Annotated in this window: 51 protein-coding genes and 1 pseudogene (1 of these 52 running past the window's edge); 16 read left to right on the top strand and 36 right to left on the bottom strand. The window is 37.9% G+C overall.

Annotation, left to right across the window (positions count from 1 at the left end; all coding sequences use genetic code 11):
• A protein-coding gene (locus tag ACMHJ2_RS08260; RefSeq protein WP_290297187.1) for a dihydrofolate reductase family protein crosses the window boundary here: on the top strand, positions 1-138 show its end. Its footprint begins 396 nt before the window's first position; 138 of the gene's 534 nt are visible here — the last part of the coding sequence; the start codon falls outside the window, past its left edge; the stop codon is at positions 136-138.
• A gap of 88 nt (positions 139-226) precedes the next feature.
• Here ACMHJ2_RS08260 and ACMHJ2_RS08255 read toward each other — a convergent pair whose 3' ends face one another.
• From ACMHJ2_RS08255 to ACMHJ2_RS08135, 25 genes are all read right to left on the bottom strand, one after another.
• A complete protein-coding gene (locus tag ACMHJ2_RS08255; RefSeq protein WP_290297185.1) occupies positions 227-514 on the bottom strand; it encodes a molybdenum ABC transporter permease in 288 nt (95 codons plus the stop codon).
• Positions 515-632: 118 nt separating this feature from the next.
• Positions 633-1,082: a DUF3872 domain-containing protein gene (locus ACMHJ2_RS08250; RefSeq protein ID WP_290297184.1), complete on the bottom strand. Its 450-nt coding sequence runs from the start codon at positions 1,080-1,082 to the stop codon at positions 633-635.
• Positions 1,083-1,093: 11 nt separating this feature from the next.
• Positions 1,094-1,654 (bottom strand): conjugal transfer protein TraO, encoded by a 561-nt coding sequence (locus ACMHJ2_RS08245; protein WP_378170103.1) that lies wholly within the window; start codon positions 1,652-1,654, stop codon positions 1,094-1,096.
• A gap of 20 nt (positions 1,655-1,674) precedes the next feature.
• Positions 1,675-2,574 carry a conjugative transposon protein TraN gene (traN, locus tag ACMHJ2_RS08240; protein ID WP_290297180.1) on the bottom strand — a complete coding sequence of 300 codons (900 nt, stop codon included), beginning with the start codon at positions 2,572-2,574 and terminating at the stop codon, positions 1,675-1,677.
• Positions 2,575-2,597: 23 nt separating this feature from the next.
• Complete coding sequence (gene traM, locus ACMHJ2_RS08235; RefSeq protein ID WP_378170102.1) at positions 2,598-3,923, bottom strand: conjugative transposon protein TraM; 1,326 nt, start codon at positions 3,921-3,923, stop codon at positions 2,598-2,600.
• The gene (locus ACMHJ2_RS08230; protein ID WP_353959946.1) at positions 3,910-4,197 is read right to left on the bottom strand and encodes a nitrogen regulatory IIA protein; all 288 of its coding nucleotides are present in this window, start codon (positions 4,195-4,197) and stop codon (positions 3,910-3,912) included. Before ACMHJ2_RS08230 ends, traM begins: the two co-directional genes overlap by 14 nt.
• A gap of 10 nt (positions 4,198-4,207) precedes the next feature.
• Positions 4,208-4,636, bottom strand: coding sequence for a hypothetical protein (locus ACMHJ2_RS08225; RefSeq protein ID WP_290297178.1), 429 nt, complete (start codon positions 4,634-4,636; stop codon positions 4,208-4,210).
• A gap of 11 nt (positions 4,637-4,647) precedes the next feature.
• Entirely contained in the window at positions 4,648-5,271 is a 624-nt protein-coding gene (traK, locus tag ACMHJ2_RS08220; RefSeq protein WP_290297176.1) for a conjugative transposon protein TraK, read from the bottom strand.
• Positions 5,272-5,293: 22 nt separating this feature from the next.
• Positions 5,294-6,289: a conjugative transposon protein TraJ gene (gene traJ / locus ACMHJ2_RS08215; protein WP_378170101.1), complete on the bottom strand. Its 996-nt coding sequence runs from the start codon at positions 6,287-6,289 to the stop codon at positions 5,294-5,296.
• A 2-nt stretch (positions 6,290-6,291) separates the two neighbouring features.
• Positions 6,292-6,924, bottom strand: coding sequence for a DUF4141 domain-containing protein (locus tag ACMHJ2_RS08210; RefSeq protein WP_290297175.1), 633 nt, complete (start codon positions 6,922-6,924; stop codon positions 6,292-6,294).
• A 27-nt stretch (positions 6,925-6,951) separates the two neighbouring features.
• Positions 6,952-9,456, bottom strand: coding sequence for a TraG family conjugative transposon ATPase (locus ACMHJ2_RS08205; RefSeq protein WP_378170100.1), 2,505 nt, complete (start codon positions 9,454-9,456; stop codon positions 6,952-6,954).
• Positions 9,453-9,785, bottom strand: coding sequence for a DUF4133 domain-containing protein (locus ACMHJ2_RS08200; protein ID WP_413512439.1), 333 nt, complete (start codon positions 9,783-9,785; stop codon positions 9,453-9,455). The genes ACMHJ2_RS08205 and ACMHJ2_RS08200 overlap by 4 nt, the downstream gene beginning before the upstream one ends.
• Positions 9,786-9,796: 11 nt before the next feature.
• Positions 9,797-10,102 carry a DUF4134 domain-containing protein gene (locus ACMHJ2_RS08195; RefSeq protein WP_026706465.1) on the bottom strand — a complete coding sequence of 102 codons (306 nt, stop codon included), beginning with the start codon at positions 10,100-10,102 and terminating at the stop codon, positions 9,797-9,799.
• A 270-nt stretch (positions 10,103-10,372) separates the two neighbouring features.
• Complete coding sequence (locus ACMHJ2_RS08190; protein WP_290297169.1) at positions 10,373-14,446, bottom strand: leucine-rich repeat domain-containing protein; 4,074 nt, start codon at positions 14,444-14,446, stop codon at positions 10,373-10,375.
• Between the two features lie 18 nt (positions 14,447-14,464).
• Positions 14,465-15,922 carry a type I restriction-modification system subunit M gene (locus tag ACMHJ2_RS08185; protein WP_290297167.1) on the bottom strand — a complete coding sequence of 486 codons (1,458 nt, stop codon included), beginning with the start codon at positions 15,920-15,922 and terminating at the stop codon, positions 14,465-14,467.
• A 4-nt stretch (positions 15,923-15,926) separates the two neighbouring features.
• On the bottom strand, positions 15,927-16,739 hold the full coding sequence (locus tag ACMHJ2_RS08180; RefSeq protein ID WP_290297166.1) for a hypothetical protein: 813 nt from the start codon (positions 16,737-16,739) through the stop codon (positions 15,927-15,929).
• A complete protein-coding gene (locus tag ACMHJ2_RS08175) occupies positions 16,736-18,250 on the bottom strand; it encodes an AAA family ATPase (protein WP_290297164.1) in 1,515 nt (504 codons plus the stop codon). Before ACMHJ2_RS08175 ends, ACMHJ2_RS08180 begins: the two co-directional genes overlap by 4 nt.
• Complete coding sequence (locus ACMHJ2_RS08170) at positions 18,237-19,934, bottom strand: restriction endonuclease subunit S (protein ID WP_290297163.1); 1,698 nt, start codon at positions 19,932-19,934, stop codon at positions 18,237-18,239. The genes ACMHJ2_RS08175 and ACMHJ2_RS08170 overlap by 14 nt, the downstream gene beginning before the upstream one ends.
• A 74-nt stretch (positions 19,935-20,008) precedes the next feature.
• Positions 20,009-20,212, bottom strand: coding sequence for a helix-turn-helix transcriptional regulator (locus tag ACMHJ2_RS08165; RefSeq protein ID WP_290297161.1), 204 nt, complete (start codon positions 20,210-20,212; stop codon positions 20,009-20,011).
• A gap of 192 nt (positions 20,213-20,404) precedes the next feature.
• Complete coding sequence (locus tag ACMHJ2_RS08160; RefSeq protein WP_378170096.1) at positions 20,405-22,057, bottom strand: hypothetical protein; 1,653 nt, start codon at positions 22,055-22,057, stop codon at positions 20,405-20,407.
• A 12-nt stretch (positions 22,058-22,069) separates the two neighbouring features.
• On the bottom strand, positions 22,070-22,882 hold the full coding sequence (locus ACMHJ2_RS08155; protein WP_378170095.1) for a hypothetical protein: 813 nt from the start codon (positions 22,880-22,882) through the stop codon (positions 22,070-22,072).
• Between the two features lie 43 nt (positions 22,883-22,925).
• Positions 22,926-23,561, bottom strand: coding sequence for a conjugal transfer protein TraD (locus ACMHJ2_RS08150; protein WP_290297157.1), 636 nt, complete (start codon positions 23,559-23,561; stop codon positions 22,926-22,928).
• 12 nt (positions 23,562-23,573) lie between these two features.
• Entirely contained in the window at positions 23,574-23,885 is a 312-nt protein-coding gene (locus ACMHJ2_RS08145; RefSeq protein ID WP_290297156.1) for a DUF3408 domain-containing protein, read from the bottom strand.
• The gene (locus tag ACMHJ2_RS08140; protein ID WP_290297154.1) at positions 23,882-24,283 is read right to left on the bottom strand and encodes a DUF3408 domain-containing protein; all 402 of its coding nucleotides are present in this window, start codon (positions 24,281-24,283) and stop codon (positions 23,882-23,884) included. The genes ACMHJ2_RS08145 and ACMHJ2_RS08140 overlap by 4 nt, the downstream gene beginning before the upstream one ends.
• 12 nt (positions 24,284-24,295) lie before the next feature.
• The gene (locus ACMHJ2_RS08135; RefSeq protein WP_290297152.1) at positions 24,296-25,063 is read right to left on the bottom strand and encodes a ParA family protein; all 768 of its coding nucleotides are present in this window, start codon (positions 25,061-25,063) and stop codon (positions 24,296-24,298) included.
• A gap of 700 nt (positions 25,064-25,763) precedes the next feature.
• Here ACMHJ2_RS08135 and mobA point away from each other — a divergent pair.
• Entirely contained in the window at positions 25,764-26,195 is a 432-nt protein-coding gene (gene mobA / locus ACMHJ2_RS08130) for a conjugal transfer protein MobA (RefSeq protein WP_290297150.1), read from the top strand.
• Positions 26,196-26,203: 8 nt separating this feature from the next.
• Positions 26,204-27,487 carry a conjugal transfer protein MobB gene (mobB, locus tag ACMHJ2_RS08125; RefSeq protein WP_290297148.1) on the top strand — a complete coding sequence of 428 codons (1,284 nt, stop codon included), beginning with the start codon at positions 26,204-26,206 and terminating at the stop codon, positions 27,485-27,487.
• Positions 27,488-27,555: 68 nt separating this feature from the next.
• Here the strand turns inward: mobB and ACMHJ2_RS08120 are convergent, their stop codons facing one another.
• Both ACMHJ2_RS08120 and ACMHJ2_RS08115 read right to left on the bottom strand, forming a co-directional pair.
• Positions 27,556-28,566, bottom strand: a complete 1,011-nt coding sequence (locus tag ACMHJ2_RS08120; protein WP_378170094.1) for an NAD-dependent epimerase/dehydratase family protein — start codon at positions 28,564-28,566, stop codon at positions 27,556-27,558.
• A gap of 64 nt (positions 28,567-28,630) precedes the next feature.
• On the bottom strand, positions 28,631-29,275 hold the full coding sequence (locus ACMHJ2_RS08115) for a Crp/Fnr family transcriptional regulator (RefSeq protein WP_353959945.1): 645 nt from the start codon (positions 29,273-29,275) through the stop codon (positions 28,631-28,633).
• Positions 29,276-29,365: 90 nt separating this feature from the next.
• On the opposite strand from ACMHJ2_RS08115, the gene mobC reads away from it, so the two are divergent.
• Positions 29,366-31,366, top strand: coding sequence for a conjugal transfer protein MobC (gene mobC, locus ACMHJ2_RS08110; protein ID WP_290297142.1), 2,001 nt, complete (start codon positions 29,366-29,368; stop codon positions 31,364-31,366).
• Positions 31,367-31,383: 17 nt separating this feature from the next.
• Here mobC and ACMHJ2_RS08105 read toward each other — a convergent pair whose 3' ends face one another.
• Positions 31,384-32,256: a helix-turn-helix domain-containing protein gene (locus ACMHJ2_RS08105; protein ID WP_413512438.1), complete on the bottom strand. Its 873-nt coding sequence runs from the start codon at positions 32,254-32,256 to the stop codon at positions 31,384-31,386.
• A 157-nt stretch (positions 32,257-32,413) separates the two neighbouring features.
• On the opposite strand from ACMHJ2_RS08105, the gene ACMHJ2_RS08100 reads away from it, so the two are divergent.
• The 8 genes from ACMHJ2_RS08100 to ACMHJ2_RS08065 all read left to right on the top strand — a co-directional run bounded on the left by ACMHJ2_RS08100 (position 32,414) and on the right by ACMHJ2_RS08065 (position 40,922).
• Positions 32,414-33,439, top strand: coding sequence for an efflux RND transporter periplasmic adaptor subunit (locus tag ACMHJ2_RS08100; protein WP_290297139.1), 1,026 nt, complete (start codon positions 32,414-32,416; stop codon positions 33,437-33,439).
• 18 nt (positions 33,440-33,457) lie between these two features.
• A complete protein-coding gene (locus ACMHJ2_RS08095; protein ID WP_413512437.1) occupies positions 33,458-36,538 on the top strand; it encodes an efflux RND transporter permease subunit in 3,081 nt (1,026 codons plus the stop codon).
• Complete coding sequence (locus tag ACMHJ2_RS08090) at positions 36,538-37,848, top strand: TolC family protein (protein WP_290297136.1); 1,311 nt, start codon at positions 36,538-36,540, stop codon at positions 37,846-37,848. The genes ACMHJ2_RS08095 and ACMHJ2_RS08090 overlap by 1 nt, the downstream gene beginning before the upstream one ends.
• A gap of 11 nt (positions 37,849-37,859) precedes the next feature.
• Positions 37,860-38,105 carry a transporter suffix domain-containing protein gene (locus ACMHJ2_RS08085; RefSeq protein ID WP_290297135.1) on the top strand — a complete coding sequence of 82 codons (246 nt, stop codon included), beginning with the start codon at positions 37,860-37,862 and terminating at the stop codon, positions 38,103-38,105.
• Positions 38,106-38,331: 226 nt separating this feature from the next.
• Entirely contained in the window at positions 38,332-38,826 is a 495-nt protein-coding gene (locus ACMHJ2_RS08080) for a hypothetical protein (RefSeq protein ID WP_413512436.1), read from the top strand.
• A 45-nt stretch (positions 38,827-38,871) separates the two neighbouring features.
• Positions 38,872-39,123 carry a hypothetical protein gene (locus tag ACMHJ2_RS08075; protein ID WP_290297133.1) on the top strand — a complete coding sequence of 84 codons (252 nt, stop codon included), beginning with the start codon at positions 38,872-38,874 and terminating at the stop codon, positions 39,121-39,123.
• 92 nt (positions 39,124-39,215) lie between these two features.
• On the top strand, positions 39,216-40,010 hold the full coding sequence (locus tag ACMHJ2_RS08070) for a patatin-like phospholipase family protein (RefSeq protein WP_290297131.1): 795 nt from the start codon (positions 39,216-39,218) through the stop codon (positions 40,008-40,010).
• A gap of 72 nt (positions 40,011-40,082) precedes the next feature.
• A complete protein-coding gene (locus tag ACMHJ2_RS08065; protein WP_290297129.1) occupies positions 40,083-40,922 on the top strand; it encodes an RteC domain-containing protein in 840 nt (279 codons plus the stop codon).
• Positions 40,923-40,929: 7 nt separating this feature from the next.
• Here the strand turns inward: ACMHJ2_RS08065 and ACMHJ2_RS08060 are convergent, their stop codons facing one another.
• The gene (locus ACMHJ2_RS08060) at positions 40,930-46,332 is read right to left on the bottom strand and encodes an N-6 DNA methylase (RefSeq protein WP_378170090.1); all 5,403 of its coding nucleotides are present in this window, start codon (positions 46,330-46,332) and stop codon (positions 40,930-40,932) included.
• Entirely contained in the window at positions 46,319-46,756 is a 438-nt protein-coding gene (locus tag ACMHJ2_RS08055; protein ID WP_290297127.1) for a DUF1896 domain-containing protein, read from the bottom strand. The genes ACMHJ2_RS08060 and ACMHJ2_RS08055 overlap by 14 nt, the downstream gene beginning before the upstream one ends.
• A gap of 241 nt (positions 46,757-46,997) precedes the next feature.
• Between ACMHJ2_RS08055 and ACMHJ2_RS08050 the strand changes: the two genes are divergently transcribed.
• The 3 genes from ACMHJ2_RS08050 (at position 46,998) to ACMHJ2_RS08040 (ending at position 49,601) form a co-directional block, all read left to right on the top strand.
• The gene (locus ACMHJ2_RS08050; RefSeq protein WP_290297125.1) at positions 46,998-48,521 is read left to right on the top strand and encodes an AAA family ATPase; all 1,524 of its coding nucleotides are present in this window, start codon (positions 46,998-47,000) and stop codon (positions 48,519-48,521) included.
• Between the two features lie 82 nt (positions 48,522-48,603).
• Complete coding sequence (locus tag ACMHJ2_RS08045) at positions 48,604-49,362, top strand: hypothetical protein (protein WP_378170089.1); 759 nt, start codon at positions 48,604-48,606, stop codon at positions 49,360-49,362.
• A 62-nt stretch (positions 49,363-49,424) separates the two neighbouring features.
• Positions 49,425-49,601: a histone H1 gene (locus tag ACMHJ2_RS08040; protein ID WP_290297121.1), complete on the top strand. Its 177-nt coding sequence runs from the start codon at positions 49,425-49,427 to the stop codon at positions 49,599-49,601.
• Positions 49,602-49,631: 30 nt separating this feature from the next.
• On the opposite strand, the gene ACMHJ2_RS08035 is transcribed toward ACMHJ2_RS08040, so the two are convergent.
• From ACMHJ2_RS08035 to ACMHJ2_RS08010, 6 genes are all read right to left on the bottom strand, one after another.
• Positions 49,632-50,510 carry an ORF6N domain-containing protein gene (locus ACMHJ2_RS08035; RefSeq protein ID WP_290297119.1) on the bottom strand — a complete coding sequence of 293 codons (879 nt, stop codon included), beginning with the start codon at positions 50,508-50,510 and terminating at the stop codon, positions 49,632-49,634.
• Positions 50,510-52,594, bottom strand: coding sequence for a type IA DNA topoisomerase (locus ACMHJ2_RS08030; RefSeq protein WP_290297117.1), 2,085 nt, complete (start codon positions 52,592-52,594; stop codon positions 50,510-50,512). Before ACMHJ2_RS08030 ends, ACMHJ2_RS08035 begins: the two co-directional genes overlap by 1 nt.
• A 6-nt stretch (positions 52,595-52,600) precedes the next feature.
• The gene (locus tag ACMHJ2_RS08025) at positions 52,601-54,076 is read right to left on the bottom strand and encodes a DUF3945 domain-containing protein (protein WP_290297115.1); all 1,476 of its coding nucleotides are present in this window, start codon (positions 54,074-54,076) and stop codon (positions 52,601-52,603) included.
• Between the two features lie 99 nt (positions 54,077-54,175).
• The gene (locus tag ACMHJ2_RS08020; RefSeq protein WP_290297113.1) at positions 54,176-54,466 is read right to left on the bottom strand and encodes a helix-turn-helix domain-containing protein; all 291 of its coding nucleotides are present in this window, start codon (positions 54,464-54,466) and stop codon (positions 54,176-54,178) included.
• Positions 54,467-54,479: 13 nt separating this feature from the next.
• Positions 54,480-54,836, bottom strand: coding sequence for a helix-turn-helix domain-containing protein (locus ACMHJ2_RS08015; RefSeq protein ID WP_290297111.1), 357 nt, complete (start codon positions 54,834-54,836; stop codon positions 54,480-54,482).
• 250 nt (positions 54,837-55,086) lie between these two features.
• Positions 55,087-55,932, bottom strand: a complete 846-nt coding sequence (locus ACMHJ2_RS08010) for an RteC domain-containing protein (RefSeq protein ID WP_290297108.1) — start codon at positions 55,930-55,932, stop codon at positions 55,087-55,089.
• Between the two features lie 998 nt (positions 55,933-56,930).
• Here ACMHJ2_RS08010 and ACMHJ2_RS08005 point away from each other — a divergent pair.
• Positions 56,931-57,671, top strand: a pseudogene (locus ACMHJ2_RS08005) (hypothetical protein); the annotation flags it as partial.

Here is a 57,671-nt window from a genome sequence, read left to right as displayed (position 1 = left end):
ATTTCGATTATTCCAATTTTATTAGGTAATGGAACAAAACTTTTTAAAGACGGAAGACCGGAACAAGCTATTGAATTAGTAACAACAAAAACATTCGAAACTGGATTGACGCAACTACACTATAAGCGGAAAAAGTAGATTTCAGTTTACTTTTTTAGTTAACCAAAAATCGGATAACCTCGCGGGCTATCCGATTTTCATTCAAATATTATTGCTGGATGGAATATTATTTTCGTGATGATTGTTTTATCTGTTGCATTTTTTTAATCTTCTCTTTGTTCTTGTCTCCTTTAGAAGAAGCCCATATACCTAACAGTCCGAAAATAATCAGGGCGTATGCAATCCATTTGCCAATACGTTCTATAAAACGTAAAAATACCGATGCTTCAAAGCTCGAAAAACCTTCTGTTCCCATAGGGCTTCGTCTGTAAAATTTCCTACGACTTATCCAGTAGATAAGCCCAATGCCCAATATAAGGGCGACAATGCCTATTACCAAAGTAGGAGTATCCATAAGCTACACTTTTAAATTAACGGTCATTCTCACTTCTATAAAATTAAACATTTTATTTGTATGAATAAAAAAACGGCTTACCTTTCGATAAGCCGTTACTTTACAAACACATAGTGACCTAATCGCTACTATTGAACTGAAAGCTTAACTGCTTTTCATTTCCGAAGCTGTCCGAAATCCAAACCTCAAAGGACTGTGATACGGCAGAAGTTGAAGTATAATACAACCTGAATTGTTCCGATGGCAACGAATATAAATCGTTAGGCAGGTATGGTGGTTCATCATAATATCTTAAAGTACCTTGCCCGTCAAACTGGAAATATCGCAGGAAATATTCTGTATCCATGTAATTACCCTTTCGCTGTATGGTAATGCGTATCTCAACGGTCTGCCCATTGGCAACATCTTTGGGTATAGGCATTACATTTACCTCGAAAGGAAAATTGTTCTGTATTTCGAGGTCATCATCTTTGCTACAAGATACCAGCGAAACCGAAGCTGTGAGGATTGCCAATAGTATATATGTAGGCAGTAGTCCCACTCTGAATTTATTAAAAATTGCTCTCATTGTTTTTCGTTTTAAAAGTTAAACCTTAATCCTACACCTGCGGACGGTCGGAACTGTTCCAGATCCGTACCCCATAAAACCTTTGTACGCCCTTGCAGGACTAACACAAATCGGTCTGAGAGGTAAGTTTCAAAGGTTAGCCGTCCGCCAGCTCCGTAAATGAAGTTGTCCTCGCTTACTATTTTCGCACCGTCATACAACATCGCTTCGCCACGATTGATGCTTTCGTAACCGACTACGCCCATTATTCCTGCATTCAATGTGATATTCTTCCGGCTATCGCCAAGCAAGAACAAACTATAACCACCCTCGGCGGTGTAGATTTCCTGCGGTATGCGGAGGGTTTTATAGTCGTGGTATTGGTGCGTATATTCCAACGCCCAAATTTGGTAATTCCCGTTCTTACCGTTGACGGTCATCCCGATATTGAGGTAATAATCGTTACCGATTTTATCATCGGACAATACGCCTGCACTTGCTTCCAATCCTTTCTGTTTGGGCAGCATTCTTTGTGCCTGTGTAACCGTGATGGTCATCAGGAGGAGCATCACGGTATAGATATACTTTTTCATATAATTGCTTTAAAGGATTGTTAAAATTTCAGGTGCATATCATTAATCAAACGAGCTTTGATTAAATCGGAATTTTCTATCTGTAGCGTTTGATGCCTACCACCGTTCTTCTCAAAAATTTCAATCAAAAGCACCTTATCATCGGCAATGGTAAACTGATCTAACAGGAATACATTTTGCTCCATTGATTTTCCACTAATTTCGTCCAATGGCTTATAAGCACGTAGCGGTATCATTGGTCTTTCCTGTACTACAGTGCGTTTAGCTACTTTTTTATCCACAACTTTGAAATTGATAAAATCAATCTGAAACGGTACATTGGTACGATTTCTCAATTCGGTATGGAAGTAGTATTTGCCATTATGGATGTAAATACCTTTCAGTATAAACTGGATACCAAAACTCTTAGCTCCGATATGTTTTACAATACGTTTATCGTTTTTGTAAATGGTTTCTAAAAGCAAGCCAGCCAATGACGGAGAATTGTCGCCCAATTCTTCAAAAAGCACATCGTTACTGTTGGCTTTATCTACTGCTTTTTGCATCGTCAAAAGGTCATAGCTCAGTGCTTCCGGGCAAGAACTGTAATAGACATTAAAGCTGTAAAAACGTCCGTCATTGGTAATCACCGAAAAGTTCGTTTCCTGCTCAAATTCCCTTACCGATGCTTTTACACGCAATACGTTTTCCGCGTCATCCGCTTTTCCGGCAATCAGGTATTCACTGCCCAGATCCACATAACGGATGGCAGTCGGGAAAATCAGATGTGAAGTTTTATCATAGGTAACTTCCATTTTGTACGGGGCTATCTTGCCCAAAGCAAGTGGAGTTTTTGATTTTGCACTGTCCTGTGCAAAAGAGGTTACGGCTAAGCCGATGGTCAGGGCAAATGCTCCAAAGATTTTAAAAAGATGTTTCATTATTTTATTTTTTGAGTTCAACATTATTTTTTTGATACGAGAAACACCTGATGTCCTGCCTTTAGCGTAACTTTTGGTGTGCGAACCTTTTTGGCGAAATAGCCCGAAATACCCTGTACCACGCCACGGCTTAGATCAGCTGCAACCTGTTGTCCGGCATTTTGAGTAAGCATTAGGCTTGTTCCAGATTGTTGGCTCATATTGCCGGCCATTTCGGTAAGGGCATTCATTTCGGGAGAGTACGGAACATACAGACCCTGCTGACCGTCCAGATCGTAAATGGTAATCTCAACCGGAATGATATTGCCATCCAATTCGACAGAGGTTACTTTTAGCTGTAAACGTCCTGCCTGAAATTTGGCATTTGCCGTTACAATAGTCCCTTTTGGAATAGTACGGCTGGGCGTTTGGGCAGTTTCGAGCAAACGTAATCTAACTCCTGTCTCGCCAATTACCGTTTGTGCATCGTGTACGCAGGCTTTGATACTGTTTTTAGGTTGTGTGACCTGCTGGGTAGAACCTGCCGTGTAGAAGCCTCGGTTTTTGGCCTGACTCCAGTCGGCTAAAAAGGCACTATCTGTAGGCTCACGATACAAGGCAGATACGGTATTTTTTCTTGCTGAAGTGAATGATACAAAATGTTCTTTTTGTGTAGATACTTTTGGAGCCGGAGCTGCATCCTTGGCAGGCAAGGCTTCTGCTGAATTTGTACCTGTCGGAAGATACTTCGCTGCCATCTGATAGGACTTTTCCATCAATGCCAATTGGTCATCTACGGTAGCTGTTTTAGGTACATCCTTTTCTGCCAGTTGCTCTTTTAAATCGTCCAGCTGTCTGCGGAGTTCTATCGTTTCACGATCGTCATCCTGGTAAAAAGAACCTAATGTAGATTGTGCGTTACGGTAGCTGTTGACTGTCGGATTACCATATCCACTGGTCTTTTTTCCAGCGTAGCTTTCTTGCTTATCAATCGTTTCATCTGTTAGTTCTTCTCTTTCATCGGTATTCCAATAATCAGAGAGCGTGGTCAACGAATTTCGCTTTTCAACATCCTTCTGTTCCAGCATATCTTGCTCATAAGCCTTTTGCTTGTCTGCCTGCATTCCTGCTCCTGTAGCTTGCGGAACCGCATCGTTCAGTCCAATGTTTTCAAGTTCTTTCTTGTCTTCCGATGGTTTAAAGATGAGGTACATGCATCCAAGAAAAACAATTCCCATCAAGCCAAATATCAATGGCTTTTTCAACTTATCCATCTTATTCTGCGTACTGTCTTGCAGTACGTCAGTGGTTGCTGTCGGATTTCCTTCCGTTACCCGAACAACCGTCTTTTTGTTTTCACTTTCTTTCATAAATCCTATTTTTAAAAATTGTTGATAATGTGTCCTGCAAGACTGTAGGACGTTCTTTATTTTTGAGGACAGGGTTTTCAATATGCTTAATGACCATATTGTTATCTGACTTTCCTGCATCATACCACACTTTAAATATTACCCCTGTGGTAAGAATTAGGTAAGCGACGAAAAAGTACAATGTGTATTTATGCTGTTTGCCAACGGGCAGTGCTCGCCAGCTTTCATCTAGCTTGTCAAAGTGCCTGTCCATGTTTGCTCTTAGTTTTTTCATAATTGTTGTTTTAAAGCTTGAAACGCTTAGTGCTTTTATCAGCCTTTTGCGTCTGCTGCTCGTTTACCAAAGCGACTGCCTCCACCGCTTTTGGAGCAGATATTACAGACAGGTTTGTCAGTTCTGATTTTTTCAGCAGTTGCCCGAATTGGTCTTTCCTTTCAATCTCCATTCTGTTGAGAGAAAATTTTCCGTTCAGGTATTTTACCCACATACAGCATTCTACACTTGGCTTATCTTCGCCCGACCATTGCAGGTAGCCTGTCAGTAGCAAGTCCTGTTTAGGCAAGCTGTCTATACCTTTTTGGCAGTTTTCAAGGTATTCACTAATGCTGTCTTTCAATTTTCCGGCATACGCACCCTGCGTATGAAAAAAGCCGTTATACCCTTTGTCGGTAAGGATTTTTACGAACGTATTTAAATCTGATAATGCTTCCATAAGATTGTTTTTTAGCGTTCAATAACTTCAATGTCCTTATTCTCCAGAACTGCAAACTTTTCAATATTGAAACCCTGGGGATTATTGTCTGAACGAACGGAGTTTACGAGATAGCAGGAAGTAATCAGGTTACGCCTGGTTACGTTGCTGGAACGGATAATGAATTGTTTCGCATAGGTGCGTACCGCATACGGATAGGTGTCGAAATTGCAGACAACGCTATCCACCTCAATACGCTGCTGTACATTGCCTGATATGATACGGTTGTAGTATCCTTTTTCCGAAAGGTCTTTGTAATAATCAAAGGCACTTTTATCTGCAAGATTGAAGGCCCTTTTCATATTGCTTTCAATGGCGTTCTTATCGGGAGCAAGTGTAAAGAAGAGTTCGTGAAAACGCCTGATGTGTTCTCGTGCCTCTACCGGGCGGTTGATACTTGCATCCTGCGAGAGTGCCAGCATCAATGATTTTCCATTATCCAGTACATAAACCTTTTGGCGTTGCTGCTCCGCAAAGTGGTAGGACTGCCATACGGCATATCCTACAACACTTATACAGAGTACGGCAAATACAAGGGCGTACAGCCTGATTTGGCGAAAACTGTTTTCGATATTTCTTAATGTTTTAAATTCCATTTTCTTAAATGTTTAATTGTTTTTATTTCCCCATTAATTTCCCGCCGATGTTTCCTGCTGCCGAACCAGCTCCAGCTCCGGCAATATTTCCGGATTTCATTGCCGTCTGGTTTACGTTACGTGTAAAGTTTCCTGCACCGCCTGCCTGGATGATCCAGCCTGTTACGGTTGGGATTGTGAAGTATCCTACGATACCGATAATCATAAATATGATGTACATGGTATTGCTTGTATCAGGTATATAGGTCGGATCGGCAAGCATGGCGATATCCCGTTCGAGTATCAGCGACTGTATTCTTGCCAGCATGGAACTGAAAAGATCGGAAACAGGCAGCCAGAGGTAAACGCTTACGTATCTCGTGATCCATTGCGTGAGCGTGGACTGAAAACCATCCCATACGGATATGGCAAAAGCTATTGGACCTAGTATGGAAAGCACTATCAGAAAAAAGGTCCGTATCGTATCAATGACGAGTGCCGCTGCCTGAAAAAGTATTTCCAGCAGATTGCGGAACCATTCCTTTATGGCTTTTTCTATCTGATAGCCTGTCCTGTCCATATACATTCCTGCCATTGTCCCTATATCGGAAGGTGACCAACCTAATTCATCCAGTTTTTTATCAAACTCTTCATCCGATACCATGTAGGCGGTTTCAGGATTTCTGACCATTGCTTCATATTCCAACTGGTCTTTCTGCTGTTGCAATTTATTGAGGTCAAGTACCTGATCTTCGAGTATGGCATGGGTTCCCGTTACCACGGGGCTCAGTACTGCATTGATGGTTCCCAGCACAATAGTTGGGAAGAACATAATGCAAAGCCCCAAAGCAAACGGACGCAAGAGCGGAAACACATCAATTGGTTCGGCACGGCTGAGCGCCTGCCAAACCTTTAATGCCACAAAGAACAGTGCGCCTAATCCTGCAAGACCTTTAGCCACGGCCGCCATATCGCCTGCAAGCGGCATCATATCATCGTATAGTGAACGCAGGACTTCGTGAAGGTTATTCCATTCCATTTTTACCAGTATTTTTGGTTAGAAGTTCCGTATAGGTCGAGCACTCTCTTGGCATCGTTTTTCTTTTTCGCTCTCAGGTAGCTTACCGATATGTTCTTGTTGGTGTAATAGCGTACAAGGCTGTGGTATTCCTTAACTTCCTTATATACACGGTCAATAACATCCATACGCTCTTTGTCATTAAGCGAAAGGCTTGATGAGCTGATGATCTGTTTGAGTTCTTTCAGCAGTTCCGTACTTTCATTAAGCAGTGCAGAATAGCCATTGCCGATAGCAGTCAGTTCCTGTGGTGAGAAATTGGGATCGTTCATCATCTTGCCGAAATTCTGCACATACATTTCGGAAACATTACCTACCAAGAGTACAGTTTGCTGCACCTTACGGGCATCTTTTACCAGATTGTTTATGGCCTGAAGCTTATCGTAATATTCCTTTCCCTGCTTATAGACCTTTTCCACTTCCTTGAAATTCTTCACTACATTACTTACTGTGGAAGAAGTCTGTATGATTTCATTAGCACTGTTGAGAATACCCGATGCCAGATTTGCAGGGTCGGTTACTACAAATTGAGCTTTTGCTGAAGGTGCTACGGCAAGCATTAATGCCGTACACACCAGATACATTACTTTTTTCATTGTTCTGAAATTTTAAATTGTTAATGACTATTGATTTGATTTATCACGTCGCTGCATAGCGATGTGCTTAATGGCGAGCTCTACATTGCCGTCCAATTCTCCGGCGAGTTGCATGACTTCCATTTTTTCCGTTTCTTCGGTGGTATAGGCGAGATATTCCTCTAAACTCACTTCTGTGGCATATACGGCAGACTCGGTTCCCCCCAAACCGATCCATACTTCTTTGTAAAGCCTTGATGGGTCGTTGTTCATATTGATAGAAAGCACCTGTCCTTTTTCCTTGTCGGTCAGCCCCAACATCGCCTGTATATCATCGAATTTGTTCATGTACTTGCGCTGGTCTAATAGGATTTTACAGTCGGAATTGTTGATGATACTTTCCTTGACGATTGGCGATTGGATGATGTCGTCCACCTCCTGCGTTACGACAATGGCTTCTCCGAAGAATTTCCTGACGGTTTTAAACAAATATTTTATGTATTCTGCCATCCCTTCCTTCGCAATTGCCTTCCATGCTTCCTCAATCAAAATGAGTTTTCGGATACCTTTAAGCCTTCGCATCTTGTTGATAAACACCTCCATAATAATGATGGTCACTATGGGAAAGAGAATTTTGTGATCCTTGATCGCATCAATTTCAAATACAATGAAGCGTTTGGATAAAAGGTCTAACTGCTTATCAGAATTAAGTAGGTAATCATATTCGCCACCCTTATAATAGGGCTCCAGTACGTTGAGGAAATTGGCGATGTCAAAGTCTTTTTCCCTGACCTGTTTTTCCTCTAGTACCTTGCGGTAATCTCCTTGCACATACTCATAGAAGCCATTGAAAGAAGGAAAAATACCCTCGTTTTTGATACGCTCTATGTAGCCGGAAACAGCATTGGATAAAGCGACTTCTTCAGAACGGGTTGGCGGTTCGTCATCACGTTTCCAAAGTGTCAGTATCAAGGTCTTTACACTTTCACGCTTTTCAATATCGAACACGCCATCATCGGTGTAGAATGGATTAAAGGCAATAGGATTGTCTTCGGTATAAGTGAAGTAAACACCGTCTTCACCTTTGGTCTTTCCTTTGATGAGTTCGCATAAGCCCTGATAGGAATTACCTGTATCTACGAGCAGGACGTGAGCACCCTGTTCGTAATACTGCCTTACCATATGGTTGGTGAAGAACGATTTTCCCGAACCTGAAGGACCAAGTATAAACTTGTTTCGGTTCGTGATAATCCCACGTTTCATCGGCAGATCCGAAATATCCAGATGGATTGGTTTTCCGGTCAGTCGGTCAGCCATCTTTATACCGAATGGCGATGGCGAATTGTGGTAGTTGGTTTCTTCCGTAAAAAAGCACAATGCAGGCTCAATAAACGTATAGAAACTTTCCTCACTCGGAAAATCGCCTGCATTGCCCGGCATTCCTGCCCAATACAATGTGGCTACGTCCGTAGTGTTGTGTCTTGGCTTGCATTCCATTAGTGCCAAGGCACTTCCACAGTCATTTTTCAACTGTTTCAGTTCTGCCGGGTCTTCCGACCACGCCATTATATTGAAGTGCGCACGAATGGAGGACAGCCCGAAGCTGTGGGCTTCGTTCAAGTACTTTTCTATCCACTCTTTGTTGATTTGATTAGCTCTGGAGTACCGAGCCAAAGAGTGCATATTCCTTGCAGACTTCTCAAACTTTTGCAGGTTGTCTTCGCTGTTGTCTAAAAACAGGTATTGGTTGTAGATATGGTTACAGCTCAATAGCAAGCCTACGGGAGCGGCGAATGATAAACGGCAGTCACTCCGGTCGGTGGATAGTTTTTCAAATCGGGTATCTGCTGATACTGTTCCAGGCAGGTCTTCCGTATCGGACAAAGTATGCAGTGATAATCTTTTGTTGCCAATACGAACTTCTTCAGTTCCGAGTGCGATATCCTGCATTGGTGTTCCTGTTTCTCTTGACAACGTAAGGTATTGCTCCAGTAATCCCTGTTTATCATCCGTTCCGATAATTTCGTCTTCGGTAAGGCGTTGCAGGGTTATGAAACCGCTATCGTTCACGATACGTTCAAACTGTGCTACCGCTTCCATAAATCGGTGTATCGTTTCCTTGTTCCTGATTTCCTTTGGTATCAGTGAACCTTTGCAAAGCGAACTGAAGTTGCTTTGCATCCGCATTCTTTCCTTTGTGGTCTTGGTAAGGAATAGGTAGCAGTAGTGGTTAAGAAAAGGACGTTCGTTGAAATGGCGCTGATAGGATTTTGCCAAAAAACTCTGGTCTTCCTTAGCCAGATCGGGAGCGTAGTTTTCTTTGATGTACCAATCCTGTTTGTGGATAACCGTAAAATCGGGCAAGGTTTTGATCGCTTTGTGCCAGGCGGAATGCATGGCTTCGTATTCCGCGGAAGCTACCGTGAAGAGTTCCGGCAAACGCACAGCAAAGCAGGCTGTAATGTCCGCATCTTTGGATAGGATGCAGTTGTTCTCTACTGCCAGCAAAGGAAATTTGTTTTCCAGCGTTGTTGTTTTAGATGCATTTCTCATACGGTTTTGGCTTTAGGCGTGAACTTTAAATAGCGGTGTACAGGCTTGCGACAGATGATGTAGCGGGGATGTCTTTTGTTTGCTCCGATTTTCATCAGTCCGTGTTCGCCATACTTTCTGTTCAGTAAAAAGGTCTGCCACACGATTAAGGAAGCACCACCTACTCCGAGGAGAAGGCATATGTAGGAGTTTACGCCTACCATATACAGTATCATCACAAGGATAAGTGTACCGAGAAGTCCACCGGCGAAGATGAACAGGTATTGTGCTTTCAGCCCTTTAAACTCAACCGTCCTTCCGATACCTTTGTTTATGTTGTAACTGTTCATAAGACAAAGGACTAAAGGAAGAATGAACGCAGAATAGTAGCTGCCACGATAAGGAATATACACGCACCAAACCAGCTCGCCGCAGTTTTCGATGTATCAGGGTCACCACTGCTGAACTTATTATACACCTTAACGCCTCCGATGAGCCCAACCACCGCACCGATGGCGTAGATTAATTGCGTTGCGGGATCGAAATAACTTGTTACCATTTGGGTAGCCTCGTTGATACCGGCTGTGCCGTTTCCCTGTGCGAATGCACCAATTCCTGACAGCATTGCCACTGCTGCCAGCAAAACTTTTTTTCTCTGTTTTTCCATAATTGAAACACATTAATTAGTTATCCTTAACCCACACCTTGTGGGCTTTCGTGACAAAGGTGTTTCAGAAAATGAGGCAGTCTAACAAAGTGGTAGTCAAAGGAATTGTTTGGCGGTGAGTGGCGGTATTTAAAACAAGAAAGGGCTGTCTCCCTATTAGAAACAGCCCTTTTTATGCTTATTTTTCCTTCCTTTTTTTAAATATTAAATAGTTCTTAAAAAAATTATGACCTAAATAATGTGATAAAATAGGTAAGAAGATGCGAAGAATTATAATGAATTATTATCTAATTTTCCTTTAACTTGTCTTTCGTAAATTTCTTCAAGATCACGACTTATTATTTCAATTTTCCCAGGATCTAAATCTTTTTCAATCATCATTCTTACCGATGCTGTAATAGTATTCCAAGCCATTTTGGGATTACTAAAATCACTAAGTGGTTTAGCTTGATAAGGTAGAGCAGAGAAACGCTGAAGATTGTATGGTTCCTTTCTACCCCAATCATAAAATTCCAAAATCACGGGTACAATTTTTATATTTTCCTTATTATCATACCGATCTATTGCAGTTTTTATTTCGTGATCAATAATATATTTGGTGCTATAAAAATATTCACTTACCATGAAAAATATAATGTCTGCTTCTTGAAATTTATATTTGATTTTTCCATCCCAATCATCACCAGGATTTAAACTGGTACAGTACCATGGCTCTTCAATTAGTTCAGCATCTACCAAAGGTCTCAAATACCTTTTCAAAATATGAATTTGTGCAAGATCTTTCTTTGAATACGATATTACTACTTTTTTCTTTTTAACGGGGTTGTCTATAAAATCCATGTAATCTTTTAGTTTAAAAAGCTTTTGTTGTTCTGATTTCACAGGTTCAGATAATTTCTTTTCTGAAAAGACATGTTTACCTATTTTGGCATTATCTTCAAGTAATTCTTTTGATATGTAATCAATACCATCCAAGGTAACCATTTCTTCGAGTTCATAACCTTGATTAACATCTCTAATGAATTTGAGCACATCATCTCTGAATATTGGTTTCTCTTTTTGAGATAAATCATAAATATCAATACAGGCATTCCCATTTTCATTACCAAGATGAAACCTTATCATTATAATTTCTTCTGTATTAGGGTTCTTTATAATCAAACCATCTTTCCAATAATAGAATATATCTTTATTTTTATCCGAAGAAAAAAGAGTTCCAAATTTCTGAAATATGCTTAAAATAACATTTTTTTGAATGAATCCTTTGAACTCAAATCTTCTATATGTAATCTGATTTTCATTAAGAAATAACTTTATTTTTCCATCTGGAATTTTAGGCAAATAAAGTGGAGCGATGTAAACATCTGAATAAGGATTTTTGAAAATAATTTTGAATTCCTCCATCATTAATAATAAGTCATCAACCTTATCATCATCTGTTCCAAGAATTCTTACTACATAATCTCGTTTAAATTCTCCTTTTTTTTCCATCAGTTTTTCAAGAACTTTATGCATGTTCTCAATTACCCATTTCTTATCTATATATATCTTTTCATCAGTGTCTTTACTTTTACATAATACAAGTCCTACCTGTTCTAAATATTTAACTAATCTTTTAGCTTGGGAATTGTCAATAGGGTCTTGGATTATTCCATTACAATAACTCATAAATTCTAAAAAGGTTAGTACTGGCTTCCCTTTATAAGAATTTATATTATTTTTTATTGCCTCATAGAATTTAGGGAGAACGGCACCAATAATATTCATTTTATTGAGCATTTCTAAAAACAAACTATCAAAATGATCTAAATTTCTTTTAGGTTTAATAGAGATATTAATCATGTCATAAATAAAAGAATAATCACTTTTGAGAGCCTTACTGTTCTGAAATATAATATTGGAAGCGTCATCAACCTTATTCTGTATCAAAAGAAGTGGACTATCATAAGTAACTTCTCTTTTTATTACAAATTCAAAATTATCTGCTTCAACATCTTTTGTGTAAAACTTTACGGAATCTAGCCAATATCTTATTGGATAATCTTGAGTTTCAATTGCAATTTCTAAATTTTCTCTTGTTCTCTGAGTGATTTTTCTTGAATTCAAATTATTAGTTTCTTTATCCCATAGAAGAAGATAAATTGTATTTGTGCTGTAGAATAAATGATGAGTATCATGGTAATAATCGTGGCCTCCAAAATCAAAAATATGTAATAAGCACTCTTCTCCGATGGTATTAACTGAATACTTACTATTTATAATTTTCTCTTCCATCCAAAGAGTAGGAAGATGGTCATCTTCAAGGCCATTTTCTTTATCCAGATATTTTACCAACGTTGATTTACCAACCTCACTGTTTCCTACTAGGATGACCTTAATGTCTTTATTAATATAACGTCCTCTTTTTTCTATATCGTCGAGTACTCCCAAAACCTCATCTTTACCAAGATTTACAATTTCCATTGGTGGTAATTCTAACGGATTTTTTGCTATGTTTAATGTATTTAACTCCCACTTATCATTGCTTATCCCAATACGGTCAATTATTCTTGTGATTGGTCTAATATCCCTAATAAAATTGTTATGCAAGTCTATTGTTTCAATACTTTCTAACTTGCTGATAAAGTCAACCGTTTTGATCTTATTATTGCTAAGATATAGCTCTTTAAGATTATTCAACTCATTTAAAAGCTCTACCTTCGAAATTTTATTATTATTTAGGTGAGCAACTTTTAGAGAGGTTAATTTCTTTAAACCTATTATATTAGATAACTCATTATTACTTAGATTTAAGTATTCTAGTTTACTTAGTTTAGAAATAGAAGTAAGAGAAGTAATACCCCATCTGTTCCATTTCTGATTATTGTACTCATTCCAATCGCCTCCACAAACCAAGACTTTTAGTTCGGACAATTCATTCATTAATTCTGGCAAAGATTTAATGCTGTTTTTATTTCCTTTGTTTTTACTAGTAAGTTTTCTCCATTTACCATTTTTATATTCAGCCCATTCATTACTTAAGATTAACACCTCTATATGAGTGCATTCAAAAAGTTCTGGTATAACCTCCAAATCACCTAGTCCACAATTTCCTAAATCCAATATTTTTGAATTTGTTCTTAAACATTCCTCAATTCGGAAACTTGCCAATGATAAATCTGTATATCCTAAATTGTCTTCAAGGGTGTGATCTTTTGTTACGGTTTCATTCCAAATTGGCTTGATAAAAGGGAGGTAAAGAATTCGACTACACAGGGCTCCAAAATTTTGAGGATTTTGAGATTTTATTCCTAGTCTCCTAAAAAAACTTAATACTGTTTCTTCAAATTCACCATTGTAATTTCTATCTGGGAAAATATTGTCAAAAGCTTTCTTTCTATGATTTTCAGAAAGCATGGTGAGATTAAAACTTGGAGATTTCAAGTATGCAAATGCATTTCTAATACTTGGACTCAAAGAATTATGTTTATCGGTCAATTTGAATTTAATCAAATTTAAAAACCAATCATTCTGACGGACTGCGGATTTAGCTAATACACGTTTATCTGGATTTCTATTCCAGATATTTTTATGATATGCATTAAAATCAATGTAAGCGATTAGTTCTCCACAAAGTATTGTAAATTCATGTTGCTCATTAGATAAATCAGAATTGATGAATTCTTTAAAGGTAATTCCTGAAGATTTAAATTGATTCGCTAATTTCTCATAAAAATCTTTGGGTAATTTATGTTCAATATATTCATTAAATTTTCTTTCAGCTAATTCATAATAAAATTCTGTATCATATTGGATTCTTTCAATAAATTCGTTTATCCGAATATTTGGAATTTCGGCTTCAATAACGAGTTGTCCACTACTAGTATCTATATCTAGAGTATGATTTTTTACAGAATAATGTATTTCTTCATCTGGAGTACAAAACGTTAGCCTGATGCCCTCCACATTTTTGTTTTCATAGAACGCAGAACGCATAATATTTAGACTTAAATCCGGCTGAAGCTTGCCTGCTCCTGTACCTAGTATTGGAGAGGCTATTTCTCTAATATATTTTAACTCTACTACTTTTTCTGCAAGTCTTTTCCCTATTAATCTGATTGCATAGTAAGCACTATCATGTCCATCGACAGTACAAACAAAAGCTATGAATTTTCTCTTCGATTTTTTAGGTAATATTTTGACATCACCAAGTTCATATTTCTTATTTTCCCAAAGATCTTCTGCAATATCTAATTCCTCTAAACCACTTCTAAAAGAATTAGAAATGGTGCCAGCTGTTGAAATTGGGATTAATAATAAATCACAATCGACATTAAAAATATTATCATTTAAAAAATCATTCATGCAAAAGGTTTTGTATGTCTAGTTCAACGAATCCTTAATCGTTCTAAAATTGGCTAAGGCACTTTCAATATTTTCAATAATATCATCAATCAATACTTCTGGATCAGGGAGATTATCCAAGTCAATAAGATTATCATCTTTTAGCCAAAATATATCCAAATTCGTTTTATCTTTTTCTATTATTTCATCATAAGAATATTTACGCCAACGACCATTTTCATTCTCTTGACCCCATGTCTCTTTTCTTTTTGAAATGTTAATTGCATTAAAACACCTTATGAAATCTTCTAAATGTTCGTGCTTTAATGGATTCTTTTTGGGAGTATGTCTGATGTTTGTTCGATAATCATAAATCCAAACGTCTTTAGTTGCTGGTAAATCCGATCTAGATTCTTTTTGAAAGAAAAGCACATTTGATTTTACTCCTTGAGCATAAAAAATTCCTGTAGGTAGTCTTAGTATTGTATGTAAATTTGTGTTTTCAAGAAGTTTTTTCCGAATTGTTTCACCAGCACCTCCTTCAAAGAGTACATTGTCTGGAAGAACAACGGCTGCACGACCATTCTCATTTAACATAGTTACAATATGCTGTAAAAATGCTAATTGTTTATTACTTGTAGTTACCCAAAAGTCCTTCCTCAGAAAATAGCCGTCTTTTTCTGCTTGCTTGTTATCTGTTGTTGGTATATCACTACTACTTATCCCAAAAGGAGGATTAGCAAGTACTATGTCAATTTTTTCAGATTCTAACACCTCTCCGTCCGCTCTTTTCAGGCTGTCCTTAACCTCTATTTCAGGAGTTTCTTTCAAATCCCCAACTCCGTGCAAGAAGAGGTTCATTAAACATAGTCGAGCCGTAGCTTTTTCAATTTCCCATCCTTTGAATGTATGGAATTTCAAAAACTCTTGTTCCGACTTACTAAGTTTAATATTTCTTAAATGATTAAGTACACCCAAAAAGAAACCACCTGTACCACAAGAAGGATCTGCAACTTTTTCCTTTGGTTTGGGTTGCATACATTCAACCATTGCAGTAATTACCGCCCTAGGCGTAAAATATTGACCCGCTCCGCTATTTTCAGCATTTTTTTGTAATAAGGATTCATAAATCTCACCCTTAACATCTATTTCCTGTGAAGTCCAATCTTCTTCATCAATTAGGTTAATTAATTTTTTAAGCTTAACAGAATCGTGTATTTTGTTTAATGCTCCCGCAAATATTTTGCTAAGCATGCCGCCCGAATTAGAGAGCTTTTTTAATATTAATTCGTAAGTTTCTATTATTTGACTAGAAGATTTCAACTCTTGCCAATCACATCCATCAGGAATTTGATACTGATTTTTATTTTCATCTGCCATTTTGAGAAAAAGCAAATAAGTAAGTTGTTCCAAGTAATCGCCATAACCTAATCCGTCATCGCGAAGAGTATCACAGAATGACCAGATTTTTGCTACTAATATGTTTGTTGATGCCATTTTTTTATTCTTCAAGTAATTTATATGCCCAATCTTCTCCAGATGCTCTTAAACAAGAGCGAACTGTAGAGGTTAATTCCTGTTCAAGAGAAAGCATCGTTCTTAGTTTGTTAATTTCAAACTCTTTTTTGGATTTATTTTGATTAGTCGGCTCATTATTATATACGGAGTTTAATCGATTTACTTCCTTTATAATAATTGTTGTGTCTTGCCACTTTAGTTTTCTAGCTTCTTGCAAATCTGGGTAATTTAAATCTAAGTACTCAATCGTATACTTAGCCCTGTCATGATTCCATTTTTCTAAATTTTCAGGAGCCGAAGGTTTTATGCTTCCGTTGTTATCAAAATTTAAAAGCTTGACATCCTCTTTCACTGTAGGATCAAGGAAGTAATATACCTCATCAGAAATTGGCCCAGGTTGAACAACTCTATTATACTTTACTGCAAAATGGTCTCCCTTTTTTACATTTCCGACACTTCCACATAGTCGATAATTAGTAATTTCAAAAGTCAGCCACCAATACCCATCTTTGAGAGGGGTAAGTTTATCAAATATATCTTCTGTTCTTTTTTTTGGTCTAAAATGATCTATATGCAAATGGGAATACGGATTTTTGGTTTCCGAATACCAACACTTTCCGCATGACAATACCTTTAAGCTATCTTTTAAGAGCTTCCATATACGGTGATTTTGATCGATTATTTTATTTCTATCATCGTTATTTTCCGCTTCTTTAAGCTTTTCTAGTAATATGCCCACTTTATTCAACCATTTCTGATTAGGTTTTTCAAGCTTAGTATTGTCAATGTAAATCATGAGTCTTTCGCATTTTGATTATCCATTTTTTTTGCAATAAATTCAGAAAAATCAGGATCTTTAAATGTGTAGTTAAATCCCTCATTACTCAAAACTTCAAAAAGTTCTTTAAGCCTTTTTTGATCAGCATCAGTGAAATTACCCTTACTTTGTTTATACAGTAATAAATTTCTCTCTTCTAACAATTCATTTGTTGCTCTGTCAAGGGTCGTTGGCATTCCAAATAGTGGACTTGTTAAAATACCAGCAACTCCTAAGCCCCTAGGGCTTATATCTGGCTCTACTACAATCGTTTCTAAGTTCTCATTTTTTTTAAAGACACGTATTTGTTCTTTATCTAATCCACCTATAACTAATGGATCATGCGTACAAAAAACGATTTGTGTCTTAGCAGATTTACTAACTACATTTTCTAAAAACTCCAGGTATTTCCATTTCCATAACGGATTCAAATGAGTATCCGGCTCATCGAGAAGAATAAGTGCTTCATCATCTTTTGTGAATTTAAGTAGGCCAAGAACTGTAATTAATTGCTTTTCACCTTCACTAAGTTCACCCATAGCCAATTCGTCTTCAACGTGTTCTTTTAAAACTTTTATCCTGACATCCTGATCCTCTACTAATTCAGAATAATGAAGACTGCATAAAGCATTAAATAGGGTTATCTTATTTTCATATTTCATCTCGACAAATGCTCTGATAGCTTCTTTATCTTTCAAGAAAAGAAAGAGCCTGTTTAGTGTTTCTCTTTTATTTAAAGCTCCTCTCACAGTTTCCTTGTAAAACATTGGTACAATAGAAAAATTCCACAAATCTTCAATGAACCTTCGAACTAAGCCTGCTGTATTCCAAAAATGATCCGGATCTTTACGAGATTTAGACCAATTAGGTTGCTTTAGCATAAAAAGCGCTGAACCAAAATCTACTATATTAAGTTCTCTTTTTAAAAAATCAATAGTTTCTTTCTCTTTCTCGTCAAATAAATAAAAAGCGATTAAAGCAAAACTGGCATGAATTGGCTCAACTAAGAAAATACGAGGCATTTCTTTAAAGTCCTCATATTTAGATTTTGGATCCATCATTTTCTTGAATTGCTGAATCTTGTGATCTGCGTACAAAGATTTTAAACGCTCACTTAAACCCGAGTAGTAAACAAAAACATGGCTCGGTAAATATTCATTTTTGTTTTTGAAAAACTGTGTTTTTGATTTCAATTTTTCACCATCTATACAGAAAGTATATCCTGTTTTTACTGAATAATCAACTTCTATAACTTTGTCACGACAGGTATATTTAATCTTATATTCAAAAGGTTGACTTTGCTTATGTAACATTGGAACTCTTTCCAGATCTAAATCTCTAAAGATGATAACCAACGCCTCCATAAAATTAGACTTACCAGTAGCATTTAATCCAAGCAATACTGTCTCCATGGAATTTTCACCAAAATCAAAATAAAAATCTTCCAGATTCTTGAATCTACCTTTTATTTGTACGTTATTTATTTTCATCTTTTAAAGTTAAAAGTGATTCTGTCTCTGATTTCAACTCATCAATTTGATAGTAAATTTCTTTTATTTCACTGTAGAATCGTTCAATATCTCCATCGCTCGTTGATTTTTCCCACAACTCTTGAGCAGATATTGGTGTATTAGATTCTTTCAAAATTTCAAGTATGGATTTTTTCTCTTCCATTTTTTTCTTTTCTTTTGGTTTGTTAAGATTTATTTCTTTTTGCTTTTCAAGATATAATCTTTTTTCTTCTTGTATATCTTTCAACAAATCTTCTATGGATCCATTTGAAATATAGTTAACAAGTCTACCCTCAAATGCCTTTTTTAGAATTGAATGTCTAAGCGCAATAATTTCCTTCAAAACATTTTGTGCGGATTTTTCTAAATTATCAACTAAAGTAAATCTCGATTCTAATATTTCGACAATCTTATCTTGTTCTAATATAGGAGGAACCTTTAATTTGAATTTCTTTATGTCTTTTTGAAATAGATGCGGAATAGCACTTCCAGATATTTTTTCATTCACCAAACGTTGCATATTAGGACCGAGAAAGAAATAATATAAAAAATCTGGATTGAAGACCTCTCTTGAATCTATGACTAATAATGAAGAGTTTACAGTGGCTTTACCAGGCAGCTTTTTAATAATTCCTACTTTACCAATACCAGCCCCATCTTTGCATAGTAAAATATCATTTATTTTCAATTGTATCTCTGAACTTTCTTCATATCGCTCGATTGAAACAAAATTCGCATCTTTAAAAACAACATTTTTCCCATAATTTAAAGAGTGGACGGAAAGAAAAAGAGCTCCTTCATTAGTATACTCCTTCTTTGTCAATCCTCGCCAACCAATTCTGGCATTCATATTAACTAAATTATCTAAACTAGATATTGCCCAACTATAAATTTCATCATCTCTTTTATAATCAAATTCAAAATCAATTTTGATCTTTTTCCTTTTTTTGTTTTCTATCTCCGCATCATATTTCTCTTTTCTCTTTCTCTTTATATTTGTCAATTCCTGATGAGCATCCATAGATAAATCCTGCCTCCAATTCTTAGTCAATACACCTTCAATGGCATTTTTCAAGACTGCCTGTCTATAAATTTTCAAGCTGTCAATTGCTTTTTTTAATCCCTTTTCAGCATCATCAAGCTTACTAAATAATGATTCTATTTGTTGAATTATTACTCGTTGTTCTTTTAAAGTAGATATAGGAATAGGAAATACTTGTAGTATCTTTTGGCTAATATTAGGCTGTGCTCCACCAACTCTTTTCTGTAAAAGCCTCTCTCTATTATGTAACAAATAATAATATAGATATTTACTTTCAAAGCTACTTGTTGTTTTTAGAGCAGCAACAGCTTGATTTGTTGTAGCATCTATTCCTAAGAATGCTAATTTTCCTACTGTTGATCCATATAAAGCGATTAGTAATGTTCCTGAAGGAACTATTTTAGCACTAGAATTTTCAATCGCTTCTTGGGTTATTGTCTCTTCAGTTTTAATTATTGTACCATGATTCAATTCGCCAGATTTTACCCAAGGAATATCACCATTATAATAGCTGTGATTCCCTCTATCTGGCGTACCTCCACTAGATAGTAATGCTATTTCTCCTATAGTAGTCCATGCCCAACCTTCAGGTAAATTATATTTTTCTTGTTGTTCTTTCATTTTTAAATCTTTCCAAAAGATTTGTCTTTATAAATTTGATACATTTTACCCCAGACATCAATTTGAGGTAATAGTTAACTTAGCTCTGTTGAGTTTAAAAACTCTTTAATATCCACTTTTAAAAGCTGTGCAATTTGAGCTAATGTTTCAACAGACGGTTGTATTTCATTAGTGCACCATCTTGACACAGTGCTTTCACTTTTACCCAGCTCTTTGGCTAGCCATTTACTAGTCTTAGATTGTTCGACCAATATAACCTTTAGTCTGTTGATTTTCATATAGTGCTATTTAATGAGCATACAGTGCGAATTTAATATTATAAACAATACAAACAAAGTAGGTCAGATAAATTTTGAGAGTATTTCAAGAAACTCTTAGCGAAACAAGAAGGGAGCTTGCTCACGCAAACTCCCCCGATATCAAATTCCCCAAATTACGTTTTCGCTAGGTCGAAGTCGTTTCTTTCATAGTTACATTCTACGACCTTTTCTTTTACTTATTGTTTCTTTTTCCTGTGGTTGACTAATGATAGGTTTTTGCTCTGGTTTTATCTGCTGCGTATAATTACGCTTGATGGTTTCCGCAAATCGGGTCTGATGCCAAGGTATTACTTTGGCTTCATGTTGCAGATGCACTCCCTCTTTTTTTAGAAAGTCCGAATTATTTAAGTTCCCTGCCTTATTCTGTCCAATGGGATCAAGAGTACGCTTGCCGGGAATTTGTATTACAATAAGGTCTTCGGGAATTTCCTTTACATTGAGGCTCACTTCCTGAAAGGTATGTGTTCTTTGGTTGTAAGGAATGGTAAAGGTGTTGTCTTTGTGCGAATGATAATAATTGAGTTCTGAAAAAATGATGCCCCGTGACCAAACATCGTCTTTAGGTTGTAACCTATCGTTTAACAAGTCGATGTAAAAGGTATGCCCTGCGATATCTATGGTTGGTAAAATCCTTCTATTGGCAATTTTATCAAACGCATCTTGATTGACCATTAATATGAAATCGTCCATTTGCACTATCCGATCTTCGGAAATGTTGTGTTTCTTTGCCATGCCTATCGGATCAAGTTTCACAAAATCGGGTATTTCAATATATTTTGCTTCCCATTCAGAGTATTTTGTCAGACCTTTGCTCTTTGGGCTGAACCAAAATTTATAGCCTTCTGTTGGCAGTTCTTCCATATCCCTTATAGAAATCACATTTTTCGGGTTGTCTTTTCCACGCAATTCCAACTGATTGACATCCACAATAAATTCTACGCCGTCTATCTTATATATTGGAAGTTTCCTTTCTGTATCAGTGGCTATTCTATAAAGATGATCCTTTGGCTCATTAACGACATATTCGTCTTTTGGCAATAGCTGTTCCGAAACATTGCGCTTTATATGTTCTATCAGATTGGTTTCCGCCCAGGGCAGGGTTCTGGCTTCAAAGTGCATTTGCTTCAGGTATTGGGTGGTAAGGCTGTTTCCATGCTTTTTATCCCATCCCACTATATCCAAATCATACTGACCGGGGAACTGCACAATAATAATATCTTTGGGCAGTTCAGTCAGTGCTGAAACATCGTCTTGTTGAAATTCGCGGGTAGTAGGATTATATGGAATGACAAATGCCCGTCTATCACGGTCATAATAGTCTTTTATTTCCGTGAAGTTGATGCCTTTGGATTTAAAGTCGTCCTTTGGCCGTAGTTTGTTCATCTGTAGATCAACATAGAATGTATGACCTGCAATATCAAGTGTCGGCAATATGCCTTTATTCAGACGCAGATCGTGTAAACTTCCCGGCTTTATCGACAGTTCAAAGTCTCCCTTTGCTTTCACCGCTTCTAGACTAACGTTATATTTTTTAGCCATGCCCACTGCATCCATGCTCTTTAGTTCCGGTATCCTGATCTCGGGCGTACCTTGAGGTAAACCAAATTCAATTATCCGGTCAATGTCAGGGAAATTCTTTTTATTCAGATCATAATGAAACGAGTAGCCTCTTTCACCTGCGTAGTGCATGAGCTTTATTCGCATCGCATTTTCAGGGTTGGCTTTTTCCCTTAACTCTTCTTTGAGAACATCGACAATAAATGCAGTTCCCTTGATTTCAATTTCCGGCAGTTCTCTTCCCATTGTTCATCACATTTACATCCTTCTTCCTTTTTTTGTAGGCTGTTGAGGGATATTCTTCTTTTGTTCTGCTTGTTTTTTTCTTAACTCTTCGAGGTTTTCCTTTATGATTTCAGGCAGGTCTGTCTTTTCCCAAGGTATTTTCGGTGATTGATGTTCCATTTTAAAATCTATTGTCTTCAATCCCCATTTAGGGTCTCTGTTAAGGTTTATATTCCATCCGATCGGATCAAGCCGAAAAGCATAAGGCAGATTGATTGCTATTAAATCCTTCGGCAATTCCAAAATTTTCAGATAGTCCAGCTCTACGATTTCCCTTTTTATAGGATCATAAGCAAAGGTGTAATCTCCAATAATGTGGTCTGGATTTCCAAATGATGGTATATCGATGCCATGTGCAAACGGATCAGCTTTGGGAATAAGTTTATCTTTATCCAACTCCACTTGGAAAATTTCACCGGCTATATCTATGGTAGGAAGTTGACCTTTCTCCATACGCCTATCAAAGGCGTACTGGTTAACCATAATCTCAAAGTCTGTCTTGCCTCTCAACTGTTCTAAAGGAATTTTGTACTTAGTTGACATTCCAAGAGGATCAAGCTCCACCAGTTCGGGTATTTTTACTGTAATACTCTTTTCATCCGTCCAGATGTTGGGTGTATTCTTGCTTTGCAGTCCATAGCTAAATTGATACCCTCCCTCAATATCTTTCATCAAATGAAGTGACAAAATGTTTCTTTCATCAGCTTTCTCCCGAAATTCTAATCTGTTTACATCAATGATGAACTCTGTTCCTTCAATAAGTATTGTGGGTAATTTCCTTTCCATAATATTCTATATTAATCATTAAACAATAAAGGGGAGTTGCCCTTCAGACAAACTCCCCAATGTCAAAGTCATTCAAATCATTTTTCCGCAAAGTGGAAGAACCAGCATCCGTTTCTGTAGCAAGCGTGCTATCCAAAAGCTCGGCTATTCTTCGGGATGCACCCTCAATGGAATTTTCTAATAGGCTGAATAATTCAGTACCCTGTAATCTTTGAACTATCGCCACCGCGGTTTCCTTTTGAGCCTGTTCCAAATTTTCTTTTTGGAGCAAAGCCTCTATGGAGCTTAGTTCGTCGTAGGTAACCCCTTGGGCAAGACTGTCATCGCTACCAGATATTCCGTACCTGTTCCATTCTTCTTCCTCTTCTTCAAAATCAGGCATATTGCTAAAAACTTCGTCCAGCTCTTCCTGCGGAATTTGAACACCGACGTTTTCATTTTCGTCGTATTCTATGTCTAAATTATCGGGATTTATCTCCCGTTCCTCTATTTGGCTTTCATTGGCAGTGTTTGGCACTGAAAGGCTTCTTACAGGCTTGGGCTGACCCATAATATCGGGCAGATTTGGATTAACTTTTTTCTGCATCGGCTTTTGTTCCGACTTTCTTTTAATGACAATCTTGTCCTGCAAAAGCAGGGCAATAACTATCAGCAGGCATATCACAATTACTATTTCCATAACATCAGATAATTATTCAAATGGAGATTTGTTTTTTTCGTTAAACTCCTTTGTAATCATATTCTCAAATACCCTGAAATGATGGTCAAGGACATTATTGAGATAGGCAAACAAGGGCATTTTATCATCGCCTATAATCTGTACAATACGGGTTAAACGCTCGTGATGTTCAGGGCTTAGGTATATGCTTTTATTGCCTCGTTTCTGTGTTTTATTCATTTGCAGAAATGCGTTTTCATAAGTTACCTGAACTTTTTCGTTTACACTTTCAGAATGGTTGCTTTGGGCAACTGCATTCTTATTTTTCTTTGCTTTTTTCATCATAAAATAGGTTTAAAATGTTCATTGAAATAATGGGTAATATCGTCCCCGTAATCTTTAAAATGTTGTTCAAGGATATTGTCAATATAAGAATAGAGCGTTGTTCGCTCTTCCCTTGTCAGTTGCACAATGCGAAGCAATCTTTCGTGGTATTCAGGACGTATGTAAACTACCTTGCCATTACGCCCTGACGGAAACCGATTGACCAGAAATGTTTCCTCATAATCCACTTTATTTGATGAACTGTTGCGGGCTTTTTCTCTTGGCTTGGTTTCCTTTGGAATATCCTGCTGCTTATTGGCTGACGGAGTAGCAAGCTCATCGCCGCTTATAATGTTCATAAGGTAATCCTCATCAACATCTGGCTTTTTAAAATCGTTGTTTTTGTTATCAGATGCCATAATTTGCGTTTTTTACAGATGAACGATTTTTAAAAATTCCTCAACAAACAAATCCATTTTGGTTGCTTTCATTAGCTGTGGTTCGGCAGGTAGTAAACTTGAACGGAATACATAATTGCCCGTATCGTCTGTTTCCTTACGAAAACGCTTGCTGTCCATTATCCTTGTTTCCATTATGGGCAGGTTGAGTTCTTTGATTACACTTTGATAGGCATCATACAAACCTGTTTTTTCCCTACCATCCACTTGGTTCCAGAACAGCCAAATCTCTTGTTCCGCATTGCCATCATCCGTTTGGGGAAGCCCGAGAAAAGCTTTGGTAAAGCCCAATGTACTCTCCACTACCAAACGGTCGGCAGTAATGGGCGAAAAGATAAAATCCATTTTTTTTAAAGTAGTCAGAACACCTTTGGTATTGGCTGTTCCCGGCAGGTCGAAGAAAACCACATCCGGCACAACCGCCGATTGGTTTGTATATTCCGATGCTTTGTCCAGAGCCGTTTCAGCCTTGCATTTGATAATAGGGTAAGCCTTTTTGTTGATGGCTTGGAACTGTTTCATTGCAGCTTTTTTGTGGTAGTCGTTCTGCATTATGGTTCTCTTATCCCGTTCACGCATATTGGTCAGGCTATGTTGCGGAAAGTCGCAATCCATTACCAGCACATTAAACCCTAAACGGTAATGAAGCACACTTGCCAGCAAGGTGGTCATTGTCGATTTTCCCACACCGCCCTTTTGGGTGGAGAAGCTGATTTTTAAAGTTCTCTTTGTTGTTTCCATTATTTAAAAATTTATTGTTACACATTTTATTTGTTTTGCGGGATTGCATATTTGTTTACCTGAACATTACCTCAATCCCATATTCCTGCTTTCCCTTTTGGGTGTTTTCCTGCACAGTTATTTGCTTTCGTTTTTGCCTTATCAGGTATATTCTTAGGCAAGTGGTAAACCTTGCAAGAGGTAAATTGCCTTACCGCTTTTATGCTTTTACACTTTTATAGTTTTATGCTTTTAAAACCTTATGCTTTTATTCCAAACTACCTTTTTGCAGACCCGATTTTCTTCCTTGTTGAAATACATTTTTTACTGCCTGCACTAAAATTATACGGCAAATAAAGCGATTGATTTATCCGCTTCTTGATGTGTGGCAGTGTTTGGCGTTCAAAGGCAGTGTTTGTCCGGTTAGTATATAGCAACACTTTTGTGAACAGGGCTTTACTTTGTAAAATGATTTTTATTAACGGATTTATGCAAAAGTCTTTTCACAAATCGGAGGGTAACGGGAACGGCATCGATCCGTTTTTCCCTGTTAAAATCAATCCGTCCCGCAGGGCGGATTATTGTGTTCATCAGAACACGGCAAGTTGTGTTTTGAGGCACTCGAAACCGAGTTAGTGCCTCAAAACAACTTGCCCTTAGCAGGGGGCTAAAAAACACTCTCCGAAGTCGAAGTTTTGTGTGGATTAAAAATGGATTAGTGATGAACGACAACAGTAACAAAAAACAGAATAAGGGCGGACGGAGACCTAAAACCGACCCAAGCATCCACCGCCACGTTTTCCGTCTTACAGACGAAGAAAATGCCAAACTTTTATCGCTTTTTGAAGCATCGGGAATGCCCAATAAAGCAAAGTTTATCATTTCCCTGCTGTTCAATAAGGAAATGAAATCGGTCAAAATTGACAAAGGAACGGTTGATTTTTATATGCGGCTGACTTCTTTTCACAGCCAGTTCCGTTCCGTAGGCGTGAATTACAATCAGATTGTGAAGCTGTTGTACCGTCATTTTTCCGAGAAAAAGGCAGCAGCATTTCTCTACAAATTGGAAAAACAGACGGCTGAAATGGCGGTGTTATGCCAAAAAATCATTCAGATAAGTGAGGAATTTGAAGCAAAGTATCTGAAAAAATAGCCTTAGAAATGATAGCGAAAATTGGCAGAAGCGGAAATTTATACGGTGCATTGGCGTACAATCAGCTCAAAGTGGAGAATGAAAACGGACAGATTTTGTTTGCCAATAAAATGATTGAAACCGCTAATGGTCATTATTCCGTTGCTCAATTAGCTCAATCTTTTGCTCCATACCTGATAGCCAACCGCAATACAGAAAAGCATACGTTGCATATTTCGCTCAATCCCGACCCGAAAGACAAGGTAAGTGATGACAAGTTTAGAGAAATGGCGGAAGAATATATGAGGGAAATGGGTTACGGCGAACAGCCTTTTGTGGTATTCAAACATACCGATATTGACCGTAGTCATATCCACATCGTATCGGTTTGCGTGGACGAAGAGGGCAAAAAAATTTCTGACAAGTTCGAAAAAATGCGGTCTATGAATGTATGCCGTGAACTTGAAAGGAAACACGGATTGATACCAGCCACGGACAAGGAACATAAACAAAATGATAAGGTATTCCTTCCAGTGGATTATCGGGCTGGAGATGTGAAAAGCCAAATCGCTTCGGTAGTACGACACCTGCCGAACTATTATCAATACCAAACTTTGGGAGAATACAATGCTTTGCTTTCCCTGTTCAATGTTACCACCGAAAAAGTGGAGGGCGAATTGCAGGGAAAGATGAAGCAGGGATTACTGTATATTCCTTTAAACGAAAAGGGAGAAAGAGCCGGACATCCTTTCAAGGCTTCCTTATTCGGAAAGAACGCAGGGCTACCAACTTTGGAACTGCATTTTTCAAAAAGCAAAGAGGCTTTGAAAGCCAATCCAACCCAAAAAACTTTACAATCCGCAGTTACCATTGCCCTGAAATCAACAAGTGATGAGCAGGCTTTTAAAAAGCAGTTAGGCGAACAGGGCATTAACGTGGTGGTGCGTAGAAATGAAGCTGGGCGTATTTACGGAATAACTTTTATAGATCACAATTCTAAATCAGTCTGGAAGGGTTCACGTTTAAGCAAGGAACTTTCTGCGAATACCTTTAATGATTATTGGAACAATAACATCAAACCGGATATAAAAGAACCTGCCATACAAAAGCCAAAAATATCCACCTCAGATGATGCGGATCTTCCTGCGGAGCAACCACACCATTTGTTCGACTTCTTAACTACACACAAACACGAAGACGGTTTAATTGAAGCATTGGGCGGCTTGCTACCCGAAGCACAGGGCGAGGATTATGAGGAACAGGATTTTACCAACAAAATGAAGAAGAAACGTAAACGGAAAAGAGGTCATTAATAAAGATATCCTAATCAGATATTTAGCGATTAGGATACCTCATTAAATCATTTGCTATCAATATGCATTTAAAGTAAAAACTTATTTTTTATCAAATAATCCATTGCTTCTTTTACTGCTTCTTTGCCATCTTTTGGATTAAATCCCAATTCATTTCTTGATTTAGAAATATCAAAATCCTGTTGCAAACCAGAGAACATAGCAATTTCCTTGGTGGTTAGCACAGGTGGCTTCCCGCTTAACTTTGCCGAAAATTCCATCAGGCCTGCAATTGCATATAGTACGAATTTAGGAACAGAACCAGGTACTTTCAGTTTTAGTTCGGGGTAGAGTTCTTGGGCCAGCTTTGTTGTATCTGTAATAGTCATACACTTTTCGTTGGCAAGAATATAACGTTCTCCCGAGCGACCTTTTTGTGCTGCCAGATAACAGCCTTCTGCCACATCTTTCACATCCACCCAATTCAACGTAATTTTTGTGTCCATCGGAATTTGCTTGTTCAGTATCAATCTTAAAACACCATACGAAACATTCAAAGGAAGAAAAGCTTCACTACCAATCATAGCTCCGGGCATCACGGATACCAGTGCAATCCCCAATTCTTTAGCCCGTTGAAAAGCAAGCTTTTCACCATCATTTTTAGAATTGTAGTACATATCTCTTCGGTCAGGGTTGTATCCATTACTTTCTTTCGTAGGCAGATTAGTATAATCTAAAGCGGCAATAGAACTCACATAAACAATCTTCTTAACACCAGCATCAGCTGCGGCTTCAATTGTAAATCTGGTACCCTGTATATTCACATCATAGATTTCTTTTTTGGGATCTTTCGCCCACAACTTGAAAGCGGCACCTACAGCATAAAACGTATCCACTCCCTGCAAAGCTCTTACAAATGAAGCTTTGTCTGTGATATCTGCTTGTACAACTTCGCAATCCAATCCCTTGAAACATTCTTTGCTGTTAATATTGCGAACAGATGCCCGAACCTGAAATCCTTTTTTAATTAGTAACCTTACAAGATTATTTCCCAAATGTCCATTGGCTCCCGATACCAATACTAATTCCTTATTTGTCATATCTTTTGATTTTAAATGATAGGGCAAAGTTCAGCCTTGCTCATTCAAAACCACTTCACAAATGTTACTTAATAATCTGTTTGCGGATACGGCTCAGACTTTTTGGGTTCATCCCGAGAAAAGAGGCGATGTACTGCATCGGGACATTATGAAGCACTTCTGGATATTCTTCCATTAGTTTTAAATAACGTTTTTCTGCTGTCAGCGTTGCAAGTTCCTTGGAACGTTTTTCATTGTATGACAACGATCGCTGAAATACCAAAATGCTAAAATCTTTAAATGCAGAGCTTTGTTGTACAAGCAAATCAAGATCAGCTTTTTTAATCCGAAGAAGTTCACATTCTGTAATGCATTCTAGGTTTTCATCAGATTTTTTCTGATTAACAAAGTTATCATAGGAAGTAATGAAGCCCGGCGGACAATTAATATGCGTTGTCACTTCATCACCATTTTCATTGTAATGGAACAGACGTACAAAGCCCGAAACCACAAAATATAGGTATGCCGGTATTTTTCCTTCTTCTTCAAGAATACGGTTTTTAGGAAACATTACTGGTTCAAAATATCCAATGCATAAATCTCTTTCTAAATCTGAAAGAGTTGCATTTTGTGTGATAAGTTGAATAAGCTGATTGTGCATCTTGCAAAGATAAAAAACGAGTTGTTCTGCAACAAAAGGATTACTTATATTTTCATTGAACTTAGCCAAACACCGCCTCTCACAGCCAAACACTACCACATTCTTATAGCCACGCTATACAGCCCATAAATTCACGCACGAACATTAAAACTTAAAATAATGCAGGGAGAAGACGATTTAAGAGGCTTAGCCAAGATTATGGCTTTTATGCGAGCAGTAAGTATCATTATAGTATTGATGCACCTCTATTGGTTCTGCTACAGTTTCTTTATAGAACGTGGCTGGACGTTAGAAGTCATCAATAAGATATTGAGCAATTTTCAACGAACTGCCGGTCTGTTTTCACATACACTTTACACCAAAGTATTTGCAATAGTATTGTTGGCATTAAGCTGTCTGGGAACCAAAGGCGTGAAGAATGAAAAAATAACCTGGACTAAAATTTATGTGGCTTTGGGAATTGGATTTGTACTGTTCTTTCTGAACACATTCTTATTGAAGCTAACACCCCTCATTGGTACATTCTTTTATATCCTCACGCTTGCTTTGGGATATATTGCTCTGATGATGGCGGGTGTATGGATCAGCCGTTTATTACGCACCAACTTGATGGATGATGTTTTCAATAATGAAAACGAAAGTTTCCAACAGGAAACCAAATTGATGGAGAACGAGTACTCTGTCAATCTACCTACCAAGTTTTATTACAAGAATAAATGGAATGACGGTTGGGTTAATATTGTTAATCCTTTTCGGGCAACGATAGTTTTAGGAACTCCCGGTTCCGGTAAATCCTATGCCGTTGTAAACAATTACATCAAGCAGCAAATTGAGAAAGGATTTAGTATGTACATCTACGATTTTAAGTTTGACGACCTTTCTACCATTGCCTATAATCATTTACTGAAGCATCGGGACAAATATAAAATTCAACCTAAATTTTATGTAATAAACTTCGACGACCCACGCAAGAGCCACCGTTGCAATCCTCTTAACCCTGATTTTATGACCGACATCAGCGATGCTTACGAAGCGGCTTATACCATAATGCTTAACCTTAATAGGTCGTGGATACAGAAACAGGGCGATTTCTTCGTGGAAAGCCCAATTATCCTATTGGCAGCTATAATATGGTATCTAAAAATATACGAAAACGGGAAGTATTGCACTTTTCCTCACGCTATTGAATTGCTGAATAAAAAGTATTCGGACGTATTCACAATTTTAACTTCCTATCCCGATTTAGAAAACTATCTATCACCATTTATGGATGCCTGGCAAAGTGGTGCACAAGACCAATTACAGGGTCAAATTGCTTCAGCTAAAATTCCCTTATCGAGAATGATTAGCCCACAATTATATTGGGTAATGACAGGAGATGATTTTTCGCTCGATATAAATAACCCAAAAGAACCGAAGATTTTATGCGTTGGCAATAATCCCGATCGTCAAAATATTTATTCCGCAGCATTAGGCTTGTACAATTCAAGAATTGTGAAGCTTATCAACAAAAAGGGGCAATTAAAAAGTTCAGTTATCATTGATGAACTTCCTACTATTTATTTTAGAGGATTGGATAATCTTATCGCAACTGCGAGAAGTAATAAAGTTGCGGTTTGTCTGGGCTTTCAGGATTATTCGCAATTGATAAGAGATTATGGAGATAAGGAAGCAAAGGTTATACAAAATACCGTTGGTAACATTTTCAGTGGTCAGGTAGTTGGCGAAACAGCAAAAAGCCTTTCAGAACGCTTCGGGAAAGTATTGCAGAAACGTCAAAGTTTATCAATCAACAGGAATGACACCTCAACTTCAATATCGACACAATTAGATAGTCTTATACCAGCTTCTAAAATCTCAACACTCACACAAGGTATGTTTGTAGGTTCTGTTTCCGATAACTTTGATGAGCGTATCGAACAAAAGATATTCCACGCTGAAATTGTAGTAGATAATGCAAAGGTAGCTGCCGAAACCAAAGCCTACAAAAATATACCGGAAATATTATCCTTTGTAAATGAAGCTGGTGAAGATAGAATGAAACAGCAGATTGAGAAAAATTACCGTCAAATAAAGTTAGACATAGTTAATATAGTTGAAAATGAAATTGAACGTATTAAAAATGATCCTGATTTACAGCATTTAATTACAGATTTGTAGATAAATTTCTTTTCCTATTAAGAATGTCGGTATTCATTAGGCGTCATACCGACCTGCTTTTTAAAGAATTTCCCAAAAGAAGTTGCATCAGCATAGTTAAAATACTCTGCCAATTCTTTAATAGTTATTTTTGAGGACTTGATAAGAGCCTTTGCTTCCGCAATGATGTACTCAAACACCCACTCGTTGACCGTATTTCCAGTCTGCTGTTTTATGATGGTAGATAGGTACTTGGTTGATAACAGCAACTTTTCTGCATAAAACAAAGTATCTTTTTCATATCTGTAGTGTTTAAACAAAAGCTGATAGAACTCCCAGACCAACCTTTCTTTTTTTGTCAGGTTTTCGGTATCTAGTGAGGTATGGTTCTTTTCGATCAGGGCAAACTCATACATCCCGGACAATAGGGTATGTTGTATAATCTGCCTTCTAAACAAACTGTCCCCATGATTATATTTTTCAAACAAATTATCATAGAGTTTCATCAATATTTTATACTCTTCAATATCTGCTCTGAAATAGGAATTCTGCCGTGCATCAGGATAAAGGTATGAAGCATCGAACGCAGATACAAACTCAAGTGAGATTGACATATATTTCATCAAAAAATCACTACTTATTTCTTCTGGGTCGTATTGGACAATAGTTCCCGGTGAGAGTGCTATTACATCTCTTTCAGACAGAGGTATTGCTTTCAAGTTCACGCTTATAGAACCTCTCCCTTTTGTACATATACCAACAAGTAAGGAATTAATCTTTACTGGATGTTCGAGGGGGATACCAATAATATCCTCACTTGTATCTGATATTGCGAAATCATTCTTCAGGTTGTCATCCGCCGAATTCAAATGCGATACTTCTAGTGTGTAAATTGTTTTATTTTTTATCATCACATCATCTTTTAAGACAAATAAACCAAAAAAAATCAATTTAACCGTCCATTATTCCAAAAATCGTACCATGTGACTATATATTAGGAATGTATGACCTTTTTAATGTATACCATACATCGCAACTTTGCAATGTTAAAATATTGAATTAATCGGTATGAAAATTAGAAACTACTTAGTAATCGCCTCTCTTATCCTTCTTTTCGTTACAGGCTGTAAGAACAAAGAAAAGGAAACCCAAACTGAACAGCAGATTCCAGTAAAGGCAGTATTGATTGCCTTAAATGATATTGACGGACAAAGAAAATATATCGGTTCAGTCGAAGAATCTGCACTAACCCAACTTAGTTTTCAGGTTGCTGGAAATGTGAAGCAAATACTTGTTTCGGAAGGAAGCAAGGTCCACGCAGGTCAACTCATTGCAACTTTAGACAGAGCCCGGTATCAAAAGGCCTATGAGGTTGCAAAATCCCAGAAAAAGCAAGCTAAGGATGCTTATCAGAGACTTAAGATTATTTATGATAATAAGAGCTTACCTGAGATCAAGATTATTGAGGCTCAATCGCTTCTCGAACAAGCAGAAGCTGCGGAGTCGCTTGCTCTAAAAGATGTAGAAGACTGTAACCTCTATGCTCCTTACAGTGGCGTAATCGGAACCAAAGTTATTGATTTAGGTGCGAATGTAGCTGCCGGAATGCCAGTTTTCACCGTACTTAAAGTAGATAAAATACGGGTTAAAGTTTCCATTCCAGAGAATGATATAAAAGAGTTGAAAATCGGGGATGATGCAAATGTCTATGTAAAGACTTCAGATAAGAGTTATACTGGAAAAATTGTTGAAAAGGGAGTTGTTGCCAATCCATATTCCAGAGCCTACACGGTTAAAGTGGATATTTTAAATGGAAAAGACGAATTGCTTCCAGGAATGGACTGTAACATAACATTTAAGTCCGATAACGTAACAGGCTACTCACTTCCAATTTCTGTAATTCAAATTTCAGCAAGGAATGAACGATATGTCTGGAAGGTTAATAAAGACAATACTGTATTAAAACAATCAGTAAAAATAGGCGAGCTGACTTCTGATGGAGTTGTCGTACTAGAGGGGCTTGGAGAAGGAGACCGAATTGTTACCGAAGGTTTTCAGAAAATCTTTGAAGGATCTAAAGTTATCGTTAAATAAAAATTTGAACTAAAAGAAATGGCAAATAATATTAAAGCGGTAGCATGGGCTATGCGTTACCATAAAGTCGTGTTTTTGGTAACAGCACTACTTCTAATCGCAGGAATTGGCGGGCTGCTCTATATGCCCAAACAAGAATATCCAACCGTAACTATTAATCAGGGAATTATTGCAGGAATATACCCTGGAGCAAATTCAGAACAGGTTGCAAAACAGCTTACCAAGCCTTTGGAAGAACATCTTTTCAAAAATAAAGAAGTAAAAAGAAAGGCTACCTATTCACAATCCAAAGACGGCATTGTTTACGTTTATATTACGCTGAATGATAATGTAAAAAACAAGGATGAAGTCTGGGCAAAAATAAGACATGGATTAAACGAACTAAAACAGGAACTGCCTCCTGAGGTATTGGCATTGATAGTAGATTCAGATTTTGGCGAAACTTCAGCTTTACTGTTTTCAGTCGAGTCTGAAAGTAAGACCTATCGACAGCTTGAAGGCTATATGGAACAAATAGAATCCAGACTAAGACAGGTACCCGAAGTTTCAAAATTGACAAAATCAGGCCAGCAAAAAGAAAGGATTGCCATCTATCTGGATAAGGAAAAAATGGCAAAGAATGGCATCCAAGCTCAGCAAATCGGAGAAGTACTCTATACACAGGGACTGAAAGGATATGCAGGCGATATAGATAATGGAGATATGTCCATTCCAATCTATCTTAACACCGCAAATCAGACCGAGCAGAACATTGCTAACCAGATTATAAGGGGCGATGGACAGACGGACATTCTTCGCTTAAAGGATATAGCCAATGTTGTCAGAGAATATCCTGCACCTGACGATTTTATTAAGAATAACGGGAAAAAGTGCCTATTGATGTCTGTGGAGATGCAGACCGGAAACGATATTACTCGTTTCGGCAACGAATTAAACTCAATTCTTTTAGAGGAGGGAGCCAAACTTCCTGCCGATGTTAAGATCAGTACCATTGTCGATCAATCAAAGGTTGTACAAAAATCTGTGGACGAGTTTCTGGTAGAGATGCTCATCGCCATAATTTCGGTTGTACTTGTTACTGTATTTTTTATGCCGGTACGTGTTGCTGCAGTGGCAGCTACCTCTATTCCCATCACGATTTTTATTTCATTGGGGATTATGTATGCAGCAGGTTTTGAATTAAACGTTGTTACGTTTGCCGCACTTATTGTTGTACTAGGTTTGATTGTAGATGACTGTATCGTTATTGTCGACAGTTATATAGAGCATCTCGACGAAGGAATGTCCCGTTGGCATGCATCTATTGCAGGTGCAGGAGAGTACTTTAAATCGCTTGTTTCAGCAACGCTTATCATTAGTGTTACATTTTTTCCTTTTCTTATCACGCTGAAGGGGCCGAATAGAGATTTTATGTTCTCCTACCCGTGGACGTTGACAATTACACTCTTTGTTTCTCTTGCCGTAGCGTTGTTTATTATTCCCTTTATGCAGTATATACTGATAAAAAAGGGTCTGCATAAAGATAAGAAAGACACTAAGAAAAGTTTTCTTGACAGGATCCAGTTGGGCTATGATAAGATACTTCCCGTATTCTTTAAACGTCCGGTGCTAACGATGTCCATATTAATAACTTCTGTGGTGTTGGCTATGTTGATGCTGGGCAATGCGAAGATGAGAATGATGCCAATTGCAGAACGGGATCTGTTTGCAGTCGAAATTTATCTTCCACACGGAAATTCATTGGTTCAAACCGAAAAAGTGGCTGACAGTCTGGAAAAAATCCTAAAAAAGGATGATCGCGTTTTATCGATTACTTCTTTTATAGGAGCAAGCTCGCCACGTTTCCATTCAGGTTATTCACCAAATATGCCTTCTAAAAATTATGCTCAATTTATTGTAAACACCAAATCAAATAAAGCTACTGAAGAACTACTGAATGAATATGCGGACAAATATGCCTTTCATTTTCCAAGAGCTTATGTATTCTTCAAGCAGCTCGATAATGAAGTGGTACGCTATCCTATAGATGTACGATTGACAGGTGCTGATGCAGCCACATTAAAGTCGATGTCTAAGGAGCTAATCCGTGATTTATCTAAAATGGATGAATTCCTTTGGGTGCATAACGATGTAGAAAACCCATCGTCGTCGGTACAGATAAATATAGACCAACAGCTTGCCAACCGTCAAGGAATCTCCAACAATTCTGTCGCTCAAGAACTTGGCGTTATTAATAAAGGAATTGATATAACAAATGTTTGGGAGAATGACTACAAGATGAATGTCACCCTAAGAGGCGAAATAGACAGTTTACGGGAACTTAATCGTGTGGGTAATATTTACGTACCAAACATGGCCGGGGTATCCGTTCCGCTAAATCAAGTGTCCGAAGTTTCACCTGCATGGAGAGATGGACAAATAAATACCCGCAATGGCATTTATACCATCTCTGTACTTGCAGATCTGAAAAGAAATGTAAATCCAAATGATATATTTCCTAGTGTAAGTAATAAGGTTGATTCTCTTCTCAAGAATAAGGAGTATAAAAATATTGACGTTAAATATGGCGGTGTTTCAGAATCAAATGAAGAGTCGATACCACAAACGCTTCTTGCTCTTCTAATAGCCGTATTCATCATCTATTTTGTACTTGTTTTCCACTACAAGAAGATCAGTCTGGCGAACCTGACGCTGGCATCTACAATTCTTTGCTTTTTCGGTGCAGCATTCGGAATATGGGTAACCGGATTTGAATTCGGAATGACCTCTGTCCTAGGATTTGTATGTCTTATTGGTATTGTAATGAGAAATGGAATTATCCTTTTTGACTACGCTGATAAGCTTAGAAAAACTGAAAAGATGAGCGTAAAAGAAGCTGCATTGGAAGCTGGAAGAAGAAGAATGAGACCAATCGTTCTTACTTCAGTGGCAGCATCGGTTGGCGTAATTACAATGTTGGTTGTTGGAAGCCCACTTTGGGGGCCAATGGCAGCTATCATCTGTTTTGGAGCACTGTTCTCTATGGTCTTTATATTAACAATCCTGCCTGTCTCTTATTGGCTCGTATACAGAAAACAGGATACTAACATCGTAAAATAATGAAATCTGTTCACTATATATTTTTTGCTCTTTTCCTTTTGGTTACAAGTGGTGCATCAGCACAGACAAACTACACGCTAGAGCAATGCAAGGAACTCACGTTAAAGAATAACAATGCTCTAAAAGCTGACCGCTTATCAATGGAGGAAGCATCGTTAACTAAAAAAGAAGCCTTTACCAGCTATTTTCCAAAAGTTAATGCATTTGGATTTGGATATCATCTAAAGGAAGGGATGATTGGTAAAGAATCTGCAGAAATGATAAACATGCTTGGTTCAAGTTTTCCTGGGATGCCTAATGTAAGGGACAAGAGAAATGGATATATGCTAGGTATATCTTTGGAACAACCCGTTTTTACAGGAGGACAAATTTATTATGGAAATAAATTAGCTGAGTTAGGCGAAGATGTCAGTAAATATCAGACTCAGGAAGCTAAAAAAAATATACTGGTAAGTGTAGAGCAATACTATTGGACATTAGTATCCCTATATGAGAAACGCAAAACTATTGACGTAATGAAAAATCTAGCCGATAATCTATTTAGCGACGTGAAAGTTGCTGTAGATGCAGGTGTAACAAATAGGAATGATCTACTACAGGTACAGTTAAAACAAAATGAGATAAAGACAAGTGGTGTGGAGCTAGAAAACAGCATCAGCTTATTAAAAATTCAGCTTGCACAATTAATGAACGTAGATGGCGGTCAATTCGAAATTGAAACAAAGGATCAAGAGTATATTTCCAATCCCGTTACTCTCCTTGTGGATCATAACCAGGCCGTAACAAATACGAATATGCATAAGCTCCTAAGTAAAAACATTGAAGCGAAACAACTGGAAAAGAAAATAGAACGTGGTAAATTGCTTCCATACTTTGGTGTTGGGGCTGGCTATTACCAGTACAATGATATTTTCAAAAATACAAATCCGTCTACTATGGTTCACGCAACTTTATCACTTCCCATTTCAGACTGGTGGGGAGGTTCTTACAATCTCCGTAAAAAGCAAACTCAGATAGACAGGGCAGAATACGAGAAAACAGATACTGATCAAAAGCTTCTTGTCATGTTCCAGAGTTATTGGAACAAATTAAATGAAAATTACAACAAGATATTATTGGCTAAACAGGCCATAGAGACAGCCGAGGAAAATGTGCGGATAAACAAAGATCAATACCAAAATGGTCTGAGCATCTTAAGCGATCTTATTGATGCCCAGTCGCTATTACAACAGAGCAGAGATAAACATACAGAAGCCTATACAGGATTTCTGGTTGCCAGATACATCTATCTAAGAGAAACAGGAAGATAAATTATATAACAATGGAAAAAAGCAATTTTAAAAAGACACTTGGTTTTATATTTTTTGCCATCACGATCATATGCTGGATTGGCGCACCTATACTGCCGTTTACTGACATTCCCAATAAGGCAATTGTGACAACTACGGTCGTTATTGTTGGCGAGGTATTTTTCCTCTCAGCTATAGCCCTCCTAGGAAAAGAATATTGGGGTAAAATAAAGCAGTGGTTCAAAAGCCTATTCAGTAAGAAAACTAATAACCCATAGAGATAAAAATATTTAACAATATAAATGGCTATATACTACATGAATGTACATGATAATTTAAATTATTGGGAAAATGATCCCATCTAATAATAGGTGTTTGATATCAATTGTTTTTTTGTTCTTTTTTAGCAACCATGTATTTTCTCAAGACACCATAAGTAACAGCTATAGAGATAAAATAGAGATTACTACTTCATTTGGTATAAGTATCCCACGTTCAGATTTTATGAAGCATAGTAACATTGGTATAAGAACGATGACTGGCTTCCAATATCGGTACAACAAGAATATATTCTTCAGAGCAGTATATGAGATATCACTCTACAGTTTTACAAATACTAGGTCGGTCGATGGATTTTCCATTGTAAACAAAGGTAATCGATCTTTAATCGGGGCGTTCACAGATATCGGATTGAATAAAGGTATTAGAGATAGATTTGAAATTGGAGGTTTTGCGGGGTTTGGTGTTTTGTGGCTTACAAGCCCCTTTACAGAGGTTCAAGGAAGTATTGCCAGTATTAATACGCAGTCGAAAACAAAAGCTTATGAAACTTATCGATTGGGTGGTTTTGCATCATATCGTGTTAATAAAAGGTTTGTCGCTTATATCGAATTACAACATTTCAACGCTCTAAGGCGATCTCATGTATTTGGAAGTAAGCTTGGAGGTACCAATATCGCTTTAGGGTTTCGTACGAATTTGAGCAATCAAAAAAGATGATAGAACGCTAGTATAAGTTCTGATTAACAAAAAAAATAAAAGATTATGGATGAAGTAAATTCACAAAAAATAAAAATTAACTGTTCGGTAGAGCAGATTGTAGATATTTTTTTTCAGCTACATAACGAACTATATTTCGAGGGTAAGCCATTAATTGGCGGCAATCCAGAAGATTTGGCGAGAATAATTACGAACTCTTTTCTAGATTATGAAGGCAAGGCATTAGATCCCTCGTGGATTAAGACAATGTTAGTTCCATCCAGACCTAGTAGGGAGTATAAGATATTTATAATGTAACTCATCAAGTTAATATTTTTCAGACAAATTATGAGCTAGCGACTCAATAATGTCGAATAATTATAATCTAAAGTAGGAAAGGCAATTGAATAATGATAGTAAATAATAAAATTGGGATTACGCTTTCGGGAGGTGGGTTTAGAGGGATAGCTCACCTCGGTGTTCTCCAATATATGGAAGAGTTAGGAATCTCATTTGATGCTATTTCAGGTGCAAGTGCAGGTGCACTTATCGGTGCATTTATTGCTGAAGGCTACACTCCTGTTGAGATTTTCAAATTTGCAAAAACAGAAAACTTTTTCAACTACTCAGATTTGTTCCGAGGTAGTGGAGGGCTATTCAGTCCAGATATATTTGAAAGGATTATCACGAAGTATATCCCTCATGACAGCTTTGAGCAACTCAAAGTACCATTATATGTTTCCGTTACTGATCTTAGTAATGCCCGGTCTTTAGTATTCAATCAAGGTTCACTAAGTTTTGCAATTAAATCTTCATGTTGTTTTCCGATGGTTTTTATTCCAGTCAATTATCACAATGACACAATATTATGCGACGGGGGGATACTCAATAATTTTCCTAGTGAGCATATAAATGCAACGTGTGGAAAGAGTGTCGGTGTGAATGTGAATTCTATTGAGCTTACTAAGGGGCCATTGGGATATGGTGAAATTGTAGATAGGATTATCCGAATAATAACTTCAAAAATAGATAAAGACGGAGCAAATTACTGTGACGTTTTTATACAGCCTGGAGAACTTCGAAAGTTTTCTACTTTTGACACAAAACATATGGATGAAATATATCAAATAGGATATGAACATGCCAAAAAATTTCAAAATGATTTACTTTCTTTAATGGAGCATAATAACAGATCAATGCCATGATTTAGTGAACCATTACCTCTTGGCAGAAGTTAAATCTAATTTCATAACTCATAAAGGGCAACAATATAATAGATGAAAAAATACTGTTATGACAAATTACAGCAGCTAAATGATCACCTAAATGATTTATCATGCGATAAAACAATGTTATTCGCGGAAGATGCAATCGAAATTGCCAAAAAAAAACTGAATGAGGTAAAAGAGTTTATCATCGACCGAGGTTTTAAGGATACGAATGAAGAAATCTGTTTTTTTAAGAAGATAAAACCGCAGTTTGTTGCCAAGTTGATTTATTACAATGGTATTTATAAAATCGAAGCTAAAATACCTTGTGGCGGAGAAAAAGCAACGAGAAAATACTTAAAAAATGAGATTACCAAATTAAAGCGATATTTTGATAATAATCTTGAATTTTACAGATATTATAAAACAAATAGCACTTATCTAGATGATAAATATTTTTTGAGAGGGAAATATGACATAAAACTTAGCTTAGATACTTACTATTTTGAGACAGACCATAGCTTTAGTACTAGCCATGACTATAAAGTTGCAAAAATTTTAGCAAATGATCTTATTCAACTATATATTGAAGATAGGATTTTTAGACTTTCGAACATATTAACTACAAAAAATCCACAACAATCTCTGAATTGGACAGGAAGTAAGGCAGCGCTGGTTGAGCTTATTTATGCTTTGCAAGCGCAAGGAGTATTAGATCACGGGCATGCTGATATTAAACAGATATCAAGAGCATTTTCAAGGATGTTAAATATAGATCTTGGAGATTTTTATCACACTTATCTAGAGTTACGAAACAGAAAAATCAATAAAACTAAGTTTTTAGACTCTCTTCGAGATGGTTTAAGCAAAAAAATGGATGAACAAGATGATAGATCAGAAAATATATGATATTTGGTTAAAATGTATTTTTAATAGTTCTGTTCTTTGTTATTGAAGCATTTAATTCTGGAGGTTTAATTTCATTTTGATTATCTGCTTGTGTCTTCAACTGGGGAGCGATAGATAATTGTATCTTTCTTTCTACGGCTGCCAGTTCTGTTTTGAGTTCACCTAACCGGCTTTCCTTAGTCCAGGTACCATTGACCACTTCTTGAAGAATAGGCAGGTCTTTCTTCAGTTCAGAAATTTTCTCCTGTTCTTGTTTCACATAACCAGGGAGTTTTTCCAAAGCCTTTAAAAAATTCATCGATGCGGTTTCCGGATCTTTCGCCATTAGTCCATTGTTATAGTTGTATTTGATATTTCCTTCGCCCTGTACCAGAAAACGGTTTACCCGAATATCTACTCCTTCTTTTTCAGTCACTTCGGTTTTTACCAATAGATTAAATCCATAAATGCTACCAATTTCCTCATATTGGCCTCCGGTACGGGCTTTATCGGCAAGTTGGTTCAGCTTTTTACCAATTTGTTTAACATCGGCATTCAGTGGTAGACCGCTCAATTGGACGGGGTTTGCAATTGTACCATCAGAATGCTTTTGTAAGCGACCTTGTAAATTTTCCCAATCAAGGTTGATCCGGCCTAACCTTGATTGGGCACTATCCAGTAATTCTGTAAAGTCTTGCAGTTTGTACTTTGCGCTGAACTTGGAGCGGTTAAAAGCTTGTTTTTCACTTTCCAGCCCCGCAATCTGCTTTTCCAGTTTGGCCTTATCCAATAGCTCTGTATTTCCCGACAGGATGGCTACATATTCTGAAAAGTTCATTCCCGATTTTTCGTCCATACTGCCTTCATCAATAGTACGTTTGCCAAGATTGTTGGTTTTCAACTGGTCAATAAATAGCTGCTTATTGTACAGCAGGTTGAATTTATAGCTATCCAATGATTTTTCTACCGCATAGATGATGACATCTACTTTATTATTAGCAAAGAATTTTGCAATCTCATTGCCCTTACGAACGGCTCTGCCATCCCTTTGAGCAAGGTCGCTCGGTCTCCACGGCGTATCTAAATGATGAACGGCAACGGCTCTTTTTTGAGCATTTACGCCTGTACCCAGCATACTTGTTGAGCCGAACAGCACGCGGACCTTGCCCTCGTTCATCCCTTGAATAAGTTCCTTACGCTGCTTATCGGTTTTAGCTTCCTGAATAAAGCGGACTTCGTGCGCAGGTATGCCGTGGTCTTCCACAAGCTTGCGCTTGATTTCTGAGTAGACATTCCATTCGCCCGGCTTGTAGGTTCCCAGATCAGAGAAAACAAACTGCGTTCCTTTCTGCGCATTATATTGGTTGTAATATTTAGCAATATTTGTCGCACAATGTGAAGCCTTGTTATCAGGATGGTCTTCATATCTGCCGCTTACCATTCGCATATCAAGCGACATCTTGCGGGCATAATCCGTAGCAATAAGCATCTTTGCCTTTTCTTCGCTTTGAGATAAGGGAGCTCTTCCCAAAAGTTCTGCATTCCCGGTTTTGGCAAACTCCATCAGCTTTTGGATAAATACAGCCTGATCTGGTGTAGGCGGTATGTTATACAATACTTCATTTTTATTTGGGCGGTCAATGCCTATATCTTTTGCCGTTCTGTAATCTGTAATTTCTGAATAGAATTGAGCAAGTTCCGGCACTTTGATAAAGTATCGGAAGCGCTCTTTTGCGACGATATTATTAGCCACTGAAAATTCATAATCGGTCGTTTTTCTTGCATAGATAGCTGCCCAGGCATCGAAAGAATGGATACCCTGTTTTTCCATTGCTTTTGGCCGCAGGTATTTGAACAGGAGATACAATTCCGTTAATGAGTTGCTGATCGTCGTGCCCGAAAGAAAGGTTGCGCCCATATCCGCACCAGTGCGGTCCTGAATGGTACGGATGCCAAAGAGCAGGTTCATTGCCTTCAAGCTTCCGTCCACATTGCCCAATCCGGCAACCCGAGTATGCCTTGTATTGAACATCAGATTTTTAAATTGGTGGCTCTCATCTACAAAAAGATGGTCAATGCCCATCTTTTTAAAGTCCACCACATCATCTTTGCGGTTTTTAATATCGTGCTCAAGGGTTTTGAGCTTTACTTCAAGGTTTTCTTTCCGCTTGATTACTCCGGCAAGCATACCTCTGGTAACTTCCTTGCCTTGCGATTGCAGGGCATCGAGGTTACGCTCTACGCTGTCCAGTTCTATTTCTAAGATTTCTTTTTGTATTTCGGGCGACTGTGGTATCATCCCAAATTGGTCATGTGTAAGTATCACGCAATCCCAATCGTTATTTTTTATATCCCCAAAAATTCTTAGCCGTTTTTGGGGCGTAAAATCTTCTTTGCCCGGAAACAAAATTTTTGCATGTGGATAGGCGGTGCGGTAGGCTTCAGCAATTTCATGTACATTGCTTTTCAGCCCGATGATCATCGGTTTGTGCGCTAATCCCAAACGCTTCATTTCATGCGCTGCGGTACACATTACCAATGTTTTTCCCGCACCTACTTCGTGGTCGCAGATGGCACCGTTATTCAATTTTATCATCCAAACAGTGTCCTTTTGGCTGGAGTACAAATCTTGTATACCTAATGCCTTACGGTCCAGTCCCGGAAAGTCCTGATGTGACCCATCGTAATTTGGTCTTACAAAACAGTTAAAGGTGTCGTTGTATTGGTCGGTAAGCCTTCTTTTAAATTCATCGTTTTGAGCGTGAAGCCATTCGCTAAATCCGGTACGCATTTCATCAATCTTCGTATTCGCCATCTGTATGGCTTCCATATCCCGTACCTTCACTTCCTGATCGCCAATCATTACTTTTTTTGTGATGTCAGGTGTGGTATTTACCAATGCGTGTTTGAGCAGGGCAATACCGTCAAATGTCCGGCTCTCGGACTTTACCGCATATTTTTCCCATATATTTTGATTTCCCTGATTACAGGTGACTGAAAAGTCGTCGGAACTTTCAGAATAATGGATACGTACCTCAGTATCAAAAATATGCGAAGCGAACCGGGCGTAAATGCCAGTTGGTATCCAGCGTTCACCAAGATTAAAATCCAGTTCCTCAAATTCGATGCGTCTTGGTCTTGCTTCCTCCAAAACGGTAAGGCTTGCTTTGGCCTGGTTATCATCGGGATTGTTCTCAATGTAGGTTCTTACATCTTGGGCTTTCTCTACAACGTTACCTGCAACCCAGCGTTCTGCTATTTCGTATTCCTTTTGCACCGGATTATAGTAAATACGACCGTGTAAAGCTTCTTTCAAAGCATCATCGGGCATACTGCTTATTTCGGACATATAGCCCAAATCCACACCGCCATATTTGTTCAGCGATGCGGCCAATGCTTCTTCGGGATTGTCTGTTGCTATCGTTACGGTAGAGAAAGTTACAGGATGGCTGAATATATCGGCTTTGTGTACCACGCCACCAATTACACGCTCCAAATAAGGGACTTCTTTGCCTGCACTGTCTGTTTTAATGAGCTTGATATTATCGGCACTGTTGAGGTTGCCATACCTTTTTACAAAGTCGTCATATAGGCGGTTCAGTGTTTGCCTTTCTTCCTTATGTTCTATATGAAGTTCAGCTTCTTTGGTGTAAAGCTGTTGATAAATATCACGTACAGCAATATACGCTTCGGCTCTTGCTTTTTGCAGAGGTGGTAATTGCAAAGGGTGGAAAACTGGCGTACCGCCTGATGTATCTACATCTTGCAGGTGGCCAACCCAATCCTTATCCGCCACAAGGCAATCGTTGCGGTGGAACGATTTCGGTTCGCCACCATACGGAGCAGGTTCAGGAATGGTGGCGGGAATTGCTGGCCTATCAGTCAGCTCATTCCCCTTGATGTTTGAAAACAGATCACCGATGATTTCCTGTTTTTGTCCGTTGGATGCCGTATCTTTATTACTTGCCTTATTGGTAACAGGAGGCAAATAAGGCTGTTGCATTGCTGTAAACAGGTCGGTCTGGCGACCAATTGCACCTCTTCTTTTGTTAGTGCTTTGCTTTTTCGTCGTTCTTTTGGGTGAAGAAACAACCGCCAAAGGTTCAGCAATATCTGTAAACAGGTCGAAAATACTTAGCTGCTTCAATTCCTGCGGACTGTTTCCATTTGTTACTGAAATGGATAAGGGCTTTAATTCCCGTCGTATATTTACAGTTTCGTCAACCGGAGTTGTAACCTTTGGCGCAACCGGAATTCGTATCACTGGCTCATCATTACGTTCGCCACGATACTGCCCCAAATTCAGATACATTCCAAAATCATCAGAAAGCATTCCTTTAAGGTCTTTGGCTATTCCGGCAACACCGTCTTTATGTGTATAAATTAAGGCAGGCTGCCCGTAAGGGTCGGTATCTAATTTACTGTCGGTATGTACAATCCTCGTACTTTCCTTTAATAAAGCATTGCCAGGTGTGTTGTATTCGGTTGGTTTGCTTTGGCAAAATAATTCTTCTCTTTCAGTTAAGCCTTGCTTTGCCTTGTTCTTTTGCAGGATAATCAGATCGCTGCCGACTTCTGTACCAGCGTATTCCGTAAATAGATTATTAGGGAGCCGAACAACTGAGACCAAATCGTTTTCCTGCATCAGTGCCCTGCGTATGGGCTCATTTTTTTGGCTGTTCAGAATTCCTTGTGAAGTGATGTAGGCTAGCAAGCCACCATCGCGAAGCATATCAGTTCCTTTCAAAAAAAAGTAATTATGAATGCTTCTGGCTGCCTGAACTTTTGCACTGTCCTTGCTTCGGGAATAAGATAGGTCAAATATGGAGGTATCTCCAAAAGGAATGTTACTTGCAATTACATCATAGCTATTTTGTTCTTTTTCGGGTATTTCCTCAAAACCGCTTACACGTACTTTGCTTTCGGGATAGAGTTGTTTTAGTATTTTGCCTGTCAGTAGATCCTTTTCATAGGCGGTAACATTGGGTTGCTGATTTTCAGAAAAGGATTGTACAAATGAGCCGATACCTGCGGAGGGTTCGAGGAAATTTTTAATGGTAAGACCGCTTTCACGCAAGGTTGCGGAAATCGCATCTATGACCTGTGGCGGTGTGTAAAAAGCAGTAAGTACGGAGCTTTTCATACTGTCTACATACCTGCGGTATTGCTTATCGTTCCCAGAATTTTCTTTAAGAAGCTGGTGGAGTTCCTGAGTGGGCAGGAAAAGGTCGTGTTCCGTTTTTCTCCAATTATTGATGTCTATTTCGTTCTCTATGGGGTTCAGAACGAATTTAAGACCGCCAAATCCGCTGTATTGCATCATTAGCAGTCTTTCGCCTACGGTGGCTTGTCGGTTCTCCTTTTCAAGTTTAAAAGCAATTCGCAGGGCATCAATGTTCTGTTGGAGATGTTGCTTTTTACTGAAGTCCATTTTCCTCGATCCATATTGCGATGGTTCCGGTCAGTTCGGTATAGAGCAGGTCATACGCTGTGTTATAAGCGAAATCATCAGTTAGTTCATAACTGGAGAAAATAGCCTCACAAACGGGGAACATTTTAAGGGCAAACGGTCGCAGTTCCTCATCTGCCATTATGGTGTCAAACTCATTGCAGACTACTTGAAAAACTGTATCGAATTTCGAGAAGTACAGATGTTCAAACAGAATGTAATTGGCTATTTCGTTGCATTGCTCAATGGTGTTTCCCGAACGAAAAGCACCCTCATAGGCATTTGAAGCCCACGAAGAACGCTGGTCTATAAACTTTTGGTCGGTGGCTTTTTCGGGAAAGCTCGTGTTTAATAATTCTTGTAGTCGTAATCTGAAATACGACAGGTCTTTTTGCTGTGTAACCATACTATAATTTTGTTTAGAATTTTGTGTAAAACCTAAAATTAGAGTGGTAGCAAAGAGCCTTTATAGAAGTGGTAGGATTTGGCTTTGAGAGGCGATACTTGGCGTAAAACAAACTATTATCAAAGGATTTAATTTGTATTTTTGAAAAAAATCATGATATCCTTTTGTTTGCTATTTGAGTATAAGATGAAACTGCGAAAAAATATTGACTACTAACCATAAAATACTTATCACACATTGAATGGGAAAAATTATTATTGAAAACCTAAAAAGTATAACCAGATTGGAATTTAATATCCCGAGAAGTGGCATTCATGTTCTTACTGGAGTGAATGGATCCGGTAAAACGACGTTATTAGCTTGTTTACAGAGACTAACCGACTCTTATGCATTTCAAAGACATTTCAAATCGAGCAGCAATAATCAATTTGATAGCTTTAGAAATTCCAAAATAAGGTATGAGAACAATGGTTCCTTTGTGGAATATACTTACAGAAATACAAGATGGGCTCCTACTCCAAAACGAAAAGCCTCCTTGTTAAATACTATGGGCTACACCAATGCTTTTCTGGTATCGTCCAATGTAGAACGCTTTTATGTGCAGAATGAAGAATTGAATACCAGGGGCATTCAGGCCGCTCCGACATTCTACAAAGCATCAATGAATGAAATCTTTCACACCACTAAATACACTGAGCTAAGAAGAAAGAAACTGGATGGTAAAGGAAGAGGAAATGGCCGGGCAAATTACGGTTTTCTTTTGCCTGCCAAAAGTGTAGGGCACCAAAATCAATATTACACCGAAAAGAATTTCAGCCTTGGAGAACTTTTGATATTAAATGCTTTATTCCAGTTGGAAAACATTGCGGACGACTCCCTGATATTGATTGATGAGATAGAGCTTGCTTTACATCCAAAGGTACAGGTCAGCTTTCTTACATTTCTTCAAAAAATGGCCGTTCAAAAAAATCTTACGGTTATATTATCTACACATTCCAGCAGTCTTATCAAGAAGGCATCAAAGCTTATTTATCTGGAACGCAACCCCACAAATGGGCACGTAAATGTAGAGTACGACTGTTATCCAGCTCTGGCACTTCAAAATATGGCCATACAGGAAGAGGTACAACCGGATTTGGTTCTTTTCGTAGAGGATGACTATGCCAAATATATCATTGAACAACTTCTGAATTACTATTTTGGCACATTGGTGCAGCACCGCAGACCAATTATCAAGATACTTCCCGTTGGAGGATGGCCGCAAACACTACGGTTTACCATTTCATGTTCAAATTACCTGATACCACAGAATACAGGCGTATATGCCTTTCTAGATGCTGACGCATTGCCAGATATACAGGCTATACAGGCCGATGCAAACAGGAGTGGAAGCCAGCAGGAACTACTTAATCTTTATGTCGCCAATCAGGCAAGGATAAAATTTTTGCCTATCACGCCCGAATTGGGGCTTGTTACATTATTGAACGACCAGCCACACAACCATGCCCAACCATTAAGGGATATTTTTAATGAAGTCTTTGATATTGCTCAAATCATTATTGATGAGCAAAACCGTGGACGTCAATACCCTGCAAATCCACGAAAAGCAGCGAAAATAAGGATAGATTATTACATTGAGCGCATAGCAAACTACACAAACAGAGATGAAAATTATATCAAAATAAAACTTGCAGAGTATTATGCTCAGAACTATTGCCCTGCAAACCATCCGCAACTCCATCAGCTGTTTGGACCAATATTCTGATAGTATCAAACGAATAACTCTATTTGAAATGCTCGGTGGAAGTTGACGATAAGTTAATATTAAAATGTACTATTTTTAAGAAATGAATTATATAGAAAAAGTCGAAAGATTAAAGATTTTGGTTTCCGGTGCATCGACAGATGTGACCATTAGCGAAGAACAGGAGAAAGAATATAGGGGATTGAAGAATGAACTGAACCAGACTGCAAAGTTTAAAAAAAATCAATCCAAAGAATTTAAAATTTGTGCATCGCTGAAAGAATTCAGAAGGGAAATGCAGGCTAAAGGTGGATATGCCGAACGCCGGAAATACATCAATGAAATCTTCTATGCATTAATTGCAGATGAAGATACTTTATTGGACTCTATTGAAGAAATACAGCAGAGTGTCAACTTCGGACATTTGAATTTGTTGCCCGAGGATATCCAGCAAAGGGGAAAGGAAATGTCGGAGGTGTACCTGTATCTCTACTGCATAGAAAATTCGCTGAGAATATTTATTGAGGAGATTATGAAAACGGAAGCCGTTACTATCCCTAAAAAAGTGCAGGAAACGATAGACAAGCTAAAGAAAAGTGAACAGGAAAGCAAGTATCTGCCATTGCGTGGAGGCAATGATCTATTTTATTGTGATTTTATAGAGTTGGGCAAAATTATAGTAGGGAACTGGGCGATATTTGGCAAATATTTCCCGAAGAAAAATGAACATTGGTTAAATGTAATGATTGATGAACTATATAAAATTCGCTGTTTAGTAGCACATAATAGCTATGTTGGGAAAGATGAACGTGATGCTCTGAAGGTTTACTATAAAAGTATAACAGCACAATTACAGGTATAACTTAATAAAAGCATTAAAACTTATTTTATACTTTTGATCAGAAATTTTAATCCATTATCATAATGAACGAACTAATCGAAAAAATCAATGCTAGCTTTGAAACATTAAAAGCAGATGCAGAATTACAGGCAGAAAAAGGAAACAAAGCCGCAGGAACAAGAGCTCGTAAAACTTCTTTAGAGTTAGAAAAACTGTTGAAAGAATTTAGAAAATCATCTTTAGAAGCTTGTAAAGCATAATGATAAAACCCTCCAAATTTGGAGGGTTTGCTATTTATTAAGTATCTGAAGCATACTGCCGACTTCAATATCCATTCTCGAAAAGGCAAACCATTTTTTGCCCAGGTCTTTGAGTGATGCCCCGATGTGGTAAAGCTCCGTATCGTCAATAATCAAAAATCGGTCGTGGGCATCGGAGAAAACCTCAACCTCAATGGGAGGATATTGGCTGTTATACCGTTGCAAATCCAGCCGTAATTGATTGCTTATAGATTTGGTATAGATGGTGGCAGTTACATTTGTATTGCGTTTGCCCAATAAAGTAAGTACCGTATCGTCCACATAATTATCAAGCAGGATAATGGAGCTTCCGGCACTTCGGATAATATCGGAAACAAACGTATAGGCATCAAAAACCTGCCCGTTATAGAAAATACCTTTTTCGCTGTGGAGCTTATCGCTTTCCAATGCCTTAAATAATTCTTCAAATTTTTGGTCGGCTTCCAGTTGCTTCAGCTCTATTTTATCCAACCTGTGAAACAAAGAAGCATTGCTGATAAGCATACGCCGCATTTCTACAAAAGCTTCCATAATTTCAACACTTATTTTGACGGCAATATCTGAACGGAGTATGGCTGAAGCCATTGCGACTCCTTGTTCGGTAAAAACGTAGGGCAGATAACGTCTTCCACCGTAGTTCAAACTTGAGGTTCCAAATTGGAACCTCAAGTTGCTGGCTTCCTCTTCATTAAGTTGAAAGCAAAAAGAAGCCGGAAACCTTTCAATATTTCTTTTTACAGCTTTGTTGAGGTTCTTTGTTTCCACTTGATATAAGGAAGCGAGGTCGCTATCCAGCATTACTTGCTTGCCACGTATGGAATAAATCAGATTTCTGATTTCCGTTGTACTAATGTTAGGTTTATTTTCCATTACTTCTTGTAATTTTTGCTTTGCTCAAATTCAAAGGAACTATCGGCTTGCTCATTCAATACGATATAGGCATCGAACTTCTTTCCTGCCTTGCTTTTCATTCCTTTGATGAGCGAAGTTTTTCTTTTATTGACAAGGCTTTCAATATCGGCTATCCCAATTTGTACGCCACACACATTGCGAAACTGTACCCAACTACAAACTTCATCAGGGCACTTCACTATCTTATCACGGATAATGAGTTGCTGGCTTTTACATTTCGGGCAGTTAAGTTTGGGCAGGTTGCCGTTGGCAATGGAAGTTTGCAATAGTTCATTGGTAATAGATGAAGCATAGATTTCCATTTCCTTTTGAAATGCTCCGGCATCGGCTTCATTGTTTTCTATTTTCTGTAATGCCAATTCCCATTCAGCGGTCATTGCCACATCTGCAATTTTGCGGTCTTTTACGAGTTCATATACCTGCAATCCTTTTTCAGTCGGGATTAAGGATTTCTTATCCCTTTGGATATAATTTCGGGTAAACAAGGTTTCGATAATCGCCGCCCTTGTTGCAGGCGTACCAATACCAATATTTTGCAGGGCTTTACGTTCCTCTTCGTTTTCGATTTCCTTTCCGGCACTTTCCATAGCCGACAAAAGCCCTGCTTCGGTATAAAGCACAGGCGGTTTGGTTTGCTTTTCCAAAACGGTGGCTTCCTTAATTTTGAGTTCATCACCCTTTTTCAGTTCGAGCAAATCCTGTATAGGTTCGGTATCATCATCCGAGAAACTCCCTTTAATGGAACGCCAGCCTGCTTCCATAATCTTACAGCCTTTTGCCATAAAATCGTAATGCAATGCCTGTATAGCAATATCGGTTATCTCCTTGATACAGGCTTGTGAAATAGCTTCGAGCAACCGAAAGGCAATCATATCATAAACCGCATTTTCCTTAGCGTTAAGGGCAGACGGTATTTTATCCGTAATCAGCAAACCGTGATGGTCGGTAACACGCAGGTCGTTCACGATACGTTTGTTGAAACGACCCCATTTTACTTTGGCTACGGCTTGCTTACAGGTTTCTCTATCCTGCAATGCTCTCACGAGATTGGGAATTTCTGCCCATACATCTTCGGGAATGTATTTACTCCCTGTGCGTGGGTAAGTTATAAACTTCTTTTCGTAAAGGCTTTGGGCAATGTTTAGGGTTTCTTCGGCAGACAAATTCAACTTTTTGTTGGCTTCCTTTTGCAATCCGGTAAGGTCAAACAACAAAGGCGGTTGTTCTGTAACGTTCTTGGTTTCTACTGATGTAATTGTAGCCGTATCGCTTCGCTGAATGGCTTTCAATGTATCATCGGCGAGTTTTTGGTCTTCCCATTTGGTTTTGGAAAGGCTTTTAAAATCAATACCTGCTTTGTGATGCAACAACTGTATCTGCCAATATTTCTTTACCGAGAAGTTTTTGTTTTCGAGATAACGCCTGCATATCAAAGCCAGTGTGGGCGTTTGCACCCTGCCGAGCGAGTAAACCCCGTTACTTGCGGCAATGCTTAATGCCTGTGTAGCATTGATGCCCACCAACCAATCGGCACGGCTTCTGCCTTGTGCTGCCCGATACAACCCGTCAAATGCTGCCCCGTCTTTTAGGTTGTCAAAGCCTTGCTTGATGGCTTTTTCGGTAAGCGAGCTTATCCAAAGCCGTTCAAATGGTTTCTTGCATTTGAGGTGTTCATATATATAGCGAAAGATGAGTTCGCCCTCACGTCCTGCATCGGTAGCTACAATAATGCTATCGCTACGGTTGAAAAGCTGGTCTATTATTTTCAGTTGCTTCAACGCACCTGCATCAGCGGTATAGCCTTTGTCTTTTTTTACTTTCCGGACGGTCAGTAAAAACGGGTTGGGGAGTATCGGCAATGATGCTTTGTCAAATCCCGTAATACCGTAATCTTCGGGCATTCCCAATCCTATTAAATGACCGAATGCCCACGTAACAAAATAGCCGTTACCTGTCAGGTAGCCTTCCTTTTTATCAGATGCTCCCACAAGTCCGGCTATTTCCCTTGCTACGCTTGGTTTTTCTGCAATTATTGTTTTCATATTTTACTACATTTTTCTGCGTTTGGACTTTGCAGGTGCTTTAGGCTTTTCTTGTTGTTCCTGCTGTTGTTTGTTTTTAGGTGTTTGCTGTCCGGACTTCAAAGCCTCGTTGATATTTTTGGTCGCTTCGTTGGTCTTTCCCTCCGAATTGACGGCAACTTGCGTTTTATTTGTTTCGGCAGGTTTTGCCTGTGCCTTAACCTGGCTTGGAAAGGCAAAGTCGGTTTTTCCTGTTTCCTTGTTGAAAGTGATATAACCTTGATACGGTTGCCCTTTTTTATCCCTCAATCCGTCAATGTAAACCGTCTGCCCAGCTTTGAAATCCTTGTGCTGCTCATCGGTCAGTTCCTTGCCTCTGAATGTTTTTGGAGCTTCCTGTGGCTGGCTTTGCTGGTTACTTTGTCCATTGTTTTGGATTTTACCGTTGCTTTGGGTATGCCTGTTGGAATTATTGCGGTCAAACAGAAACTCAACATAACGCTTGTCTGCATTGAACTGTACCATTGCTGAAAATTCAGTTCCTTTCGTGGAAATCATTCCCTCTAACTTTAGCGGTTTACCCTCTATTAATGTTTGCTTTTGGGCATCGTCCAATTTCACTCCCTTAATTTCATCGGGAATTTTTATAAAATCCGTTCGCAGTGCAATTACATCGTTTGTCAGCCTGTCTATACTGATAATGGATGGCATTAGTTCGCCTGTTTTGGTGTTTTTCAAATCAACTACACGCCCCATATTACGTGTTTCGAGCAGGTTTTTCTTGTCTTCATCCGTGAATTTGTGTCCAAAAAATTCAAAATGTAGATTAGGCTCTTTTCTGATGCCGTGTATTCCCACCACAACTTTTCCGTCTTCGGCTTGCTGCAATGACAGGCGGGCATCTGTACGGAGAATAGTACCGCCCAGGTTAACACCAATTGGTAAGAGTTCATTAGTTTTATAACCTTTCAGTAAAGGGTCAAGCAGGTTTCTCTTTTCAAGGTATTCCTTGCTTAATCCGAGATTGGTCATTGTGTCCCAATCAATCTGCTCCGGTTTGTAGCGGTATTCGCTTACATCCGGCGTTGTCTGTGCTGTTTCCATATTTTTTTGATTTTCTTGTTTTATATCCTGTTGAGGTCCCGTTTTTACCTCGTGTTCTTTCATTACTTTTTCGCCTTCGGGAGTTGGTTTATCTACCTGCTTCTGCATTTCCTGTGCTTTCTCAACGGCGATAGGTGCAGGCACTTTGAAAAATGAAAAATTAGTAGGGTTCTTTAACTGGCTAAAAAAATTGGAGAAGAAGTTGGAAAAGAAATCGCCACTCTTGTCTACACGCATAAACTGATTTTGGTTTTTCTTCGTGGGTTCAACGGTTTCCATTTTCCCATTCTCATCAATACTCTTTACGGCTTGGATTTTCATTTTTTCTTTGTCCAGCACCAATAATATGTCCGATAATTGTTCTGGCATTTCCTGTTTGTTTGTGGTTTCTTCACTCATAGTCTCAAAATTTTAAAAGTTCACCGCCCAATGTAAAGGAAGCATTCACCGCATTGCCCGAAGTGGCATTCAAAGGCAGTGTTTGTCACTTATTGGCGTTCATTTTGTAGGAGGGTTGAAACTTTCCCTTATGAACTGATGCACATCGGACAGCTTGTAATACAGTTTACCGCTAATAGTATAATAGGGCAGTTTACCGATGGAGCGATACCGTTGCAGGGAACGGTTACTGATTTTTAGCATTTGCAACAAATCCTGATTATCCAACAATTCTTCGCCGTCGATACTATTACGTTTCTTTTGTAAACCATCTATGTTATCACCCAACATATCGAGGCGACCCATCAGGCGTTCCATCCACGCCAAAAATTCCATTCTGTCAATATTCATAGGAAAAATACTTTTAAGGGTTTTTAGTGGTCTTTAGCTTTCTACCTTTTTCGATATAGCTTTTGCCTTTTGCCATTAGCTCCTGTACAAACTCATCACTGCTCTGTATGGCATTAGTATTAAGCATATTCTTAATTGCTCCAATGGTGTAGAAATACTGACCGTAGATTTTTGAATAAGCTACTTCGCCTTTGGTACGCATACGCCACAATGTTTTCTCGCTGATGTGCAGATATTGGCATACCTCGTGGTTATTGAGCCACAGGTCATCATAGCTTTCATCTTCCTGTCTTTTCAGGTAGTCGGCAATGGCATTGATACGGCTGTTTAGCTGTTGCCACGCTTCTTCTTCAATGGTTATAATTTTCATTGCACAGCATTTAAAGTTCACTATGCAAAATTGTGAAAGGTGGCAGTGTTTGTCTGCCAAGCCTTGCCAATTGGTTTGGCAGTTTTTTGAATTTTTTTTGCAAACAGGAAAAACCCTTGTTTCATAAGGATTTAAATGTATTGTAGATATGTTGAGAGGGAGTTTTATCAACATTTGCCAATTGGCATATATGGGCAAAGAAAAAGCAGTACGTTTTGAGTACTGCTTTTAAATTACTGTATTGAAACAGCTAAAGGTCTTTATCCATATATTCTTCGAGGGATATTTTGAGTTGGTCTAAAAATGCCGTTCGGGAACCTGCCCTTGTTTTCATTCGATGGAAAGCATGATGTAGATCATTTAATGGGATCCGGAAAAGTATTTGGAACATTAGGCTTATTTTTCGGATACCAATCTTGCCGTGTGAAATAGCCCCTGAAGCATGGAGGGCATAAATTAGCTCAACAAGAGAATTTTTACTGTCCGTCCAGAATATATCTTTGTAACTTTCCGAGTTTTGCAAAATCAGATCAGGGTTTTCATCGGGATTGATTTTTGTAAGCAGGTACGAATAGAGTAATTCATTCGCAATAATTCTAGAAACTTTATAGTCGAAAAATGTTGAAAAAGATGGATCCATTTCGAATACAATGCTGTTTAATCCATCGTGATAGTTTATATTGCCTCGTTTAAAATATGAGTTATCACGATCTGTTCTTCCCGAGCGGTAATACCTATAGAAATCGGAATTACATATATGCTCAATATACTCCCGCTTCAGATTAGTCAACTGTTTAGAAAAGTAGCTGTTATACATTTTACCATTACTAACTGGACAGGCCGTTTCGGTACGATAAACCTTATTATAGTAAATCAATTTCCCGAGTATCTGCGGTTTTGTATTGCGAAAGAAAGTAATCTCCTCTACGTCATTTTTAAATTTCTCTTCAGCAATTAACTTTTTGACTGAAAGCAATAAGTCTTGGAGATATAACATCATTTCATGTGCCTCATCAATCAGACTTTTGTTTTGTGATGAAACCTTATCTTCTTTCTTGTGTATCTCTAAAATGATATTTTGTAAAGAGTATTTCATAGTCCGTATTTTTTACTGGAAGCACCAGATTTTAAAATCTGGTTTTCCTGATTTAAATCACAAACTTTGTTATTAAAAATGAGAATCTTTCCCAAGTTCTTCCCAACTTGGGAAAGATTTTTCTACATTTGTAATGTTGTTACAAGGAAAATGAATGAGAATGTATGCAATTAGCACCATTACTAAATCGTTACCGAAAACGATTTCCTTTTTTATAAGCTACTCTTTATAAGCTGCTTTCAACTTAACTAATCTTTTTTTTAAAAAAAAACTTCCTTCTCAAATGGATTTTTTTAAACGACCACTAAATCCCTCTTTCGGTTCTAGTCCAGTTGGTAAAAAAGGAATAGTGGTAAAAGGATGTATACGTAACAGATGTAGAGATTTTTTTATCTACAAATTGTAAATATTAAGGTGATGTGTTAGAATGATGTGATACAGGTCGAGGACTAGTTTTTCGCATATTACGATTTTTTTTAAATGAATTCTAAACTTAAATAGTAGATTTCTAATGATATAACTCTATTTGGTTCTTTTTGTGTTTAAATGAGCTGTCTATGATACAGAGTTATATATTTTTTGGGTCTCATTTTTTAGCTCATTTTTTTCACTTATTGAGATTTTAGTGGCCGTGTTTTTGCAATTTTTAGAAATAATTCTCCAAAAAGTGAAAAAATCAAGATAAAGAAAACACATTATTTTGAATGACATAGAAAATACACATATTGAGATTCTGTTGCGCCACAGGGGCATCTATATTTAAGTTATTCCATTTTTTAGATTTTTATAAATAATTAAGTGATGGTGTGAGATTTTTTAACAAAATACAAAAAATGATTAAAATATAATTTTGACATATATTGGTGTAGTATTCTTTATTTTATTTTGATTTTGTTGTGAATATTTGTAATAATTAAGGATTGTTGTGTAATTATATTTAATGAATGTACCTTTGTGTAGTTGACAATTATGAATTATCTAACAAAAAAATACAGAATATGATTCGAAGAGTAATTCCACTAGTAGTCCTTTTACTAAGTGGCACAGCAATGGCTCAAATTGGTATTGGGACTAAAAATGCAGCCACTTCCGCACAATTAGATATTGTATCAATTAAAAAAGGAGTTCTTTTACCAAGAGTAGAATTGGAAGCTAGAAATAATCGCTCTCCAATTGTAGGTGAAATGGTTGAAAGCCTTTTGGTTTATCATATAGGGAATAGCAATTTAAAAGCAGGATTCTATTATTGGAAATCAAATGCTTGGACTGCATTACTGTCTGATGATACTTTTACAGATCGGAAAAATAATACATTTACAATTGGAGGAAATCCAACTAAAAATGGGGAGGAATCTTTAATTATTACAGATACTGAAAATCACAGTGTGTACCTATCTATTGCAGCTATTGCCAATAACAGCACATTTATTACTAATTTGGTTGAGAATAATGAGTTCGTAACTAAACTTGGGGATAATATTGATTTTATCAATCATATTACTAACAATAATGAGTTCATTGAAAATATTATCAATGAATTAAAGAATACCTATGGAAATGTAAATTACGATTCAACCACCAATAAGTTCTTTTATTACGATGAAAATGGTGTGAAACACGAAATCGATTGGTCTGCATTAAATACAACTAACGTAAGTTTTACTTTAGTTGGTGATTTTTTAGTTGTTACCGATTCCAATAACGATTCAGTTCGTTTAGCGGTATCCGAAATAGCGAAT

Origin of the sequence: Myroides odoratus (genome assembly GCF_965118575.1) — a bacterium.
Lineage (GTDB): Bacteria > Bacteroidota > Bacteroidia > Flavobacteriales > Flavobacteriaceae > Flavobacterium > Flavobacterium odoratum_B.
This window is presented reverse-complemented; position numbering and strand designations above follow the sequence as displayed.

Bases quoted from the DNA above. Each gene is read 5' to 3' on its own strand.
- ACMHJ2_RS08255 (WP_290297185.1), bottom strand. From the start codon at position 514: ATGGATACTCCTACTTTGGTAATAGGCATTGTCGCCCTTATATTGGGC.
- ACMHJ2_RS08250 (WP_290297184.1), bottom strand. From the start codon at position 1,082: ATGAGAGCAATTTTTAATAAATTCAGAGTGGGACTACTGCCTACATAT.
- ACMHJ2_RS08245 (WP_378170103.1), bottom strand. From the start codon at position 1,654: ATGAAAAAGTATATCTATACCGTGATGCTCCTCCTGATGACCATCACG.
- traN (WP_290297180.1), bottom strand. From the start codon at position 2,574: ATGAAACATCTTTTTAAAATCTTTGGAGCATTTGCCCTGACCATCGGC.
- traM (WP_378170102.1), bottom strand. From the start codon at position 3,923: ATGAAAGAAAGTGAAAACAAAAAGACGGTTGTTCGGGTAACGGAAGGA.
- ACMHJ2_RS08230 (WP_353959946.1), bottom strand. From the start codon at position 4,197: ATGAAAAAACTAAGAGCAAACATGGACAGGCACTTTGACAAGCTAGAT.
- ACMHJ2_RS08225 (WP_290297178.1), bottom strand. From the start codon at position 4,636: ATGGAAGCATTATCAGATTTAAATACGTTCGTAAAAATCCTTACCGAC.
- traK (WP_290297176.1), bottom strand. From the start codon at position 5,271: ATGGAATTTAAAACATTAAGAAATATCGAAAACAGTTTTCGCCAAATC.
- traJ (WP_378170101.1), bottom strand. From the start codon at position 6,289: ATGGAATGGAATAACCTTCACGAAGTCCTGCGTTCACTATACGATGAT.
- ACMHJ2_RS08210 (WP_290297175.1), bottom strand. From the start codon at position 6,924: ATGAAAAAAGTAATGTATCTGGTGTGTACGGCATTAATGCTTGCCGTA.
- ACMHJ2_RS08205 (WP_378170100.1), bottom strand. From the start codon at position 9,456: ATGAGAAATGCATCTAAAACAACAACGCTGGAAAACAAATTTCCTTTG.
- ACMHJ2_RS08200 (WP_413512439.1), bottom strand. From the start codon at position 9,785: ATGAACAGTTACAACATAAACAAAGGTATCGGAAGGACGGTTGAGTTT.
- ACMHJ2_RS08195 (WP_026706465.1), bottom strand. From the start codon at position 10,102: ATGGAAAAACAGAGAAAAAAAGTTTTGCTGGCAGCAGTGGCAATGCTG.
- ACMHJ2_RS08190 (WP_290297169.1), bottom strand. From the start codon at position 14,446: ATGAATGATTTTTTAAATGATAATATTTTTAATGTCGATTGTGATTTA.
- ACMHJ2_RS08185 (WP_290297167.1), bottom strand. From the start codon at position 15,922: ATGGCATCAACAAACATATTAGTAGCAAAAATCTGGTCATTCTGTGAT.
- ACMHJ2_RS08180 (WP_290297166.1), bottom strand. From the start codon at position 16,739: ATGATTTACATTGACAATACTAAGCTTGAAAAACCTAATCAGAAATGG.
- ACMHJ2_RS08175 (WP_290297164.1), bottom strand. From the start codon at position 18,250: ATGAAAATAAATAACGTACAAATAAAAGGTAGATTCAAGAATCTGGAA.
- ACMHJ2_RS08170 (WP_290297163.1), bottom strand. From the start codon at position 19,934: ATGAAAGAACAACAAGAAAAATATAATTTACCTGAAGGTTGGGCATGG.
- ACMHJ2_RS08165 (WP_290297161.1), bottom strand. From the start codon at position 20,212: ATGAAAATCAACAGACTAAAGGTTATATTGGTCGAACAATCTAAGACT.
- ACMHJ2_RS08160 (WP_378170096.1), bottom strand. From the start codon at position 22,057: ATGGGAAGAGAACTGCCGGAAATTGAAATCAAGGGAACTGCATTTATT.
- ACMHJ2_RS08155 (WP_378170095.1), bottom strand. From the start codon at position 22,882: ATGGAAAGGAAATTACCCACAATACTTATTGAAGGAACAGAGTTCATC.
- ACMHJ2_RS08150 (WP_290297157.1), bottom strand. From the start codon at position 23,561: ATGGAAATAGTAATTGTGATATGCCTGCTGATAGTTATTGCCCTGCTT.
- ACMHJ2_RS08145 (WP_290297156.1), bottom strand. From the start codon at position 23,885: ATGATGAAAAAAGCAAAGAAAAATAAGAATGCAGTTGCCCAAAGCAAC.
- ACMHJ2_RS08140 (WP_290297154.1), bottom strand. From the start codon at position 24,283: ATGGCATCTGATAACAAAAACAACGATTTTAAAAAGCCAGATGTTGAT.
- ACMHJ2_RS08135 (WP_290297152.1), bottom strand. From the start codon at position 25,063: ATGGAAACAACAAAGAGAACTTTAAAAATCAGCTTCTCCACCCAAAAG.
- mobA (WP_290297150.1), top strand. From the start codon at position 25,764: ATGAACGACAACAGTAACAAAAAACAGAATAAGGGCGGACGGAGACCT.
- mobB (WP_290297148.1), top strand. From the start codon at position 26,204: ATGATAGCGAAAATTGGCAGAAGCGGAAATTTATACGGTGCATTGGCG.
- ACMHJ2_RS08120 (WP_378170094.1), bottom strand. From the start codon at position 28,566: ATGACAAATAAGGAATTAGTATTGGTATCGGGAGCCAATGGACATTTG.
- mobC (WP_290297142.1), top strand. From the start codon at position 29,366: ATGCAGGGAGAAGACGATTTAAGAGGCTTAGCCAAGATTATGGCTTTT.
- ACMHJ2_RS08105 (WP_413512438.1), bottom strand. From the start codon at position 32,256: ATGATAAAAAATAAAACAATTTACACACTAGAAGTATCGCATTTGAAT.
- ACMHJ2_RS08100 (WP_290297139.1), top strand. From the start codon at position 32,414: ATGAAAATTAGAAACTACTTAGTAATCGCCTCTCTTATCCTTCTTTTC.
- ACMHJ2_RS08095 (WP_413512437.1), top strand. From the start codon at position 33,458: ATGGCAAATAATATTAAAGCGGTAGCATGGGCTATGCGTTACCATAAA.
- ACMHJ2_RS08090 (WP_290297136.1), top strand. From the start codon at position 36,538: ATGAAATCTGTTCACTATATATTTTTTGCTCTTTTCCTTTTGGTTACA.
- ACMHJ2_RS08085 (WP_290297135.1), top strand. From the start codon at position 37,860: ATGGAAAAAAGCAATTTTAAAAAGACACTTGGTTTTATATTTTTTGCC.
- ACMHJ2_RS08080 (WP_413512436.1), top strand. From the start codon at position 38,332: ATGAAGCATAGTAACATTGGTATAAGAACGATGACTGGCTTCCAATAT.
- ACMHJ2_RS08075 (WP_290297133.1), top strand. From the start codon at position 38,872: ATGGATGAAGTAAATTCACAAAAAATAAAAATTAACTGTTCGGTAGAG.
- ACMHJ2_RS08070 (WP_290297131.1), top strand. From the start codon at position 39,216: ATGATAGTAAATAATAAAATTGGGATTACGCTTTCGGGAGGTGGGTTT.
- ACMHJ2_RS08065 (WP_290297129.1), top strand. From the start codon at position 40,083: ATGAAAAAATACTGTTATGACAAATTACAGCAGCTAAATGATCACCTA.
- ACMHJ2_RS08060 (WP_378170090.1), bottom strand. From the start codon at position 46,332: ATGGACTTCAGTAAAAAGCAACATCTCCAACAGAACATTGATGCCCTG.
- ACMHJ2_RS08055 (WP_290297127.1), bottom strand. From the start codon at position 46,756: ATGGTTACACAGCAAAAAGACCTGTCGTATTTCAGATTACGACTACAA.
- ACMHJ2_RS08050 (WP_290297125.1), top strand. From the start codon at position 46,998: ATGGGAAAAATTATTATTGAAAACCTAAAAAGTATAACCAGATTGGAA.
- ACMHJ2_RS08045 (WP_378170089.1), top strand. From the start codon at position 48,604: ATGAATTATATAGAAAAAGTCGAAAGATTAAAGATTTTGGTTTCCGGT.
- ACMHJ2_RS08040 (WP_290297121.1), top strand. From the start codon at position 49,425: ATGAACGAACTAATCGAAAAAATCAATGCTAGCTTTGAAACATTAAAA.
- ACMHJ2_RS08035 (WP_290297119.1), bottom strand. From the start codon at position 50,510: ATGGAAAATAAACCTAACATTAGTACAACGGAAATCAGAAATCTGATT.
- ACMHJ2_RS08030 (WP_290297117.1), bottom strand. From the start codon at position 52,594: ATGAAAACAATAATTGCAGAAAAACCAAGCGTAGCAAGGGAAATAGCC.
- ACMHJ2_RS08025 (WP_290297115.1), bottom strand. From the start codon at position 54,076: ATGAGTGAAGAAACCACAAACAAACAGGAAATGCCAGAACAATTATCG.
- ACMHJ2_RS08020 (WP_290297113.1), bottom strand. From the start codon at position 54,466: ATGAATATTGACAGAATGGAATTTTTGGCGTGGATGGAACGCCTGATG.
- ACMHJ2_RS08015 (WP_290297111.1), bottom strand. From the start codon at position 54,836: ATGAAAATTATAACCATTGAAGAAGAAGCGTGGCAACAGCTAAACAGC.
- ACMHJ2_RS08010 (WP_290297108.1), bottom strand. From the start codon at position 55,932: ATGAAATACTCTTTACAAAATATCATTTTAGAGATACACAAGAAAGAA.